Annotated in this window: 57 protein-coding genes, 2 tRNA genes and 1 pseudogene (1 of these 60 running past the window's edge); 41 read left to right on the forward strand and 19 right to left on the reverse strand. The window is 60.6% G+C overall.

Going from position 1 to position 55,603, the window contains the following annotated elements; all coding sequences use genetic code 11:
* Positions 1-146: 146 nt before the first annotated feature.
* From ACYZUM_RS21135 to ACYZUM_RS21190, 12 genes are all read left to right on the forward strand, one after another.
* A complete protein-coding gene (locus tag ACYZUM_RS21135) occupies positions 147-1,133 on the forward strand; it encodes an NAD(P)/FAD-dependent oxidoreductase (protein ID WP_047296478.1) in 987 nt (328 codons plus the stop codon).
* On the forward strand, positions 1,130-1,345 hold the full coding sequence (locus tag ACYZUM_RS21140; RefSeq protein ID WP_473061181.1) for a TIGR02450 family Trp-rich protein: 216 nt from the start codon (positions 1,130-1,132) through the stop codon (positions 1,343-1,345). Before ACYZUM_RS21135 ends, ACYZUM_RS21140 begins: the two co-directional genes overlap by 4 nt.
* A 126-nt stretch (positions 1,346-1,471) precedes the next feature.
* Positions 1,472-2,434, forward strand: a complete 963-nt coding sequence (locus ACYZUM_RS21145) for a YbgA family protein (RefSeq protein WP_041072444.1) — start codon at positions 1,472-1,474, stop codon at positions 2,432-2,434.
* Positions 2,434-3,375, forward strand: coding sequence for a MerR family transcriptional regulator (locus ACYZUM_RS21150; protein WP_041072446.1), 942 nt, complete (start codon positions 2,434-2,436; stop codon positions 3,373-3,375). Before ACYZUM_RS21145 ends, ACYZUM_RS21150 begins: the two co-directional genes overlap by 1 nt.
* 11 nt (positions 3,376-3,386) lie before the next feature.
* Entirely contained in the window at positions 3,387-4,832 is a 1,446-nt protein-coding gene (gene phrB / locus ACYZUM_RS21155; RefSeq protein ID WP_473061182.1) for a deoxyribodipyrimidine photo-lyase, read from the forward strand.
* Positions 4,825-5,247: a nuclear transport factor 2 family protein gene (locus ACYZUM_RS21160; RefSeq protein WP_108183773.1), complete on the forward strand. Its 423-nt coding sequence runs from the start codon at positions 4,825-4,827 to the stop codon at positions 5,245-5,247. The genes phrB and ACYZUM_RS21160 overlap by 8 nt, the downstream gene beginning before the upstream one ends.
* The gene (locus tag ACYZUM_RS21165; RefSeq protein ID WP_108183774.1) at positions 5,244-6,026 is read left to right on the forward strand and encodes an SDR family NAD(P)-dependent oxidoreductase; all 783 of its coding nucleotides are present in this window, start codon (positions 5,244-5,246) and stop codon (positions 6,024-6,026) included. The genes ACYZUM_RS21160 and ACYZUM_RS21165 overlap by 4 nt, the downstream gene beginning before the upstream one ends.
* The gene (locus ACYZUM_RS21170) at positions 6,023-7,270 is read left to right on the forward strand and encodes an NAD(P)/FAD-dependent oxidoreductase (RefSeq protein WP_108183775.1); all 1,248 of its coding nucleotides are present in this window, start codon (positions 6,023-6,025) and stop codon (positions 7,268-7,270) included. The genes ACYZUM_RS21165 and ACYZUM_RS21170 overlap by 4 nt, the downstream gene beginning before the upstream one ends.
* Positions 7,267-8,082 carry a DUF1365 domain-containing protein gene (locus ACYZUM_RS21175; RefSeq protein WP_108183776.1) on the forward strand — a complete coding sequence of 272 codons (816 nt, stop codon included), beginning with the start codon at positions 7,267-7,269 and terminating at the stop codon, positions 8,080-8,082. The genes ACYZUM_RS21170 and ACYZUM_RS21175 overlap by 4 nt, the downstream gene beginning before the upstream one ends.
* Entirely contained in the window at positions 8,069-9,334 is a 1,266-nt protein-coding gene (locus tag ACYZUM_RS21180; RefSeq protein ID WP_047296494.1) for an SAM-dependent methyltransferase, read from the forward strand. Before ACYZUM_RS21175 ends, ACYZUM_RS21180 begins: the two co-directional genes overlap by 14 nt.
* Entirely contained in the window at positions 9,327-9,818 is a 492-nt protein-coding gene (locus ACYZUM_RS21185; protein ID WP_086791601.1) for a DUF2878 domain-containing protein, read from the forward strand. Before ACYZUM_RS21180 ends, ACYZUM_RS21185 begins: the two co-directional genes overlap by 8 nt.
* 53 nt (positions 9,819-9,871) lie before the next feature.
* Positions 9,872-10,177 (forward strand): YkgJ family cysteine cluster protein, encoded by a 306-nt coding sequence (locus ACYZUM_RS21190; RefSeq protein ID WP_041072462.1) that lies wholly within the window; start codon positions 9,872-9,874, stop codon positions 10,175-10,177.
* Between the two features lie 93 nt (positions 10,178-10,270).
* Here ACYZUM_RS21190 and ACYZUM_RS21195 read toward each other — a convergent pair whose 3' ends face one another.
* The 6 genes from ACYZUM_RS21195 to hemA form a co-directional block, all read right to left on the reverse strand.
* Positions 10,271-10,789, reverse strand: a complete 519-nt coding sequence (locus ACYZUM_RS21195; RefSeq protein ID WP_047296500.1) for an acyloxyacyl hydrolase — start codon at positions 10,787-10,789, stop codon at positions 10,271-10,273.
* A gap of 112 nt (positions 10,790-10,901) precedes the next feature.
* A complete protein-coding gene (gene murI / locus ACYZUM_RS21200; protein WP_108183777.1) occupies positions 10,902-11,693 on the reverse strand; it encodes a glutamate racemase in 792 nt (263 codons plus the stop codon).
* Positions 11,686-12,441 (reverse strand): molybdopterin-synthase adenylyltransferase MoeB, encoded by a 756-nt coding sequence (locus ACYZUM_RS21205; RefSeq protein WP_086791597.1) that lies wholly within the window; start codon positions 12,439-12,441, stop codon positions 11,686-11,688. The genes murI and ACYZUM_RS21205 overlap by 8 nt, the downstream gene beginning before the upstream one ends.
* A complete protein-coding gene (gene prmC, locus ACYZUM_RS21210; protein ID WP_041072468.1) occupies positions 12,435-13,265 on the reverse strand; it encodes a peptide chain release factor N(5)-glutamine methyltransferase in 831 nt (276 codons plus the stop codon). Before prmC ends, ACYZUM_RS21205 begins: the two co-directional genes overlap by 7 nt.
* On the reverse strand, positions 13,266-14,348 hold the full coding sequence (gene prfA, locus ACYZUM_RS21215) for a peptide chain release factor 1 (protein WP_027612234.1): 1,083 nt from the start codon (positions 14,346-14,348) through the stop codon (positions 13,266-13,268).
* Positions 14,345-15,631 carry a glutamyl-tRNA reductase gene (gene hemA / locus ACYZUM_RS21220; protein WP_142579988.1) on the reverse strand — a complete coding sequence of 429 codons (1,287 nt, stop codon included), beginning with the start codon at positions 15,629-15,631 and terminating at the stop codon, positions 14,345-14,347. Before hemA ends, prfA begins: the two co-directional genes overlap by 4 nt.
* Before the next feature lie 182 nt (positions 15,632-15,813).
* Between hemA and ACYZUM_RS21225 the strand changes: the two genes are divergently transcribed.
* The 8 genes from ACYZUM_RS21225 to ychF all read left to right on the forward strand — a co-directional run bounded on the left by ACYZUM_RS21225 (position 15,814) and on the right by ychF (position 22,734).
* Complete coding sequence (locus ACYZUM_RS21225) at positions 15,814-17,538, forward strand: tetratricopeptide repeat protein (RefSeq protein WP_108183778.1); 1,725 nt, start codon at positions 15,814-15,816, stop codon at positions 17,536-17,538.
* A 3-nt stretch (positions 17,539-17,541) separates the two neighbouring features.
* On the forward strand, positions 17,542-18,159 hold the full coding sequence (lolB, locus tag ACYZUM_RS21230) for a lipoprotein insertase outer membrane protein LolB (RefSeq protein ID WP_041072477.1): 618 nt from the start codon (positions 17,542-17,544) through the stop codon (positions 18,157-18,159).
* Positions 18,160-18,162: 3 nt separating this feature from the next.
* Positions 18,163-19,014, forward strand: a complete 852-nt coding sequence (ispE, locus tag ACYZUM_RS21235) for a 4-(cytidine 5'-diphospho)-2-C-methyl-D-erythritol kinase (protein ID WP_003228157.1) — start codon at positions 18,163-18,165, stop codon at positions 19,012-19,014.
* A 37-nt stretch (positions 19,015-19,051) separates the two neighbouring features.
* A tRNA-Gln gene (locus ACYZUM_RS21240) sits at positions 19,052-19,126 on the forward strand.
* A 45-nt stretch (positions 19,127-19,171) separates the two neighbouring features.
* A complete protein-coding gene (locus ACYZUM_RS21245) occupies positions 19,172-20,113 on the forward strand; it encodes a ribose-phosphate pyrophosphokinase (protein WP_003171603.1) in 942 nt (313 codons plus the stop codon).
* A gap of 141 nt (positions 20,114-20,254) precedes the next feature.
* A complete protein-coding gene (locus ACYZUM_RS21250) occupies positions 20,255-20,857 on the forward strand; it encodes a 50S ribosomal protein L25/general stress protein Ctc (protein WP_007967646.1) in 603 nt (200 codons plus the stop codon).
* 169 nt (positions 20,858-21,026) lie between these two features.
* Positions 21,027-21,611: an aminoacyl-tRNA hydrolase gene (gene pth / locus ACYZUM_RS21255; RefSeq protein WP_108183779.1), complete on the forward strand. Its 585-nt coding sequence runs from the start codon at positions 21,027-21,029 to the stop codon at positions 21,609-21,611.
* Positions 21,612-21,633: 22 nt separating this feature from the next.
* Positions 21,634-22,734 carry a redox-regulated ATPase YchF gene (gene ychF, locus ACYZUM_RS21260; RefSeq protein ID WP_041072487.1) on the forward strand — a complete coding sequence of 367 codons (1,101 nt, stop codon included), beginning with the start codon at positions 21,634-21,636 and terminating at the stop codon, positions 22,732-22,734.
* Positions 22,735-22,829: 95 nt separating this feature from the next.
* On the opposite strand, the gene ACYZUM_RS21265 is transcribed toward ychF, so the two are convergent.
* Entirely contained in the window at positions 22,830-24,047 is a 1,218-nt protein-coding gene (locus ACYZUM_RS21265) for an MFS transporter (protein ID WP_041072489.1), read from the reverse strand.
* Between the two features lie 440 nt (positions 24,048-24,487).
* On the opposite strand from ACYZUM_RS21265, the gene ACYZUM_RS21270 reads away from it, so the two are divergent.
* The gene (locus tag ACYZUM_RS21270) at positions 24,488-26,545 is read left to right on the forward strand and encodes a methyl-accepting chemotaxis protein (RefSeq protein WP_108183780.1); all 2,058 of its coding nucleotides are present in this window, start codon (positions 24,488-24,490) and stop codon (positions 26,543-26,545) included.
* Here the strand turns inward: ACYZUM_RS21270 and ACYZUM_RS21275 are convergent.
* Positions 26,538-27,440, reverse strand: a complete 903-nt coding sequence (locus ACYZUM_RS21275) for a LysR substrate-binding domain-containing protein (RefSeq protein ID WP_047296518.1) — start codon at positions 27,438-27,440, stop codon at positions 26,538-26,540. The two genes, ACYZUM_RS21270 and ACYZUM_RS21275, sit on opposite strands and share 8 nt — an antisense overlap.
* 227 nt (positions 27,441-27,667) lie before the next feature.
* Here ACYZUM_RS21275 and ACYZUM_RS21280 point away from each other — a divergent pair, with 227 nt between their 5' ends.
* From ACYZUM_RS21280 to ACYZUM_RS21320, 9 genes are all read left to right on the forward strand, one after another.
* The gene (locus tag ACYZUM_RS21280) at positions 27,668-28,786 is read left to right on the forward strand and encodes an ABC transporter ATP-binding protein (RefSeq protein ID WP_108183781.1); all 1,119 of its coding nucleotides are present in this window, start codon (positions 27,668-27,670) and stop codon (positions 28,784-28,786) included.
* Positions 28,787-28,801: 15 nt separating this feature from the next.
* Positions 28,802-29,722 (forward strand): ABC transporter permease, encoded by a 921-nt coding sequence (locus ACYZUM_RS21285; RefSeq protein WP_108183782.1) that lies wholly within the window; start codon positions 28,802-28,804, stop codon positions 29,720-29,722.
* Positions 29,722-30,528 (forward strand): ABC transporter permease, encoded by an 807-nt coding sequence (locus ACYZUM_RS21290; RefSeq protein ID WP_108183783.1) that lies wholly within the window; start codon positions 29,722-29,724, stop codon positions 30,526-30,528. Before ACYZUM_RS21285 ends, ACYZUM_RS21290 begins: the two co-directional genes overlap by 1 nt.
* A gap of 27 nt (positions 30,529-30,555) precedes the next feature.
* Entirely contained in the window at positions 30,556-31,602 is a 1,047-nt protein-coding gene (locus tag ACYZUM_RS21295) for an ABC transporter substrate-binding protein (RefSeq protein ID WP_142579989.1), read from the forward strand.
* A gap of 61 nt (positions 31,603-31,663) precedes the next feature.
* Positions 31,664-33,118 (forward strand): amidase, encoded by a 1,455-nt coding sequence (locus tag ACYZUM_RS21300; protein ID WP_108184431.1) that lies wholly within the window; start codon positions 31,664-31,666, stop codon positions 33,116-33,118.
* Between the two features lie 86 nt (positions 33,119-33,204).
* Positions 33,205-33,281: transfer RNA gene (locus tag ACYZUM_RS21305), tRNA-Met, on the forward strand.
* A gap of 322 nt (positions 33,282-33,603) precedes the next feature.
* On the forward strand, positions 33,604-34,851 hold the full coding sequence (locus tag ACYZUM_RS21310) for an S-type pyocin domain-containing protein (RefSeq protein WP_108183786.1): 1,248 nt from the start codon (positions 33,604-33,606) through the stop codon (positions 34,849-34,851).
* Positions 34,852-34,858: 7 nt separating this feature from the next.
* Positions 34,859-35,131 (forward strand): bacteriocin immunity protein, encoded by a 273-nt coding sequence (locus ACYZUM_RS21315; RefSeq protein WP_108183787.1) that lies wholly within the window; start codon positions 34,859-34,861, stop codon positions 35,129-35,131.
* 30 nt (positions 35,132-35,161) lie between these two features.
* Positions 35,162-35,416 (forward strand): bacteriocin immunity protein, encoded by a 255-nt coding sequence (locus ACYZUM_RS21320; protein ID WP_108183788.1) that lies wholly within the window; start codon positions 35,162-35,164, stop codon positions 35,414-35,416.
* 150 nt (positions 35,417-35,566) lie between these two features.
* On the opposite strand, the gene ACYZUM_RS21325 is transcribed toward ACYZUM_RS21320, so the two are convergent.
* Positions 35,567-36,679: a DUF2817 domain-containing protein gene (locus ACYZUM_RS21325; RefSeq protein WP_108183789.1), complete on the reverse strand. Its 1,113-nt coding sequence runs from the start codon at positions 36,677-36,679 to the stop codon at positions 35,567-35,569.
* A 262-nt stretch (positions 36,680-36,941) separates the two neighbouring features.
* On the opposite strand from ACYZUM_RS21325, the gene ggt reads away from it, so the two are divergent.
* From ggt to ACYZUM_RS21340, 3 genes are all read left to right on the forward strand, one after another.
* Positions 36,942-38,774, forward strand: a complete 1,833-nt coding sequence (gene ggt / locus ACYZUM_RS21330; protein WP_108184432.1) for a gamma-glutamyltransferase — start codon at positions 36,942-36,944, stop codon at positions 38,772-38,774.
* A gap of 249 nt (positions 38,775-39,023) precedes the next feature.
* Positions 39,024-39,326, forward strand: a complete 303-nt coding sequence (locus tag ACYZUM_RS21335; RefSeq protein WP_095136800.1) for a type II toxin-antitoxin system HigB family toxin — start codon at positions 39,024-39,026, stop codon at positions 39,324-39,326.
* Between the two features lie 3 nt (positions 39,327-39,329).
* Positions 39,330-39,701, forward strand: a complete 372-nt coding sequence (locus ACYZUM_RS21340; protein WP_108183790.1) for a helix-turn-helix domain-containing protein — start codon at positions 39,330-39,332, stop codon at positions 39,699-39,701.
* Positions 39,702-39,734: 33 nt separating this feature from the next.
* On the opposite strand, the gene ACYZUM_RS21345 is transcribed toward ACYZUM_RS21340, so the two are convergent.
* The 5 genes and pseudogenes from ACYZUM_RS21345 to ACYZUM_RS21365 form a co-directional block, all read right to left on the reverse strand.
* Positions 39,735-40,367 (reverse strand): LysE family translocator, encoded by a 633-nt coding sequence (locus tag ACYZUM_RS21345; RefSeq protein WP_473061183.1) that lies wholly within the window; start codon positions 40,365-40,367, stop codon positions 39,735-39,737.
* 75 nt (positions 40,368-40,442) lie between these two features.
* A complete protein-coding gene (locus ACYZUM_RS21350; protein ID WP_108183792.1) occupies positions 40,443-41,042 on the reverse strand; it encodes a flavin reductase family protein in 600 nt (199 codons plus the stop codon).
* 171 nt (positions 41,043-41,213) lie between these two features.
* Positions 41,214-41,822 carry a methyl-accepting chemotaxis protein gene (locus ACYZUM_RS21355; protein ID WP_373557817.1) on the reverse strand — a complete coding sequence of 203 codons (609 nt, stop codon included), beginning with the start codon at positions 41,820-41,822 and terminating at the stop codon, positions 41,214-41,216.
* Positions 41,802-42,530: pseudogene (locus ACYZUM_RS21360) on the reverse strand (PAS domain-containing protein); the annotation flags it as partial. The gene ACYZUM_RS21355 and the pseudogene ACYZUM_RS21360, both read right to left, overlap by 21 nt.
* A 111-nt stretch (positions 42,531-42,641) precedes the next feature.
* A complete protein-coding gene (locus ACYZUM_RS21365; protein WP_108183794.1) occupies positions 42,642-43,955 on the reverse strand; it encodes an MFS transporter in 1,314 nt (437 codons plus the stop codon).
* Between the two features lie 340 nt (positions 43,956-44,295).
* Here ACYZUM_RS21365 and ACYZUM_RS21370 point away from each other — a divergent pair, with 340 nt between their 5' ends.
* The gene (locus ACYZUM_RS21370) at positions 44,296-45,714 is read left to right on the forward strand and encodes a short-chain fatty acid transporter (protein ID WP_108183795.1); all 1,419 of its coding nucleotides are present in this window, start codon (positions 44,296-44,298) and stop codon (positions 45,712-45,714) included.
* A 42-nt stretch (positions 45,715-45,756) separates the two neighbouring features.
* Here the strand turns inward: ACYZUM_RS21370 and ACYZUM_RS21375 are convergent, their stop codons facing one another.
* Both ACYZUM_RS21375 and ACYZUM_RS21380 read right to left on the reverse strand, forming a co-directional pair.
* Positions 45,757-46,095: a HepT-like ribonuclease domain-containing protein gene (locus ACYZUM_RS21375; RefSeq protein ID WP_047296538.1), complete on the reverse strand. Its 339-nt coding sequence runs from the start codon at positions 46,093-46,095 to the stop codon at positions 45,757-45,759.
* Positions 46,092-46,382, reverse strand: a complete 291-nt coding sequence (locus ACYZUM_RS21380) for a nucleotidyltransferase family protein (RefSeq protein ID WP_041074825.1) — start codon at positions 46,380-46,382, stop codon at positions 46,092-46,094. The genes ACYZUM_RS21375 and ACYZUM_RS21380 overlap by 4 nt, the downstream gene beginning before the upstream one ends.
* A gap of 148 nt (positions 46,383-46,530) precedes the next feature.
* Between ACYZUM_RS21380 and acpA the strand changes: the two genes are divergently transcribed.
* The 3 genes from acpA (at position 46,531) to ACYZUM_RS21395 (ending at position 50,216) form a co-directional block, all read left to right on the forward strand.
* Complete coding sequence (gene acpA, locus ACYZUM_RS21385) at positions 46,531-48,225, forward strand: acid phosphatase (protein WP_108183796.1); 1,695 nt, start codon at positions 46,531-46,533, stop codon at positions 48,223-48,225.
* A gap of 117 nt (positions 48,226-48,342) precedes the next feature.
* Positions 48,343-49,524 (forward strand): hypothetical protein, encoded by a 1,182-nt coding sequence (locus tag ACYZUM_RS21390; RefSeq protein ID WP_108183797.1) that lies wholly within the window; start codon positions 48,343-48,345, stop codon positions 49,522-49,524.
* Between the two features lie 176 nt (positions 49,525-49,700).
* Positions 49,701-50,216 carry an SET domain-containing protein-lysine N-methyltransferase gene (locus ACYZUM_RS21395; RefSeq protein WP_142579795.1) on the forward strand — a complete coding sequence of 172 codons (516 nt, stop codon included), beginning with the start codon at positions 49,701-49,703 and terminating at the stop codon, positions 50,214-50,216.
* Position 50,217: 1 nt separating this feature from the next.
* Here the strand turns inward: ACYZUM_RS21395 and can are convergent, their stop codons facing one another.
* Complete coding sequence (gene can, locus ACYZUM_RS21400) at positions 50,218-50,862, reverse strand: carbonate dehydratase (RefSeq protein ID WP_108183799.1); 645 nt, start codon at positions 50,860-50,862, stop codon at positions 50,218-50,220.
* Between the two features lie 139 nt (positions 50,863-51,001).
* Here can and ACYZUM_RS21405 point away from each other — a divergent pair, with 139 nt between their 5' ends.
* On the forward strand, positions 51,002-51,406 hold the full coding sequence (locus ACYZUM_RS21405; RefSeq protein WP_108183800.1) for a serine kinase/phosphatase: 405 nt from the start codon (positions 51,002-51,004) through the stop codon (positions 51,404-51,406).
* A gap of 111 nt (positions 51,407-51,517) precedes the next feature.
* Here ACYZUM_RS21405 and rimI read toward each other — a convergent pair whose 3' ends face one another.
* Positions 51,518-51,970: a ribosomal protein S18-alanine N-acetyltransferase gene (gene rimI / locus ACYZUM_RS21410; protein WP_041074813.1), complete on the reverse strand. Its 453-nt coding sequence runs from the start codon at positions 51,968-51,970 to the stop codon at positions 51,518-51,520.
* The gene (locus ACYZUM_RS21415) at positions 51,963-52,709 is read right to left on the reverse strand and encodes an energy transducer TonB (protein WP_108183801.1); all 747 of its coding nucleotides are present in this window, start codon (positions 52,707-52,709) and stop codon (positions 51,963-51,965) included. The genes rimI and ACYZUM_RS21415 overlap by 8 nt, the downstream gene beginning before the upstream one ends.
* A gap of 233 nt (positions 52,710-52,942) precedes the next feature.
* Here ACYZUM_RS21415 and mksB point away from each other — a divergent pair, with 233 nt between their 5' ends.
* The 3 genes in view from mksB to mksF are tightly spaced (each overlapping or abutting the next) and all read left to right on the forward strand, a layout consistent with a single transcriptional unit that may run on beyond the window.
* Entirely contained in the window at positions 52,943-54,226 is a 1,284-nt protein-coding gene (gene mksB / locus ACYZUM_RS21420; RefSeq protein ID WP_047296550.1) for an Mks condensin complex protein MksB, read from the forward strand.
* Positions 54,216-54,917 carry an Mks condensin complex protein MksE gene (gene mksE / locus ACYZUM_RS21425; RefSeq protein WP_108183802.1) on the forward strand — a complete coding sequence of 234 codons (702 nt, stop codon included), beginning with the start codon at positions 54,216-54,218 and terminating at the stop codon, positions 54,915-54,917. The genes mksB and mksE overlap by 11 nt, the downstream gene beginning before the upstream one ends.
* Positions 54,914-55,603, forward strand: the start of a protein-coding gene (gene mksF, locus ACYZUM_RS21430; protein ID WP_108183803.1) for an Mks condensin complex protein MksF. 2,151 nt of this gene lie beyond the right edge of the window; only the first 690 of its 2,841 coding nucleotides appear in the window; it begins with the start codon at positions 54,914-54,916; its stop codon lies off the right edge, out of view. Before mksE ends, mksF begins: the two co-directional genes overlap by 4 nt.

Raw genomic sequence — 55,603 nt, forward strand, 5'->3', positions numbered from 1 at the left:
GCAGGGATCTTTTCTATCGGGCAGGCTCTATTGTTTAACCATAGGCCAAGCTGTCAGAACGAGAACGCTAGAAGTTATACCAAAAAACAAAATTGTACAGGTTTCATTGACGGCGTAGTCTGTACAGAAAGGTAAACGAGGCCCCTATGACTGTACCTATCGCAATCATCGGCACCGGCATCGCCGGACTCTCCGCCGCGCAAGCGCTGACAGAGGCCGGACACACCGTCCAGCTCTTCGACAAAAGCCGCGGCAGCGGCGGGCGCATGTCGAGCAAACGCAGCGACGCCGGTTCTCTGGACATGGGCGCGCAATATTTCACCGCCCGCGACCGGCGTTTCGTCACCGAGGTGCAGCGCTGGCAGAGCCAGGGCTGGGTCGCCGAATGGCAACCGCAGCTCTACACCTGTCAGGGCGGGCAATTGAATCTGTCGCCGGACGAGCAGACCCGTTGGGTCGGCACGCCGCGCATGAGCGCCATCACCCGCGGCTTGCTCAATGGCCTGGAAGTGCACTTTGCCTGCCGCATCACCGAGGTGTTTCGCGGCGAAGAACATTGGCATCTGCAGGACGCCGAAGGCTTCACCCATGGCCCCTTCAGCCACGTGGTGATCGCCACCCCGGCGCCGCAAGCCACCGCATTGCTGGCCGCCGCACCGAAACTCGCCGGCGCGGCCGCCGGGGTGAAAATGGACCCGACCTGGGCCGTCGCCCTCGCCTTCGATACGCCACTGGACACACCGATCGAAGGTTGCTTTGTGCAGGACAGCCCGCTCGACTGGCTGGCACGCAACCGCAGCAAACCGGGACGTGACACGACGTGCGACACCTGGGTGCTGCACGCCAGCAGCGCCTGGAGCCGGCAACACATCGACCTGCCCAAGGAAGCGGTGATCGAGCAACTGCACGGTGCCTTCGCCGAACTGCTGCACAGCGCCATGCCCGCGCCGACCTTCAGCCTCGCCCACCGCTGGCTCTACGCGCGCCCTGCGACCGGCCACGAATGGGGCACGCTGGCCGACGCCGATCTGGGCTTGTATGCCTGCGGCGACTGGTGCCTGTCGGGGCGCGTCGAGGGGGCCTGGCTCAGCGGCCAGGAAGCTGCACGCCGTTTGCACGAACACCTGCAATGAACCGCATCAATCCGCAAAAGCTGCTGCTCTCGAAGTGGACAGCAGCCCACCCGCAAAACCGTGAAAAGCATTTTCTGGTCACCGAGCTGTTCCGTGATGAGGAAGGTACGGTGCTGGAGATCGAGTTGCAGGCGGTGCTGACCAAGCGCGCCGAACGCCTCGGTTGGCAGACGCTTAAAGACAACACTCACTGGTTACCCGGCTGGAAATGATTTCCCGGTGGGAGCGTTAAACCTGAAAAACTTATACAAATGAGTTGACTTGTACACGCATGAATCTATGCTGAGGAAAAGTTGTACAGAAATAAATACCTGTACAGGAATAGATTCGAGGTGTGCATGTCCGATCTTTCTGCTTTGCGGCCCAAAATCGCCATCAGCGCCTGCCTGATGGGCGCCGAAGTGCGCTACAACGGCGGGCACAAGGAATCGCGGCTGTGCAGCCGCACCCTCGCCGAGCATTTCGAATTCGTCCCGGTTTGTCCTGAAGTCGCGATAGGACTGGGCATTCCTCGCGAGCCGATCCGCCTGGTCGGGGATCCGGACGCTCCTGAAGCGGTCGGCACCGTCAACCCGCAGATCAATGTCACCGAACCGCTGGCGGCCTACGGGCAGAAAATGGCCGGCGAGCTCAATGACATCTGCGGCTATATCTTCATGCAGCAGTCGCCTTCGTGCGGTCTGGAGCGGGTCAAGGTCTATCACGCCAACGGCGCGCCGGTGAACGGCGGTGGCCGTGGCATCTACGCTCAGGCGTTCTGTGCGCAGCACCCGGATCTGCCGGTAGAAGAAGCCGGACGCCTGAACGATCCGGTGCTGCGGGAAAACTTCATCACCCGCGTACTCGCCTACAGCGCCTGGCAACAAGTGCTCAAACAAGGCTTGAGCCGCCGCGCACTGACCGAATTCCACTCGCGCTACAAATACCTGTTGATGGCGCACAACCCTGAGCAATACAAAGCCTTGGGCAAATTGCTGGGCAACATGGCCCAGACCGATCCGGTCGAACTCGGCCCGCGCTATTTCAGCGAGCTGATGAGCGCGTTGAAGAAATGCGCGACCCGCCGCACCCACAGCAACGTCCTGCAGCACATCAGCGGCTATCTGAAACAGGCGATCAGCCCTGAAGACAAACAGGAAATGCAACATGTCATCGGCCAGTACCGTCACGGCATCGTGCCGCTGGTGGTGCCGCTGACCTTGCTCAAACATCATTTTCGCCAACACCCGGATCCGTACATCGCGCAACAGGTGTACCTGCAGCCGCATCCGGAAAACCTCAGCCTGCGAAACGCCATTTGATGAACGACACACTCGACAGCAGCGCCCGGGAAGACCTCGGTGCGGACTTCAAGAAAGCCCTCGACGAGGGCTGGCTACCCATCCGCGAAGTGGCGCGGCAGACCGGCGTCAACGCCATTACCCTGCGCGCCTGGGAGCGCCGTTACGGGTTGATCGTGCCGCAGCGCACGCCCAAGGGCCATCGCCTGTATTCCAGCGAACATGTGCAACGCATTCTGACCATTCTGACCTGGCTCAACCGAGGCGTGGCGGTCAGTCAGGTCAAACCGTTGCTCGACGCGCCGCAAGCTTTTACCGAGACGGTGGAGAACGACTGGCAACGACAGCGTCAGTCCTTGCTCGGCGCCGTCATCCAGCTCAATGAGCGCAATCTCGACGACAGCATCAACCAGGCCATGGCCCTGTACCCGCCACGCACGCTGTGCGAGCAATTACTCCTGCCGCTGCTGGCCGAACTCGAACAGCGCTGGCAAGGACAGTTCGGTGCGCAGATGGAACGTGTGTTCTTTTATTCGTGGTTGCGCAGCAAATTCGGCGCACGCATCTACCATAACAATCGGCAATTGCACGCTGCACCGCTGCTGCTGATCAATCACTCGGATCTGGCGCTGGAACCACACCTGTGGCTCTGCGCGTGGCTGATCAGCAGTGCCGACTGCCCGGTACAAGTGTTCGACTGGCCTCTTCCGGCCGGAGAACTGGCGCTGGCGGTCGATCATCTGCAAGCGCGAGGAGTGCTGCTGTATTCCAGCAAGGCAATGAACCTGGCGCAGTTGCCGAAACTGCTGAACGGCATCAGCGCGGCAAAAATGCTCGTCGGACCAACGGTATGCATCCACCAGACCGAGTTGTCCGTAAGAACCCTTGAGATCGCTGATTTGATCCTGGCCGAAGATTCGCTCTCGGCCCATCAGGTACTCGTTCAGCGTGGGCTGATTTAATGGAAACCGCGATGCAATTGATCTGGCTGCGCAGCGACTTGCGCCAACATGACAACACCGCCCTCGCGGCTGCCGCTGCGCGCGGCCCGACGGTTGCCGTGTATCTGTTGAGCCCGCAGCAATGGCTGGAACATGACGACGCGGCGTGCAAGATCGACTTCTGGTTGCGCAACCTGCGTGAATTGAGTGCCAGCCTTGGTGCGCTGAATATCCCGTTGCTACTGCGCACTGCCGACCATTGGGATCAGGCCCCGGCGGTGTTGCTTGAGCTTTGCCGGCAACTGAACGTGGAAACCGTGCACGTCAATGAAGAATACGGCGTCCACGAAAGCCAGCGCGACGCCGCCGTCGCTGCGGCCCTGAAAACCAGAGGCATCACTTTTCACAGCTACCTCGACCAACTGCTGTTCAGACCCGGCACGGTACTGACCAAAACCGAAACATACTTTCAGGTGTTCAGCCAATTCCGCAAGGTCTGCTATGAGCGCCTGCATCGCTCGGTACCAGCGTTGGTAAAAGCCCCCGGCAAGCAAGCGAAGCTGAATATCGACAGCGATCCGGTGCCGGCCTCAATCAAAGGTTTTGCAGCACCGAGCGAGTCATTGCGCGCCTTGTGGCCGGCTGGTGAGCAGGAAGCCCGGCGGCGTCTCGACACCTTCGCCGACGCGCAAATCGACTACTACCAGAGCGAACGCGACTTCCCGGCCAAACCCGGCACCAGTCAACTCTCAGCCTATTTGGCTGCCGGGGTGATTTCGCCGCGCCAATGCCTGCATGCGGCCCTGCAAAACAATCAGGGCGAGTTCGACAGCGGCAAGGTCGGCGCGGTGACGTGGATCAACGAGCTGCTGTGGCGTGAGTTCTACAAGCACATTCTGGTGGGTTATCCACGGGTGTCGCGTCACCGCGCGTTTCGCCTGGAAACCGAGGCCCTGGCCTGGCGTGATGCGCCGGACGATCTGGCCGCGTGGCAAGAAGCGCGCACCGGTTTGCCGATCATCGATGCGGCCATGCGCCAACTGCTGGAAACCGGCTGGATGCATAACCGCTTGCGGATGATTGTGGCGATGTTCCTGACCAAGAATCTGCTGATCGACTGGCGTGAAGGCGAGCGCTTTTTCATGCGCCACCTGATCGACGGCGATCTGGCGGCGAACAACGGTGGCTGGCAATGGAGCTCCTCGACCGGCACCGATTCGGCGCCGTACTTCCGCATCTTCAATCCGTTGAGCCAATCGGAAAAATTCGACAGCGAAGGCCTGTTCATCAAGCACTGGCTGCCTGAACTGGCTGGCCTGAACAAGAAGGAAGTACACAACCCGGCCAGCGCCGGCGGACTGTTCGGCGTGGCGGATTATCCGGCGCCGATCGTCAATCTGGGGGCCTCGCGCGAACGCGCGCTGGCGGCCTTCAAGAACCTGCCGGCGCGTTCGTCCATGGAAGATGCCCATGAGTGAATTCCTGCGCCGCTTCGCCCGTCAGTTCGCCGAGTTGAACAAGGACAACTTGCAACGCCTGAGCGACCTGTACAGCGAGGACATTCACTTCACCGATCCGCTGCATGAAGTGCAGGGGCTCAAGCAACTGCGCAACTACTTCAGCGAGCTCTACGCCAACGTCAGCGAATTGCGCTTCGACTTTCACGGTTTCGACCAGATCGCTGACGGTGAAGGTTACCTGCGCTGGGTCATGAGTTACCGCCACCCGCGCCTGGCCAGTGGTCAGTTGATTCGCGTCTCTGGGTGTTCACACCTGCTGTGGCGCGACAAGGTTTATCGCCACCGGGATTATTTCGATGCCGGGGCCATGCTGTATGAACATTTACCCGTATTGGGCCGGGTGATCGCCTGGCTGAAAAGGAGAATGGGATGAGTCGTACACCTCCACGGCGGTATTGGCTGACCGGTGCCAGCAGCGGCATCGGCGCAGCGCTGGCCGAAGAGATTCTGAAAAGTGGCGCGCATCTGGCGGTCAGCTCGCGTCAGGTGGCACCGCTCAAAGTGCTGTCGCAACGCTATCCGGGGCAAGTGCTGGTGGTGGCGGGCGATCTGACCAACAGTCAGACCGTGCGCGAAATCGGTCAGCAGATCGAACAGGCCTGGGGTTCACTGGACAGCGTGATTCTCAATGCCGGTACCTGCGAATACGTGGACGCCCGACAGTTCGATGCCTCGATCATCGAACACGTAGTGCGCACCAACCTGCTCGCCAGCAGTTACTGCATCGAAGCCGCCCTGCCGTTGCTGCGCAAAGGCACCGCGCCGCATCTGGTCGGGATGGCCAGCTCGGTCACCTACCTGCCGCTGCCCCGGGCCGAAGCCTATGGCGCATCGAAGGCCGGGCTGCGTTACCTGTTTGAATCGCTGCGTATCGACCTGGCGGTCGAGGGCATCGACGTCACGATCATCAGCCCGGGCTTTGTCGAAACGCCACTCACCGCAAAGAACGACTTCCCGATGCCGTTGAGCTGGCCTGTGGATAAAGCCGCGCGGCATATCTTCAGCCATCTCGATAACCGGCCTCTGGAAATCGCTTTTCCGGCACTGTTCATGGCGGCACTGTGGCCCCTGTCGAAACTGCCGGCGCGCCTGCAACTGGCGATCGGCAAGCGCATGGTGCGCAGCAACCCACCGCTGCGAGACCCGATATGAAGATTGCCATTGTCGGCAGCGGAATCGCCGGCCTGACCTGCGCCTACCTGCTCAATCGCCGACACGACGTCACGGTGTTCGAGGCCAGCGACTGGGTGGGCGGCCACACGCACACCGTGCAGGTAACCGTCGACGGCCGCGAATACCACGTAGACACCGGTTTCATCGTGTTCAACGACTGGACCTACCCGAATTTCATTCGTTTGCTCGGCCAGCTCGGGGTGTCGTTCAAACCGACCGAAATGAGCTTTTCGGTGACCGACCCGGATTCCGGTCTGGAATACAACGGCAACAACCTCAACAGCCTCTTCGCCCAGCGCAGCAACCTGCTGTCACCGGGGTTCTGGGGGATGTTGCGCGACATCCTGCGTTTCAATAAAGAAGCCCAGCGCGACCTCGCCGAACAGCGGATCGCCGCCGACACCACCCTCGACGATTACCTCAAGGCTGGCGGTTATGGTGAACGTTTCATCCTGCACTACATCGTGCCGATGGGCTCGGCGATCTGGTCGATGCCGATGGCCGAGATGCTCAATTTTCCGCTGCAATTCTTCGTGCGCTTCTTCAAGAACCATGGCCTGTTGTCAGTCAGTGATCGCCCGCAATGGCAAGTGATCGAGGGCGGTTCAAGTGCCTATATCGCGCCGCTGACGGCTGCATTCAAGGACAAGATCCGCCTCAGTTGCCCAGTGACCCGTATCGACCGCGACGAGCACGGCGTGGTTATCCACAGCCCGGCCGGCATCGAGCGTTTCGACAAGGTCGTGCTCGCCTGCCACAGCGATCAGGCCCTGCAACTGCTGGCCTCTCCCAGCCTTGATGAACGCTCGATCCTCGGCGCCCTGCCCTATGCCGATAACGAAGTCGTGCTGCATACCGATACCCGCTTGCTGCCCTCGCGCAAACTCGCGTGGGCCAGCTGGAACTATCGCTTGAGCGGCGCCGGCCATACACACGCGGCCGTCACTTACGACATGAACATCCTGCAGGGTATTCACAGCGAAACCACGTTCTGCGTCAGCCTCAATCAGAGCGCCGGCATCAGCCCGTTCAAAGTGCTGGCCAAATACACTTACGCCCACCCGCAATTCAGCCTCGCGGCGGTCGCGGCGCAGAACCGCTGGGCCGAAATCGACGGTCAGCAGCACACCCACTACTGCGGCGCTTACTGGGCCAACGGTTTTCATGAGGACGGCGTGGTCAGCGCATTACGCGTGGCCGCCGCGTTCGGGGAAAGCTTATGAACAGCGCCCTGTACAGCGGCTGGATCGGTCATCGACGCTTTGCACCCAGACGCCACGAATTCCGCTACCGGATCGGTCTGCTGTACCTCGATCTGGCCGAACAGGACGCCGTGTTCGAACTGTCGCCGTTTGCCAGCCGCAGCCGTTTTGCGCCGTTTTCATTTCGCGAAACCGATTACCTGAAAACCTTTACCGGCAGCGGCATGCGCCTGATCGACGCGGTGCGCCAGCAGGTCGCAACCGCCCTTGGCTACCAGCCGCAAGGTTCGGTCTGCCTGCTGACCCAGCCGCGCAGTTGGGGTCTGGCGTTCAATCCGGTGAGTTTCTTTTATTGTCACGAAGCCGACGGGCAACTGGCGGCGATTCTTTGCGAAGTGACCAACACGCCGTGGCGCGAACGTTATCACTACGTTTTGCCCGCCCGCACGCCGACCCACTTGCAAGACTTTCATCAGCATTTCGCCGTGGCCAAGGCCTTTCATGTTTCGCCGTTCCTGCCGCGCGATCTGGAGTACCGCATGAGTTTCAGCCCGGCCGCGCAAAACCTCGGCGTGCACATGGCCGACTGGCAGGGCGACCTCAAGCTGTTCGACGCCACGCTGAACTTGCAGCGCGAGCCCCTTGATCGCCGCAGCCTGCACCGCTACTTGCGGCGTTTTCCGTGGATGACCGCGAAAACCTGTCTGGCCATTTATTGGCAAGCCCTGCGCCTGTTGCTCAAACGCGCGCCGATTTTTGCTCATCAGGCTGCCGACGGCAGCTTCCAAATCGCCACTGTGCCTCCCAAGGAGCACCGCCATGAAATCCTCTAGCCTGACTGTCAGTCGCTTCAGCACCAACGGCTTGACCGGCTCGCTGCTGCGGCGCGGCGTATTGCGGCAACTGAGCCGACTCAAACACGGGCAGTTGTTGGTGGTCGAGGACGGCGAACGCCTGATGTTCGGTACGCCGGGCAGCCACCTGCTCGGTGAAATCCATGTGCAAGACGCGGCGGTGTGGGGCATGGTCGCCGGCAACGGCTCGATCGGTGCCGGCGAAGCGTTTATCCACGGTTACTGGAGTTCGCCGGACCTGACCGCGGTGGTGCGCGTGTTCGTCAGCAACCTCGACGTACTCGACGCCATGGAACGCGGCCTGGCTCGCCTCAGCCGGCCACTGGTGCAAGGCCTGCACTGGCTCAACCGCAACACGCGCAAGGGCTCGCAGAAAAACATCGCCGCGCACTATGACCTGGGCAACGATCTGTTCGAACAGTTTCTCGACCCGACCATGATGTATTCAGCCGCACAGTTCCTCACGCCCGAGGACAGCCTGGAACAGGCTCAACTGAACAAGCTGGAACGGATCTGCCAGAAGCTCGCGCTCCAACCCGAAGACCACCTGCTGGAGATCGGCACCGGCTGGGGCAGCATGGCGCTCTATGCTGCGCAGCATTACGGTTGCCGCGTCACCACCACGACCCTGTCGAAAGAGCAGTACGCGTTTACCGCCAAGCGCATTGAAGCCCTGGGGTTGCAGGATCGGGTGACGCTGCTGCTCAAGGATTACCGCGACCTCACCGGCGAGTACGACAAACTGGTGTCGATCGAAATGATCGAAGCGGTCGGCCATCGCTTCCTGCCGACCTACTTCAAACAATGCGCGCACTTGCTCAAGAGCAACGGCCTGATGCTGTTGCAGGCAATCACTATCCGCGAGCAGCGCTACGAACAGGCCAAGCGCGGCGTCGACTTCATCCAGCGCTACATCTTCCCCGGCGGCGCCCTGCCCTGCGTGCAAAAGATGCTTGAAGTGGTCAGCCGCGAGACCGACATGAACCTGTTGCACATGGAAGACTTCGGCCTGCACTACGCCCGTACCCTGCGCCTGTGGCACGAAAACTTCCGCCGCGCCCATGGCCGTTTGAGCGAATTGGGTTACGACGATTACTTCCTGCGGCTGTGGGAGTTTTACTTGTGCTACTGCGAAGGCGGGTTTCTGGAGCGCACCATCGGCACGGCGCAATTGCTGCTGGCGAAACCGGCGGCCATGCCGGCGCCGTTGCTCGGGCGCTTCGATGCTTGAGCGAGTGGCCAATGCTGTGCTGTTTCAGGTCGGCTGGCTGGCCTGTGTCATCGGCGGCAACAGTCTGTGGCTGCTGCTGGCGCTGGCGGTGCTGGTGATTCACCTGGGCTGGATCAGCAGTTGGGCGGCGGAAGGTCGCCTGATCCTCAGCGTGGTGATTGTCGGCACGGCGGTAGACAGCCTGTTGCGGGCTGCCGGGGTGTTCGAATTCCAGGATCTGTCGCCGCTGATTCCGCTGTGGCTGATGCTGCTCTGGGCCTTGCTCGCCACCACGTTGCGTCATTGCCTGCAATGGAGCGCCCGTCCCTGGTGGCTGGCCAGCGCACTCGGTGCAGTGGGCGGCGCCGTATCCTATTACGGCGGCGGACATCTGGCCGGCGTGCGATTCCCCTACGGTGAAGTGCCGACCCTGATCGGCATCGGCCTGCTGTGGGCCCTGCTGTTTCCGTTGTTGCATGCCATGGCGCGGCGCTTGAGCCACTGAGCGTCTGTCAGACCTTTCACACGATACCCGGCGGCTGCCTTACACTGCCCGGCATGAAAACCATTCCCCACCAGCAAATCACCGAGCCAGCGGTCACCTGTTCGACCTGCGCAGCGTGCTGCTGCCAGCTTGAAGTGATGCTGATCACCGACACCGGCGTGCCTGAGCGCTTTATCGATACCGATGAGTGGGGCGGTGAAGTCATGCTGCGTCTGGACGACGGTTGGTGCGCGGCGCTGGATCGCGACAGCATGATGTGCACGATTTACGAAAGACGTCCGCTGATCTGTCGCGAGTTCGAGATGGGTGCACCGGAGTGCATTGAAGAACGCAAAGGCATTGCCACGGCCTACCGTTGATTAGATGCAAAAAGATCGCAGCCTGCGGCAGCTCCTACAGGGGATTGGGTTTTCCTGTAGGAGCTGCCGCAGGCTGCGATCTTTTGATCTTGCTTACAGCGGCATCGTGTAATGCAGCGCGTAACTTTCTACACCGTCGTTGCTGCTGGCCAGGCCGGCGTTGGAATAGTGCGTCGCACGGATCCCGACTTCATGCCCGCCATTGAAGCGCAGGCCAAAACCGATGCGGTCTTCGAACTGCAAAGAGCCGCCGATGTTGTTGCTTTCATATTTGGTGTTGGAGAACGCTGCGACACCAATGCCCGCCTCAACATACGGCTTGACCGACTGACCGGCAAACTCGTAAACGAACACCGGCGAGAACGACAGGCTGTTGTTGCTGGAAGTCTTGTCACCCTCCCAATACGTGTAGGCACCGCTCCAGTAACCGGTCAGGCGACCGACGTCACTTTGCAGCCAGCTCTTGTCCCAATCGAAATTCATGCCCAGGCGATACGTCATTGTCGAATCGCTGGTCGCACCCACTGCAAACTCAACGCCTGCCGCTTGTGCGGTAATACTTTGCCCCATCAGTGCAGCCGCAATCGCGGCCAAGCAGAATAGTCGCTTCACTTTGAAACTTCCTTTTCCGGAACGATCGTTTGGTTTTTTAGTAAACCCAGCGGTATAGAAATCAGCGCTTGAGCAGAAGTTCAGCTGACTTTTTAGATATTTCACATTTTTTTTACAAGGTGAATTTTTCGACGTCGCCGGCTGCTTGGCCCAACAGGGGCAGGATTTTGCGAAAGGACGCCGGATCGGCGCTGGTCCAGAATCTGACTGGTTGGTTCGGTCCGTTGGCGAGCAACCCGCGCTCGGCCAGCAGCCGCTGCAACTGGCGGGCGACGGCGGCACCGGTGTCGATCAGGCTGATGCTTTCGGGGAGCATCGACTTGAGCATCGGTTTGAGAAACGGATAGTGGGTGCAGCCGAGAATGATCGTGTCGCAACCGTTGGCCAGCAACGGCTCGACATAGTGCTGGAGCAATGCGCGCAGCTCGGCGCTGTGCAGATCGCCGCTTTCAATCAGCTCGACCAGACCGGGACACGGCTGGGTGATGACGCGCACGTCGGTGGCGAAACGATCGAGCAACGCGGCGAACTTGGCGCTCTGCAACGTGCCGGTGGTGGCAAGTACGCCAACCACACCGCTACGGGTCGCGGCAGCAGCAGGTTTGACCGCAGGCTCCATGCCGACAATCGGCCACTCGGGGAAATCCCGGCGCAGATCGGCAACAGCGGCCACCGTCGCGGTGTTGCAGGCGATCACCAGGGCCTTGGCGCCCTGCTCGCGGAAAAAACCGGCCATCACCTTGCAGCGCTGGCGGATGAACTCAGGGGATTTCTCGCCGTAGGGAATATGCCCGCAATCGGCGAAATACAGCAGTGATTCATGGGGCAGCAACCGCTGGATTTCAGCCAGTACCGACAAGCCGCCGACACCGGAATCGAACACCGCGATCGGCGCCTCACGCATCGTGCGATCCGCAGACGCTGCAGCCCGGATCGCGCTTGACCCGCAGCTCACGAAAGCGCGAACCCAAGGCATCGATCAGCAGCAAGCGGCCTACCAGTGGTTCGCCGAAACCGACCAGCACTTTCAAGGCTTCGAGCGCCTGAAGACTGCCGACCAGGCCCACCAGTGGCCCGACCACACCGGCCTCGCTGCACGTCAGTTCGGCTTCGCTGCCATGCCCGTACAGGCAGTGGTAGCACGGACTTTCCGGGCGACGCGGGTCGAACACCGCCAACTGCCCTTCCAGACGAATCGCCGCGCCGCTGACCAGCGGCTTGCGCGCGGCCACGCACGCGGCGTTGACCGCTTCGCGGGTGGAGAAATTGTCGGAACAGTCGAGCACCAGATCCACCGCCGACACGGCAGCGGCAAGGGAGTCCTCGTCCAGCGCCTGACGGTGCGGCACCAGTTGAATCTCGGGGTTGATCGCGCCGAGGCGCTTGAGCGCCGAGTCGACCTTGCTCATGCCGACGCTGTCGGTGTCATGAATGATCTGGCGCTGCAGGTTGGTCAGGTCGACCGTGTCGAAATCCGCCAGATGCAACTCACCGACACCGGCCGCTGCCAGATACAGCGCGACCGGCGCACCGAGACCGCCGAGGCCGACGATCAGCACGCGGCTGTCTTTGAGCTTCAGTTGCCCATCGATGTCGATGTGTTGCAGCAGAATCTGCCGGCTGTAGCGCAGCAATTCCTGATCATTCAGCACGGCAGGCGCCCCAGGCTGATCCGTTGATGGCCGCCCAGATCGGTGCGGCTGTGGACTTGTTCAAAACCGCGAGTGAGCAGCAGATCACGCACGGCCTCGGCTTGATCATAGCCGTGTTCGAGCATCAGCCAGCCGCCGGCTTCCAGATGATCCGGGGCCTGGGCGACGATCAGGCGCAGATCGTCGAGCCCGTCGACACCGGCCACCAGCGCACTGGCCGGTTCGAAGCGCACGTCACCCTCGACCAGATGCGGGTCGGCAGCGGCGATGTAGGGCGGGTTGCTGATGATCAGATCGAAGCGCTGGCCTTGGAGGGCGCTGAACCAATGGCTGCTCAGCACCGTGGCGTTGTTCAGGCTCAGGCGCTGGCGGTTGCGTTCGGCCAGGGCCACGGCTTCCAGCACGCGATCCACCGCCGTGACTTGCCACGCCGGGCGTTCGCTGGCCAGGGCCAAGGCAATCGCGCCGCTGCCGGTGCCCAGATCAAGCACTTTCGCCGGCGTTGCCGCCAGCAGCTCCAGCGCGGCTTCGACCAGCAATTCGGTGTCCGGGCGCGGAATCAGCGTGTGCGGCGCGACTTCCAGATCGAGTTTCCAGAAACCCTGCTGACCGAGGATGTAGGCCACCGGCTCGCCACTTCGACGCCGTTGCAGGTACTCGGTAAAAATCAGCACCGCTTCGCTGGGTACGATGCGCTCAGGCCAGGTGTGCAGGAAGCTTCGCGATTTGCCCAGTGCCGCTGCCAGGAGCAATTCGGCATCCAGGCGCGCCGTTGGCGAATCCGGCAGTTCGGCGGCACGCAGCAGACTGGCAATGATGGTCATTTATTCACCTATCGCTGCAAGCTGGTCGGCCTGGTATTCGGCCAGCAAAGGCTCGATCACCGCTTCAACGCCACCGGCGAGGATTTCATCCAGGGAGTACAGGGTCAGGTTGACGCGATGGTCGGTGACCCGGCCCTGAGCAAAGTTGTAAGTACGAATACGCTCGGAACGGTCGCCGGAACCGACCAGCAGCTTACGCTCGCTGGCAATCGCATTGGCCGCTGCGGCGGTCTGCTGGTCGTTGAGCTTGGCCGACAGCCAGGCCATCGCCCGCGCGCGGTTCTTGTGCTGGGAACGTTCTTCCTGGCACTCGACGACGGTGCCGGTCGGTATGTGCGTGATGCGGATCGCCGAGTCGGTGGTGTTGACGTGCTGACCACCGGCCCCGGAGGAGCGGTAAGTGTCGACACGCAGATCCGCCGGGTTGATCTCGATGGCTTCCCGCTCGTCCGGCTCGGGCAACACCGCCACGGTGCAGGCCGAGGTGTGGATACGGCCCTGGGATTCGGTGGCGGGTACACGCTGTACGCGGTGCGCGCCGGACTCGAATTTCAGCTTGCCGTAAACGTTGTCGCCTTCAATGCGGGCGATGACTTCTTTATAGCCACCATGCTCGCCTTCGTTTTCCGAAAGGATCTCCACGCGCCAGCCACGCCGTTCGGCGTAACGCGAGTACATGCGAAACAGATCGCCGGAGAAGATCGCCGCTTCGTCGCCACCGGTACCGGCGCGGATTTCGAGAAAGACGTTACGCCCGTCATTGGGATCCTTGGGCAGCAACATGCGCTGCAGATCATCTTCCAGTCTGATCAGCAATTCCTTGGCTTCGCGGACTTCTTCCACGGCCATTTCACGCATGTCCGGGTCGCTGTCCTTGAGCAGCGCCTGGGCGCCTTCAAGATCACTTTGTACGCCGAGCAGCTTTTTATAGCCTTGTACCACCGGCTCGAGTTCGGCGTATTCCTTGGAATAAGCGCGGAATTTGGCCTGGTCGGCAATGACTTCGCCGTCGCCGAGCAGCGCGGTCAGTTCCTCGAAACGGTCCTGGAGGGTGTCCAGCTTGTTGAGCAGTGACGCTTTCATTGCGGTTTTTTATCCGAAAAACTATCCGGTGAGCCCTCGAGGGCGAAGAGTTCCTGGGCCATGGCCAGCGCATCGAAGCGGCCTTCGGCAGAAAGCTTTTTCAACTGCACGCTGGGCGCATGCAGCAGTTTATTGGTCAGGCCACGGGCCAGTTGCCCGAGCACGTCTTCGGCGTTGCCGCCGTTGGCCAGCAGGCGCAGGGCTTTTTGCAGCTCCTCGTCGCGCAGACGTTCACTCTGTTGCCGATAGGCCTTGAGCACATCGACGGCCGCCAGCTCGCGCAGGCGCACCATGAAATCGTCGGCGCCGACCGAGACCATCTCTTCCGCCGCCTGGGCTGCGCCCTGCCGACTCTTGAGGTTCTCGGCAACCACTTCGTGCAGATCGTCGACGCTGTACAGGTAAACGTCGTCGAGTTCGCCGACTTCCGGCTCGATGTCGCGGGGTACGGCGATGTCGACCATGAAGATCGGCTTGTGCTTGCGCTGCTTCAGCGCGCTTTCGACGGCGCCTTTACCGAGGATCGGCAACTGGCTGGCGGTCGAACTGATCACGATATCGCTGCGCACCAGTTCTGCCGGAATGTCCGATAGCAGCACCGCATGCGCGCCGAACTGCTCGGCCAGCAGGCTGGCACGTTCCAGCGTACGGTTGGCGACCACGATGCGCTTGACCCCCAGCTCGTGCAAATGGCGGGCGACCAGCGTGATGGTCTCGCCGGCGCCGATCAACAGAGCCTGGCTGCGCTGCAAGTCACTGAAAATCTGTTTGGCCAGGCTGACGGCGGCAAACGCCACGGACACCGGGTTTTCACCGATGGCGGTGTCGGTACGCACTTGCTTGGCGGCGTTGAACGTCGCTTGAAACAGTCGCCCCAGCAGCGGGCCGATGGTGCCCGCCTCACGTGCCACGGCGTAGGCCGATTTCATCTGGCCGAGGATCTGCGGTTCGCCCAGCACCAGCGAGTCGAGCCCGGAGGCGACGCGCATCATGTGACGAACTGCCGCATCATCTTCATGCACATAAGCACTCGCGCGCAGCTCATCGAGGCTTAAATGGTGATAATCGGCCAGCCAGCGCAGAACCAGATCAGCGGAAATCTGATCCTGTTCTATATAAAGCTCACTGCGATTGCAGGTGGAGAGGATCGCAGCTTCGCGGCTGTCGGTGAGTCGGCAGAGCTGCTGCAAGGCCTCCACCAGCTGCTCAGGGGTAAAGGCCACGCGCTCGCGGACGTCTACTGAAGCAGTCTTGTGGTTAATACCGAGTGCAAGGAAGGCCATTCAAGGTCGCTGATGGTGACGTGAAGCCGGCAATTGTCCTACTTCGTCAGATTCAGAACAACTACCGCTGACTATTGTCCCAATTGTCGGCCACTATAAAGGCCACATTCGAGACTCGGTTATGTTTGACCGAAGGCTTGTGTCATGATGATCCGACCGCAGGTTAGTCGTCCTTCTCCTATATGAATAGATCTTCCGCGTTGCTCCTTGCTTTTGTCTTCCTCAGCGGCTGCCAGGCCATGGCACCCGTTTCGCCGGACGGTACCCCGCCGGTCGAAGACACCACGCCCGCGCCTGAAAAACCCAAGGTTTACAGCTCGTTCAGCGAGGAAACCGTCTTCAGCCTGCTGAGCGCCGAACTCGCCGGCCAGCGCAATCGTTTCGACATTGCCCTGGACAACTACGTGACCCAGGCGATCAATACCCAGGATCCGGGGGTTTCCGAGCGCGCGTTCCGCATCGCCGAATACCTCGGTGCCGACCAGCCTGCGCTGGATACCGCGCTGATCTGGGCAAAAAACGCCCCGGACGACCTCGAAGCGCAACGCGCCGCCGCCGTACAACTGGCCCGCGCCGGGCGTTACGACGACTCCATGGTCTACATGGAGAAAGTCCTGCAGGGCAAGGGCGACACTCATTTCGACTTCCTCGCACTGTCGGCGGCCGATACCGATCAGGAAACCCGCAACGGTCTGATGAAAAGTTTCGACCGTCTGCTGCAGCGCCACCCGAAGAACAGTCAGCTGATTTTCGGCAAGGCCCTGTTGCTGCAACAGGACGGCGACAATAAAGCCGCCCTGACACTGCTCGAAGACAACCCGCCGGAAGAAGGCGAGATTGCGCCGATCCTGCTGCGCGCGCGTCTGCTGCAAACCCTGAATCGTGGCGACGAAGCCCTGCCACTGCTGCGCAAAAGCATCAAGAAATACCCGGACGACAAGCGCCTGCGCCTGACGTATGCGCGCACCCTGGTCGAACAGGACCGGATGGACGACGCCAAAGTCGAGTTCTCCACCCTGGTTCAGCAATACCCCGAAGACGATGAACTGCGTTACTCGCTGGCATTGGTCTGCCTGGAAGCCAAGGCCTGGGACGAGGCCAAGGGCTACCTGGAAGACCTGATTGCCCGGGAAAGCCACGTCGATTCGGCGCACCTGAACCTCGGCCGCATTGCTGAAGAGCGCAACGATCCACAGGGCGCACTGATCGAATACGCCCAGGTCGGCCCGGGCAATGACTATCTGCCGGCGCAACTGCGTCAGGCCGACATCCTCATGAACAACGGCAAGACCGCCGAAGCCCAGAGCAAACTGGCGGCCGAGCGCGATGCCCAGCCGGATTACGCGATCCAGCTGTATCTGATCGAATCCGAAACCCTGTCGGCCAACAAACAGGACGACAAGGCCTGGAAAACGCTGGATAAAGCCTTGCAGCAATACCCGGACGATCTGAATCTGCTCTACACCCGCGCCATGCTCGCGGAAAAACGCGATGACTTGGCGCAGATGGAAAAAGACCTGCGCCTGATCATCAAGCGCGACCCGGACAACGCCATGGCGCTCAATGCGCTGGGCTACACCCTGTCCGATCGCACTACCCGCTATGAAGAAGCCAAAGCCCTGATCGAACAGGCGCACCAGATCAATCCGGAAGACCCGGCGGTACTCGACAGCCTTGGCTGGGTGAATTTCCGCATGGGCAATCTGGACGACGCCGAGAAGTATCTGCGTCAGGCGCTCGAGCGCTTCCCGGACCACGAAGTCGCCGCGCACCTGGGCGAAGTCCTGTGGGTCAAGGGCAATCAGCGCGAAGCCAAACAAGTCTGGGGCAAATTCCTCAAGGATCAGCCCGACAGCACCATCCTGCGCAGCACCATCAAGCGCCTGACCGGATCCGAGACTCTTTAACTCATGTTTTTGCGCCACGTTATTGTTTTCAGTTTCATCGCCCTGCTCGCCGGTTGCGCGGGCTTCGGTGCCCGCGAGTCGGTCGAGGGCCACGGCAGTCCGGCTCAGTGGGCCGCAAACAAACAACAGCTGACCGGCCTCGACGGCTGGCAGATCGACGGCAAGATCGGCATCCGCGCACCGAAAGATTCCGGTAGCGGCACGCTGTTCTGGCTGCAACGCCAGGACTATTACGACATTCGTCTGTCCGGCCCGCTGGGTCGTGGCGCGGCGCGTCTGACCGGGCGTCCGGGCAAGGTCTCGCTGGAAGTCGCCAATCAGGGCCGCTATGACGCCGAGTCACCGGAAGCGCTGCTCGAAGAGCAACTGGGCTGGAAGTTGCCCGTGTCGAATCTGGCCTGGTGGGTTCGTGGCCTGCCGGCACCCAGCAGCAAAAGCCGTCTGACCCTGGATAACGACAGTCGCCTGGCCAATCTGGAACAGGACGGCTGGAAGGTCGAGTACCTCAGCTACGCCGAGCAGAATGGTTACTGGCTGCCCGAGCGGATCAAACTGCATGGCACCGATCTGGACGTGACGCTGGTGATCAAAACCTGGCAACCGCGTAAATTGGGGCAATAATCCATGACTGCTCCACGTCTGACGCTGCCGTCGCCGGCCAAGCTCAATCTGATGCTGCACATTCTCGGGCGCCGTGCAGACGGTTATCACGAACTGCAGACGCTGTTTCAGTTTGTCGATTACGGCGACGAAATCACCTTCGCCGTGCGCGATGACGGCGTGATTCAGCTGCACACCGAATTCGCTGGCGTGCCCCACGACAGCAACCTGATCGTGCGCGCGGCGAAAATGCTTCAGCAACAGTCCGGCTGCACATTGGGCATCGACATCTGGATCGACAAGGTGCTGCCCATGGGCGGCGGCATCGGCGGCGGCAGCTCGAACGCGGCCACTACCCTGCTCGGTCTCAATCACCTGTGGCAACTGGGCTGGGATGAAGATCGCCTCGCAGCACTGGGCCTTTCGCTCGGCGCTGACGTGCCGGTTTTCGTTCGTGGTCACGCGGCATTTGCCGAAGGCGTGGGCGAAAAACTGACCCCGGTCGACCCCGAAGAACCGTGGTATCTGGTGCTCGTGCCGCAAGTCTCTGTAAGTACGGCAGAAATTTTTTCCGATCCTTTGTTGACACGTAACACGCCGCCCATTAAAGTGCGCCCCGTTCCCGAGGGAAACAGTCGAAATGACTGCTTGCCGGTGGTTGCAAGGCGTTATCCAGAGGTACGTAACGCATTGGATTTGTTAGGTAAATTTACCGAAGCAAAACTCACCGGAACTGGAAGTTGTGTGTTTGGGGGCTTCCCAAGCAAAGCTGAAGCTGATAAAGTCTCGGCCCTTCTTACAGAGACCCTTACAGGGTTTGTAGCAAAAGGAAGCAACGTTTCGATGTTGCATCGCAAGCTGCAAAGTCTGCTCTAAAAGGAATCAAGTGCCAGGCACTTGAAGCAACAGATACAGGGGCGTCGCCAAGCGGTAAGGCAGCAGGTTTTGATCCTGCCATGCGTTGGTTCGAATCCAGCCGCCCCTGCCATTTTCTATACTCATCCAGGTTACCCTCAGCCTCTAGGTACTGCGCGTGTCCAAGATGATGGTCTTTACGGGGAACGCTAACCCCGATCTGGCTCGGCGTGTTGTACGTCAGCTGCATATCCCTCTCGGTGACATCTCTGTCGGCAAGTTTTCCGACGGCGAAATTACTGCCGAGATCAATGAAAACGTTCGCGGTAAAGACGTTTTCATTATTCAGCCGACTTGCGCCCCGACCAACGATAACCTGATGGAACTGGTAGTGATGGCTGATGCCTTCCGCCGCTCCTCGGCTACTCGTATCACTGCTGTTATTCCTTATTTTGGTTATGCCCGTCAGGATCGCCGTCCGCGTTCCGCACGTGTGGCTATCAGCGCGAAAGTCGTTGCTGACATGCTTACCGTAGTCGGCATCGACCGTGTGCTCACGGTTGATCTGCATGCTGACCAGATTCAGGGCTTCTTCGATATTCCGGTAGATAACATCTACGGTTCCCCGGTTCTGGTGGATGATATTGAAGATCAGCGCTTCGAAAACCTGATGATCGTGTCCCCGGACATTGGTGGCGTCGTGCGTGCACGTGCCGTTGCCAAATCCTTGGGCGTGGATCTCGGGATCATCGACAAACGCCGTGAGAAAGCCAATCACTCTGAAGTGATGCATATCATCGGTGATGTCGAAGGGCGTACCTGCATTCTGGTCGATGACATGGTCGATACCGCCGGCACTCTGTGCCACGCGGCCAAGGCCTTGAAAGAGCATGGCGCAGCCAAGGTCTTTGCCTACTGCACACACCCTGTGCTGTCGGGTCGGGCCATCGAGAATATCGAAAATTCCGTGCTGGACGAGCTGGTGGTGACTAACACCATCCCGCTGTCCGCTGCAGCACAAGCCTGTGCACGTATCCGTCAACTGGATATCGCACCGGTTGTTGCCGAAGCGGTTCGCCGCATCAGCAATGAAGAATCGATCAGCGCGATGTTCCGTTAAGGGCCCTGCCCTTCTCGAAATGTCTCGTTGACGAAAAGCGCCCCGCCCCGGCATACCTGTCGGGGCGGGGCTTTTTTGCCCATACCGTGTTTGGCGCTGGTCGCAAACGCCGCTCGGTCATGGCTATTTTGGAGATACAAAATGAACGATTTTACTCTGAATGCTGAAGTGCGTTCCGACCTGGGGAAAGGTGCGAGCCGCCGCCTGCGTCGTCTCGCCGCTCTGGTTCCAGCTGTTGTTTACGGTGGCGACAAAGCCCCTGAATCCATCAGCATGCTGGCCAAAGAAGTTGCCAAACTGCTCGAAAACGAAGCGGCTTACAGCCACATCATCGAGCTGAACGTTGGTGGCAAGAAACAAAACGTCGTGATCAAGGCACTGCAACGTCACCCGGCCAAAGGCCACGTGATGCACGCTGACTTCGTACGCGTTGTCGCTGGCCAGAAACTGACCGCTATCGTTCCTGTGCACTTCATCAACGAAGCTGCTCCAGTGAAGAAAGGCGGCGAAATCTCGCACGTTGTTGCCGAGATCGAAGTTTCCTGCCTGCCAAAAGACCTGCCTGAGTTCATCGAAGTCGACCTGGCTAACGCTGAAATCGGCACCATCGTTCACCTGTCGGACCTCAAAGCTCCTAAAGGTGTCGAGTTCGTTGCTCTGGCACACGGCGATGACAAGGCAGTAGCCAACGTCCACGCTCCACGTGTTGCTCCAGAAGCTACCGAAGAAGGCGCAGCAGAGTAATTTCACTCTGTTCGTCGGAGTGAGTGAAACATCGCGGACTGGAACGTAGCGAGAAAGCGGGCGGGAACGCGGAGTTTACATTCATGGTAAATGAGCAATTTTCGTCCACTTTCGCCGCCTTCACTGATCGCGGCGATGTCAACCACCACTCCAAGGAAGGGCCCCTATCGTGACTGCCATCAAACTGATCGTTGGCCTGGGAAATCCAGGCGCTGAATACGAACAGACCCGGCATAACGCAGGGGCCCTTTTTGTTGAGCGCATCGCTGCCGCACAAGGTGTGAACCTTGTGGCCGATCGCAAATATTTCGGCCTGACCGGGCGCTACTCGTATCAGGGTCAGGATGTTCGTCTGCTGATTCCCACCACCTACATGAACCGCAGCGGCCAGGCCGTGGCGGCACTCGCCGGTTTCTTCCGCATCAAGCCTGAAGAAATCCTGGTGGCGCACGACGAACTCGACCTGCCTCCTGGCGTCGCCAAGCTCAAGCAGGGCGGCGGCCATGGCGGTCACAACGGGTTGCGCGACATCATCGCGCAACTGGGCAATCAGAATACGTTCTACCGCCTGCGGCTTGGCATCGGCCACCCGGGCGTCGCCAGTATGGTTTCAAATTTCGTCCTGGGTCGTGCGCCACGCGCCGAACAGGAAAAACTCGATGCCAGCATCGACTTTGCCCTCGGCGTGCTGCCGGATATCCTCGCCGGTGAATGGAACCGCGCGATGAAAAACCTGCACAGCCAGAAGGCCTGACTCTAATCCGAGGGGAAACACCATGGGATTCAATTGCGGCATCGTCGGCCTGCCTAACGTCGGCAAGTCCACCCTGTTCAACGCCCTGACCAAATCCGGTATCGCGGCCGAGAACTTCCCCTTCTGCACCATCGAGCCGAACAGCGGCATCGTGCCGATGCCGGATCCGCGTCTGGACGCTCTGGCGGCCATCGTCAATCCGAAACGCATCCTGCCGACCACCATGGAATTCGTCGACATCGCAGGCCTGGTGGCCGGCGCCTCGAAAGGTGAAGGTCTGGGCAACAAGTTCCTGGCCAACATCCGTGAAACCGACGCCATCGCTCACGTGGTGCGCTGCTTCGAAGACGACAACGTGATTCACGTGTCCAACAGCGTCAACCCGAAGCGCGACATCGAAATCATCGACCTGGAACTGATCTTCGCCGACCTCGACAGCTGCGAGAAGCAACTGCAGAAAGTCGCGCGCAATGCCAAGGGTGGTGACAAGGACGCAGTGGCTCAGAAAGCCCTGCTGGAGCAATTGATCCCTCACTTCACCGAAGGCAAGCCTGCGCGCAGCCTGATGAAGAACATGAGCGCCGACGAGAAGGCGATCATCAAGGGCTTCCACCTGCTGACCACCAAACCGGTCATGTACATCGCCAACGTCGCTGAAGACGGTTTCGAGAACAACCCGCACCTGGACGTGGTCAAGGCCATCGCCGAAGAAGAAGGCGCCATGGTGGTTCCGGTGTGCAACAAGATCGAAGCGGAAATCGCCGAGCTCGAAGACGGCGAAGAGAAAGACATGTTCCTCGAGGCCCTGGGCCTGGAAGAGCCTGGCCTGAACCGCGTGATCCGTGCCGGCTACGAAATGCTGCACCTGCAGACTTACTTCACCGCCGGCGTCGAAGAAGTCCGCGCCTGGACCGTCCGCGTCGGTGCCACCGCACCCCAAGCTGCCGGCGTGATCCACACCGACTTCGAGAAAGGCTTCATCCGCGCCGAAGTCATCGCCTACAACGACTTCATCCAGTACAAGGGCGAAGCCGGTGCCAAGGAAGCCGGTAAATGGCGCCTGGAAGGCAAGGACTACATCGTCAAGGACGGCGACGTGATGCACTTCCGCTTCAACGTGTAAGCGTTACGTCCAAGAAAAAGCCGCGTTTGATACGCGGCTTTTTTGTGCCTGAAATTTACTGCTGAACATATTTCCCCTGTGGGAGCGATGTGGGGTCAGGCCTTTTTAGTGCGTGGCAAGAAGATCGCCAGCACGCCAAACAACGGCAAAAACGAGCACAGGAAATACACGTACTCAATCCCGTGCACATCCGCCAGATGCCCGAGCAACGCCGCACCGATCCCGCCAAAACCGAACATCAAGCCGAAGAACACCCCGGCAATCATCCCGACATTACCCGGCACCAGTTCCTGCGCGTAAACCACAATCGCCGAGAACGCCGAGGCGAGGATGAAGCCGATCACCACACTGAGGACAGAGGTCCAGAACAGATCGACGTGCGGCATCAGCAAGGTGAACGGTGCCACGCCGAGGATCGAAAACCAGATCACCGCTTTACGCCCGATCTTGTCGCCAATCGGCCCGCCAAAGAACGTCCCCGCCGCCACCGCACCGAGAAACAGGAACAGGTGCAACTGCGAACTGGCCACCGACAGGTCAAACTTCTCGATCAGGTAGAAGGTGAAATAGCTGGTGAGGCTGGCCATGTAGAAATACTTGGAAAACACCAGCAAGCCGAGCACCACCAGCGCACTGATCACCCTGCCCTTCGACAGCCCGTGAGTCGCCGCCTGCCCGGCCTTGAGCTTGAACAGGTTCAAGTGATGGGCGTACCAGCGACTGATGCGGTACAGCACGAACAGCGCAAACACCGCGAACAGACCGAACCACGCCACGTTGCCCTGACCGAACGGAATGATGATCGCCGCCGCCAGCAACGGGCCGAATGCAGAGCCTGCGTTACCGCCGACCTGAAAGGTCGATTGCGCCAGACCAAAGCGTCCACCCGAGGCCAGCCGGGCAATTCGCGAGGCTTCGGGATGAAAGGTCGAGGAACCGATACCGATCAATGCCGCCGCCAGCAGAATCAATGGAAAACTGCCGACCACCGACATCATCACGATGCCGATCAGCGTGCAGATCGAGCCCGCCGGCAACAGCCACGGTTTTGGATGGCGGTCAGTGTGATAACCGACCCACGGCTGCAGCAGCGATGCGGTCAACTGGAAGGTCAGCGTGATCAGCCCGACCTGAGTGAAGCTCAAGCCATAGTTGGCTTTGAGCATCGGATAGATCGACGGCAGCACTGACTGAATCAGGTCGTTGATCAAATGCGCCAGCGCCACCGCGCCGATGATACGCATCACCAACGGGCTGCTTTGGGAAGGAGAGGACGCCGAGGCAGCGGCGGTCTGAGCGTTGCTGATAGCCATGGAAGTTTCCGTACAGCAGATGGGTGCACGCGGGCAGGTGCGTCAATGTGCCATTTTTCGGTGCACCAACGCCATCCCCTTAGCCAGCTAACTAATCAACCGAATAACAAACCAATCTCTGTAGGAGCTGCCGAAGGCTGCGATCTTTTGATCTTTGTTTTTAAGATCAAGATCAAGATCAAGATCAAAAGATCGCAGCCTTCGGCAGCTCCTACATGGGATAGGTGATAGCTCAACGCCATGGTCTGAATCTTGCCTTGCTTCTCCCCTCGAACGCGGCGGCCTTACAAAGGTCGCCGAGAATGGGAAGTTTCGCTACAGAGCCGGCCTACCGAGCGGGCGAGAGTGAACTTTCGAGGCCTTTTAGCAGGGCACAACATCGAGGTCGCACGACCGCGATGCACGCCGTTGGTGCGTGGTGTCCAGAGGAGTCATGGGGCATGCAGGCTTTCCTTTCACCGGGGATCAAATTGCTGGGGCGGTTTGGCTTCGCGCGTAAATTTCAGCTGTTGTTTCTGCTGTTCATTCTGCCGTTGGCCGGCAGCCTGTTGATGATTGGTCAGGACTATCGCGACAAGCTCAATCTGATTGCCGGTGAGCGTGCCGGCGTGCGCCAGTTGCTCAGCCTCGATGCCCTGGACAACCTGCTCGCCGCCCAGCGTGACCGCGCCGCCCGTTGGCGCGCCACCGAAACCAATCGCCAGCCGACCCCGGCCACCCTCGCCGCCATGGCTGCATTTGACGCCGTGCAACCGGCCCTCCAGCAAGCCACCAGCGATCTGGGCAACGCGCTGAACAAGGAAGGCGCCGAAGGCGAAACCCTCGCCCGCTATCAAGCCCTGCAAACCGCGCTCGGTGGTCTGGACTCGAAAAGCCTGAGCAGCGTCGGCTGGTGGCCGGACGGTTACGACCGCTTCACCAACGCCCTCAGCGCCCTGCAAGCGTTGCGCGAGCAAATCGTCATGGACAACCGCCTGACGCTGGCGCCATGGCTGGAAACCTATCTGCTGACGCAGATCTCCACACAGCACGCACCGGATCTGATCGAGCGCGTGGGCCGCCTCGCCGCCGTCGGCCAGGCTTCGGTGGTCTCGGGACAATTCACTTTGCAGAGTCGCTTGCAGTTGCGCGATCTGCGTGGCCGCATCGGCGACGCCCGCGAACAGCTTGTCAAAACCGCAGGCCTGCTCGAAGCGCGTCTGCCGAGCGATTTGCACACCTGGGCCGGTCAGTATCACGACAGCCTCAAGCGCCTTGATGCCGGGTTGAAGGTGCTGGATGACGGCGTGTTTGGCGGCAGCATTACACTCAAACCGGAAGACTTCGAACGCAACCTTGATGCTCTGCTGGGCGATCTCGCCTCGTTGCGCCAGCAATCACTGCTGTCGCTGGATCAGCGCCTGGACGCTTACCACGCTTCGGCGATTCGCCAGTTCATCGTGGTCGCCGCGGTGTTCGGTTGCCTGTTGCTGGCGGCGTTGTACCTGTTCGTCTGCCTGCAAGCCTCGATCCGCCGCAGCGCCAGCGGCATTACCCTGCTTGCCGAAGCCCTGCGTGACGGCAACCTGAGCCTGCAAGTGCCCGTGGTGGGCCGCGATGAGCTGGCGGCGATCAGCACCGCGCTCAACGTCGCGGTGGTGCAACTGCGCGCCAGCATGCTCGGGGTCGATCACGAAACCTCGCAACTGAGCCACGCGGTGCGCAGCCTCAACGATCATTCCAGCGGCGCGCTGAGCGAAGTCGAAGCGCAGCAGTTACAGATCAGCCAGATCGCCGCCGCTGCGACGCAACTGGCCGCCACTTCGCAAGGTGTGGCGCAGAGTTGCGAACAGGCCTCCAGCAGCGCCCAACAGACCCGGCGCATCGCTGCCGACAGCAGCCGCGACAGCCAGCGCACCACGGCGAGCATTCAGCAACTCAACCAACGGCTGAACGACACCGCAGCGGCACTCGGTCGTGTCAGCGAGCAAGGGCAGCAGATTCAACTGGTGGTCGACACCATCCGTGGCGTCGCCGAGCAGACCAACTTGCTCGCGCTCAACGCCGCCATTGAGGCCGCACGCGCTGGCGAACAGGGACGCGGCTTTGCCGTGGTCGCCGATGAAGTGCGCAGCCTGTCGCAGCGCACCCAGTCATCCACCGCGCAGATCGCCGGCACCGTCGACAGCCTGCGCGCCACGGTCAACGAGGCGGTGAGCCTGATGGAAGCCGCCTGCGGTCAGGCGCAATCGGATGCCGACGCCGTGACCGGTCTTGGTGAACGTCTCGGCGAAATCGCCAGCGCGGTGCAGAGTGTCACTGACACCCTGGCGCAGATCGCCACCGCCGTGGAAGAACAGGCGAGCACCGCCGATGAGGTCAGCGGCAATATCCAGCAGGTCGATCAGGCCGCGGTGCGTCTGCTTGAAGGCGCCCGCGCAGTGAATCTCGCGGCGGATACCCTGAGTCAGGGCAGCAAGGCTCTGAGCGACAACACCGCACGCTTCCGCCTCAGCTGATCACGGCTTCGGGGAAGTCCGCTTCCAGCTCGGTCTTCAGCCACTGGATAAACCACGCCACATCCGCCGAGAACTCGGCGGACGGCGTGAGGACCCGGTAGCTTTCCAGCTTCACCTGCGCGTCCACCGCGCGCACCAGTTTGCCGGACTTGAGCTCCTCGCGAACCAGCACTTCATTGGCCAAAGCAATGCCCTGCCCGCTCTCGGCCACCGACAGCGCGTGATCGTTGTTGACGTAAAGCATGTCGGAATTGAGGTGAATATCCAGCTCGTTGGCGGCGAACCACAGGTTCCACCACTCGCCGTCATCGACGTGGATCAGTTCATGGCGAACCAGATCTGCCGGGCCGATCACAGGCTCGATGCTGGCGAGGTATTGCGGGGTGCAGATCGGAAACACTCGCGGGCAGATCAATGCTGCACGGGAGTCGGCGTACTGCCCGTCGAGGCCATAGACAATGCCCAGATCGGCACTTTTGCCGTCGACTTCGGTGAAGGTCGAGTTTGGCTCGATCGCCAGTTTCAATCCCGGTCGCAGATGCCGCAGGGTTTCGATCCTTGGCATCAACCAGCGCTTGGCAAACCCCGGCACCACCATGATCCGCAACCAGCGCTCGGCATCTTTCGGCCGCGCCTCCTTGCCGGCTTCAATGATCAACTGCAACGCCGCGCTGATCTTGCGGTGGTACTTCTCACCCGCCGGCGTCAAATTGACCCCGCGCGAGGTGCGTTCGAACAGCTGAATGCCCAGCCAGTCCTCCAGCAACTTCACGTGCCGGCCAATCGCTGGCTGGGTCACGTGCAAGGCTTTCGAAGCCTCGACATAGCTGCCCAGACGCGCGGCGGCATCAAATGCACGCACCGCGTTGAGCGGCGGCAAACGGTGGTCGGGCATGATTCCTGGCACCTTTGGCTGTTAAATTAACTAACAGCTGCCATGTTTAAATTGAAGTGTCGCCTCACGCAAGCACTGGCTGATAATCGAGCCACAGCAGAACAATAAAACAGCTGGTTTCACCCCGTACGCAATCTCGATCCTGCCCAGAAAAATAATATCCATGGCCCGACGACGTCGCTGATTCACAGCGCACTCGCAGGCGATGGGGGAATCGGAGGTAACGCATGAATGCCCTGCATTCGCTGCAAACGCTGGCGGTGTCGATCCGCTCGGTACGCAAGGTTTACGGTGACCCGAACACCGGTCCGGTGGCGTTGAAAAACATCGACCTGGACATCCGCGACAACGAATTCTTCACCCTGCTCGGCCCTTCCGGTTGCGGCAAGACCACCCTGCTGCGGATGATCGCCGGCTTCGAGTTTCCTACCGAAGGCGAGATCCTGCTGTACGGCGAAAACATCGCCGACCGACCGCCGTTCCAGCGCCCGGTCAACACGGTGTTCCAGCATTACGCGCTGTTCCCGCACATGACCATCGCCGAGAACCTGGCCTTCGGCCTCGAATCGCAGCCGATGGGCAAGGTGCTGAACAAAGCGCAAATCGCCGAGCGCGTGCTGGAGATGCTCGCGCTGGTGCAGATGGAGCGCTTCGCCAATCGCAAGCCAGCGCAGTTGTCCGGTGGCCAGCAACAACGCGTCGCCCTCGCCCGCGCCCTGGCACCGCATCCGAAAGTATTGCTGCTCGACGAACCCCTTTCCGCGCTCGATCTGAAGCTGCGCCAGGCCATGCGCGAAGAGCTGAAATCGATTCAGGCCAAGACCGGCATCACCTTCATCTTCGTCACCCACGACCAGGAAGAAGCGCTGACCATGTCCGACCGCATCGCCGTGTTGTCCGAGGGCGAAGTGCAGCAGGTCGGCCGCCCGGAAGATATTTACGAACGCCCGCGCAACCGCTTCGTCGCCGACTTCATCGGCGAGACCAACTTCATCCAGGGCACGGTGAAGAAGATCGAGGACGGCATGGCCTGGTTCGCCGGGCCGGCCGGGCATCCGCTGCCGGCGCAAGCGTGCAGCGATGTGACGGTCGGCGCCAGCGTGACGTTATCTGTGCGCCCCGAGCGCCTGCATCTGGTGCCCGCCGCGACCGAGGCCGCGCTGCCGTGCCGGATCGATGCGCAGATCTACCTCGGCACCGACCTGCAATACCAGGTCAGCCTCGGCGACGGCTCGCGCCTCACCGTGCGCACGCCCAACTGCGTCGACCAGAGCCTGCGCTTTGCCGTCGGTTCTCAGGCCGGTCTGCTGTTCGACCGGGGAAGCGCCAGCGTCCTGCACGACTGAGCCTGAGGAGTTGCCATGCACACCTTACCGATTACCAACACGCTGGAACGCCGCAAGGCTTTCCAGAGTTTTCTCGGAGTCAGCCCGGCGCTGGTCGCCATCGGCCTGTTTCTGCTGGTGCCGATCCTGATCGTCATCGGCTATTCGCTGATGGAAGCCAACCCCTACGGAGGGGTCAATAAAGTCTTCAGCACCGATGCCTACACCTCGTTGTTGTTCGAACGGCAGATGGACGACAGCCTGGCCTTTGCCGACTCCTACCTGATCATCGCCTTGCGCTCGGTCGGCATTGCCGGGCTGACCACACTCATCACGCTGTTGATCGGCTTCCCGGTCGCGGTGTGGCTGGCGATGCAACCGGCGCATCGGCGTGGCCTGCTGATCTTCCTGATCACCGTGCCGTTCTGGGCCAACCTGCTGATCCGCACCTACGCGTGGATTCTGCTGCTGCGCAACACCGGGGTGATCAACAACAGCTTGATGGGCATGGGCGTCATCCATGAGCCGTTGCAGCTGTTGTACACCGACGGCGCAGTGCTGCTGGGGCTGGTTTATACCTATGCGCCGTTCGTGGTGCTGCCGATCTACGCCACGCTGGAAAAGATGGACATTCGCTTGCTCGAAGCGGCTCAGGATCTGTACGCCGGCCGCGTGCGCACCTTGCGCAAAGTGGTGTTGCCGATCGCCAAACCGGGAATTCTCGCCGGCGCCATCCTCACGTTCGTGCCGTGCCTGGGCGCGATGATCGCCCCGGAACTGCTCGGTGGCGGCACGCGGATGATGCTCGGCAACCTGATTTTCCGGCAGTTCAGCGATGCACGTAACTGGCCGTTCGGCGCCGCGCTGTCGCTGGTGCTGATGGCCGCCGTGATGCTGGTCTTGATCGTGTATGCCCTGCGCGCCGAGCGCCAGCGCATCGCCAAAGGAGGTGCGTGATGCTCGCGCTATTCAAACGCAAAGGGCTGGGCGTGCAGGACTTCCCCGGTTTCGGCGGCTTCAGCTTCCTGTTCTATCTGTACCTGTACGCGCCGATCGTGGTGCTGGTGGTGTTCTCGTTCAACGCCAACCAATCCGCGACGGTGTGGAGCGGCTTCAGCCTCGACTGGTATCGCGCCGCGTTCGCCAATCAAGCCTTGCGTCAGGCCGCTGGCAACAGCCTGTTGATCGCGGTCTGCGCGAGCATGATCGCCACGGCGATTGCCACCCTCGCCGCCCTCGGCACCTCACGCGGCGCCAAGTTCAAGGGCCTGCAATTGTCGATGGGCGCAATCATGTTGCCGCTGGTGCTGCCGGAAATTGTCGTCGGTGTGGCCACGCTGGCGCTGTTCTCGACCATTGGCCTGTCGCTGGGCTACGGCAACTTGATCATCGCCCATACGGTGTTCTGCATTCCGTTCGCCTACCTGCCGATTCGCGCGCGCCTCAACGACATGGACCTGTCGCTGGAACAAGCCTCGGCCGACCTGTATGCCGGCCCGTGGCGGACCTTCCGCAAGGTGACCTTGCCGCTGCTGATGCCGGGAATTTTTTCCGGGCTGATGCTGGCCTTCATCGTCTCGCTGGATAACTTCGTGATCTCGATGATGGTCGCCCAGGCCGGTACGACAACGCTGCCGATCTTCATCTTCGGCCTGTTGCGCATGGGCGTGACACCCGACGTCAACGCCGTGTCGACCCTGATCCTCGGCGTCTCGGTGCTGTTTGTGAGTCTCTCTTACCTGCTGGGCAAAAAGAACGCCTGAACCTTCCAAGAACTGTGGGGAAATAGCATGAGCAAGTGGATAAAAAGCGTCGGCACTGCGTTGTTCCTGACTGTGCCGCTGGCGATGACCGGCAGCGTTCAGGCCGCGGAAAAACTCAATGTGGTGAGCTGGAGCGGGTACTTCTCGCCGGAGATTCTCGCCAAGTTCCAGAAGCAGACCGGCATCGAAGTCACCGTCGATTCCTACGACTCCAACGAGACCCTGCTGGCCAAACTGAAACAGGGTGGCGCCGGGTATGACGTGGCGATTCCTTCGCACCAGTTCATCCCGATCCTGATCAAGGAAAACCTGTTGGAGCGCTTCGACCCGGTCATGGAGCCGTACTACGCCAGCGTTGTGGATAACCTGAAAAAACCGAGTTGGGACCCGGAGGGCGCGTACTCGGTGCCATTCATCTGGGGCACCACCAGCGTGGTCCTCGACACCGCGCGCTACAAAGGCCCGACTGACAGCTACAAGGTTTTATACGAGCCGCCAGCCGAGTTGCAGGGGCGGATCAACATGTTCGACTCGACCAGTGAGATGGTCGACATGGCCAGCCTCTATCTGAATGTTCCGCTGTGCAGTGAAGACCCGAAACAGATGCAACAAGTGCTGACGCTGCTCAAGGCGCAGAAGCCGTTCGTAAAGACTTACAGCTCCAAGGCCGGCTCGATCCGCGAAAACCTCGCCTCGGGTGAAATCGACATGTCGATGTTCTGGGGCGGCTCATCGATGCGCGCCCGCGAGATGAAACCGAGCCTGAAATACCTGTACCCGAAAGAAGGCGTACTGGCCTGGGTCGACAACATGGTCATCCCCACCGGCAGCAAGAACCCGGCGAATGCCAAGGCGTTCATCGCCTTCCTCAGCCAGCCGGAGAACGCGGCGATGACCCAGAACTTCCTCAAGCACCAGAGCCCGATCAAAGGCGTCGAACCGTTCCTCGATGCGGCGCTCAAGGACGCGCCGGAATTGCACATTCCCGAGGGTACTCACGTGGTGTTCAGCAAGACCTGCGGCGAAGGCGCCATCCGCCTCGCTGACCGTCTCTGGACCAACCTGATGCGTTGATTCCTGCCGCCCCGGCATGACGCCGGGGCGTTTCTTCAGCCGTCTGAAAGGCGCCGTTGTCATGAACTCCAATAACATCAGCGAACTGGTCCTTTTACAGGCCCACGCACTCGCCGACCGCATCCGCCTGCGCCAGGTGTCCTGCCGCGAAGTGATGCAGACTTATCTTGCCCATATCGAACGCTTCAACCCGCAGGTCAACGCGTTGATCAGCCTGCAGGCACCGGATGTTCTGCTGGCCCAGGCCGATGCGCGCGATGCCGAACTGGCGCGTGGCGAATACCGTGGCTGGATGCACGGCCTGCCCCACGCGATCAAGGATCTGTCGCTGACCCAAGGCATCCGCACCACGCTCGGCTCACCGTTGTTCAAGGACTTTATTCCCGAGCGCGACGGCATTATGGTCGAGCGGATCAAGGCTGCCGGCGCGATCATCATCGGCAAGACCAACACCCCGGAATTCGGCCTCGGTTCGCAGAGCTATAACACACTGTTCGGTGCTACCGGCTGCGCTTATGACCCGAGCAAAACCGCCGGTGGCAGCAGCGGCGGCGCAGCAGCGGCGCTGGCGATGCATCTGGTGCCAGTGGCCGATGGCAGCGACATGATGGGTTCGCTGCGCAACCCGGCGGCGTTCAACAATATCTTTGGTTTCCGCCCGTCTCAGGGCCGCGTGCCGTTTGATGACAGTGCCGATCTGTTTTTCGATCAACTTGGCTATGAAGGACCGATGGCCCGCAGCGTGCGCGACGCGGCGTTGCTGCTGTCGGCGCAGGCTGGGGGCGATGCCCGGGCACCGTTGTCCATCGCTGAATCCGGAGAGGTCTTTGCCGCGCCGCTGGAGCGTGATTTCAAGGGCACGCGATTGGGTTGGCTGGGAGACTTCAATGGTTATCTGCCGATGGAAAACGGCGTTCTGTCGCTGTGCGAGAAGACCTTTGCCGACTTTGAAAGCCTTGGCTGCCACGTTGAATCCGTTCAGCCGGGGTTCGCGCCTGAGCGGTTGTGGAGCAGTTGGCGGACGTTGCGGCACTGGATGGTCGCGGGGTCGCTGGGCTCAACTTATGCTGATCCACAGAAGCGCGAGCTGCTGAAACCGGAAGCCTGCTGGGAAGTGGAAAACGGCCTGAAGCTTTCGGCGAGCGAAGTGTTCGCCGCGTCGGTGGTGCGCAGCGATTGGTATCGGGCGATTTCCCGGTTGTTCGAACGCTACGATTACCTGCTGCTGCCCAGTGCACAGGTCTTCCCGTTCGATAAAACCCAGCCTTGGCCGACGTCTATCGAGGGCGTGAGCATGGACACGTATCACCGCTGGATGGAGGTAGTCATCCCCGGCACGCTGTCGGGTTGCCCGGTGGCGAGCGTTCAGGCCGGATTCAATGCGCAGGGGTTGCCGATGGGGCTGCAGATCATCGGCCGGCACCAGGCCGACTTCGCGGTTCTGCAACTGGCGCACGCCTATGAACAGGCCAGCCGCTGGTTCGAACGCTGCCCTTCGCCCCTGCTGAGCCAGTAATTTTGATAAACGGTTGAAAGCGTAGAAAAAATTTTTAAATTTACGCTTGACGCTTTTCCATTTCAGGGGAATAATGCGCGCCACTTGGCTACATAGCTCAGTTGGTTAGAGCATAGCATTCATAATGCTGGGGTCCGGGGTTCAAGTCCCTGTGTAGCCACCAAGTACTAAAAACGGCTTACCGAAAGGTAGGCCGTTTTTTTATGCCTCGAAAAAACCACCCTCCCGTGGCGAGGGGATTCATCCCCGATGGCTGCAAAGCCGCCCCTCTCCATCCAGCTGCCCCATAATTCCTGATTGGCCCTGACCAAGGTTAATGGCACGTCAACAAACCGGGAAAGCACTGCAGGAAAAAGGTGCGCGCGGTGTACGAATTGGATTTTTCGTAAAACCTCGCGCCTGAACCCCACCCCATCGGTTTGCCCGAATTCCCCGTTGACCGACAAGCTCCCCTGGCTCGTTTCAAAGCCATACAGGGAGTTGGCATGGCTCGATTCAAATTTCTCTTCGATGAAGATTGGCTTCGGAAACGTCCGAGAAGGACCGGCTCATGGGCCGCTTGGAATCCGCCTCCCCCGCCGGAGCCGGTGTACATCGAAAAGGATGAATGGCCAACGCCCAAGCCCCGCGAAGACCAGGTGTTCGCCAAGTCCTGCACGCCGGATAACTGGTGTCGAACGGACGCCGGCACTGCGCCAGAGCCCGCCGCCAATTTCGGCAAGATCATGGTCGCGGGTGCCATGCTCTTTCCCTCAGCCAGCACCGCGGTAGCGACCGCGCTCGGCGCCGACCTGGCTTTGGGGCGCATGGCCGGCGGCGGGATTCTGCAACAACGCCTCAACTGGGCCATCCGTGGCGCAGGCGGCGCGGCCAGCGTATTCATCCTCGGGATGCTGCCGACCCGCATGGGCGACGGCACATTGCACACCGACGAACAACTACGCCGCATGAGCCGCGCCAGCACTCGCGTGCGCTTCCAGTTTCGGCGCGATGCCCAAGGCGTCATGCAGGTTTACGGCATCCACGCCGGCGCTTCGGGCGATGACTCGGTCCGTACCGTCAACGTCGAGTGGAACAGCGACAAGACGGCGATGGAGGCCAGGCTCAACGGCATCACGATTTTATGGACGCCGCAACGCGGGCCACACGGTTCAATGCCGCCGCTGGTTTATCCGGAACACCGCGAGCAACTGAACACGATCCTTGTCCACCCGATTCCTGAGAACACTGATACCCAGATAGAAGGCCCGCCCGGCGAAGACATTACCGCCGAAGATTGTATTCTGGTGTTCCCGGCGGACACTGGGCTGAAGTCGCTTTATGTGGTGTTTTCGAGGCCGGCCAGGCTGATGCCGGGGACGGTGACGGGGGTGGGGGAGGATGTTTCGGGGATATGGCTCATCGGAGCAAGCTCTGGGGTAGGAGTTCCAATTCCGACGGACGTGGCAGACTCGCTGCGTGGACACGACTTCAAAAGCTTCGACTCGTTCAGAGCAGCCCTTTGGAAAGCCGTTTCGGAGTCAGCCGTGGTGGATCAGTTCATCAAACAGAACGCTGGCCGTATGCGTAAAGGCAAAGCACCACGTGTGCGCAAAGCCGATAGCGTCGGTGGTAGAAGATCTTACGAACTTCATCACCTCGAAAAAATATCAGAGGGCGGCGGCGTTTACGACGTAGATAATCTGCGAGTGAATACGCCGCGAAACCACATCGATATCCACCGGAACGAATAGGTTAGCCATGACAGACAACTTACTGAAAAACAGCATTTCGGAGTACAGCGAGGCCGAGTTCATCACGCTGCTGGAAGAACTCGCTAAAGAAGATGAAGAAGCCGAAAGCGATGATCGCGCTGACTTGCTGCTGTTGCACTTCGAGAAAATCAGCGAACACCCAGCTGGATCGGATCTGATCTATTACCCGGAGCCTGATGCAGATAGCTCCCCCCAGGGCGTAACGAAAATTGTAAAAGAATGGCGAGCAGCGCAGGGTTTGCCGGGCTTCAAGCGTTAGGTTCCTACCCATAGAAAAACCAACAAGTTTATGAAAAAAAATCTCTCAGAGTACACAGAGGCAGAGTTTCTGCGCTTCATGCAAGAAATTCGAACTGCCAACAAAAGTACTTCTGACGATGTACTGGACCCGCTGCTAGATCACTTTTGCAGCATCACAGAGCATCCAGATGGAACTGATTTGATCTACTACCCAGATGAAGGAGTGGATAACTCCAACGAAGGGATCACCGAAACTGTAAAAAAATGGCGTGCCGCGAATGGACTGCCGGGCTTCAAGCAATAAGCGTTTTTTATCCCTCGAGACACACCGAACCCGTGACGAGGGGATTTATCCCCGATAGGGTGCGCAGCGCCCTTTTCCCCATAAAAACCGAACGGGCCTGCTGCGCAGTCCATCGGGGATGAATCCCCTCACCACAATGCGAAGCCTGACCTATTCAGGCTGCTCTGCCGACAGGAACGCCAGCCCCTTCGCCCAGATCTGCCGCGTACGCAACCCGACCATCGCCCGCCAGTCCGGATCGGCCGGATAGAACTGCTCCAGCAGATTCAACTTGATCGCCCGCCCCGTCGCATCCAGCGGATCGCCATGCAGATGCAACCAGTGATCATCGCGCAAATAACGATGCACCTCCGGCCCCAGATACGTCCCGCACTCAATCACGAACGGCATCAGTTGCACACCCGGCAATGCGTTGAGCAACGCCTGCGAGGTGTAGCCGGTCGCCGTCGCCGCGACACCGGTTTCGCTCAACGTTTGCGCGCCGGTGTGCAAGGTGTACAGCCACGGGCCGTAGATCGACTGTGCTTGCGCCAACGCCGGGTAAGGCGCCTGGGTGATGGTCAGCAACATCGGATGACCGTATTCGCCGGCGCCGGTGTGCAGGTCGAAACACATCACGGTTTGCGCGCCTGCCAGATGCGCGTCGATGATCTGATGCAACGTGCGATTCGACCAACTCGGCGCGCGGCCGCCATAGAACAGTCCGTCGGGATGACTGTGCTGACCGCCCTCGACAATCGACATCACCGCCGGCCAGCCGTGTTCGGTAATTTGCCCGTCGAGCAAGGCGTCGGCGCGCTTACGCTCGGGGCCGTGCAAATCGGTGCAGGCGTAGATCTCGTGCAGCGTGGCGTAGGCGCGGTTATCCGGCAACGGGGCGGTGAAATCCAGATGATTGCGGTTGAGGTCGATGTTGTCTTCGTTGACCCGGCGCAGCCACGCGGTGCCCCATGGGTTGATCAGGTGGATCATCACAACCGCGACATCCTTGGGCAGCGAGCCCGGCACGAAGGCCTTCAGCCAGTCGATTTGGCAATCCGAGCCGTAATAGCCCTCGACTCCGTGAGTGCCGCTGAGCGCCACCAGCCGGCGCTTTGCCTGCGGATTACCGAGCACAGCGACGTCGGTGCTCAAGGGTTCGCCGAAGGGGCCGCAACGTGGGTGTGCGTAGGAGGTGAGCATGGCTCCCACGGCGTTGGCAGCGGTCAGAAACTGTTCGCGCTGATCACGGTAACTGGATTCGGTGGGAAACTCGCTGTGCATGTCGGCCTCTTGTTGGTGTTGTATTTGTGGGAGCGAGCCTGCTCGCGAAGCGGTCTTTCATTCAATATTCAGGCTGGCTGATACACCGTATTCGCGAGCAGGCTCGCTCCCACAGGGGCGTATTTCAGTTCGATGAGTTTGACGTTGACCCTAGCGAACATCCGCCCCGAAAAGAAAGACAAAAATGCCCGGCGGTTTGCGTCGCGACCGGCCGGTCGATAAAGTCCGTCAGACCTTTCATCCCACGGACGGAGAGCCCCACGTGTTTCCAGCCCTGCCCCTGAGCCGCTTTCGCCTGCCTGCCCTGACGCTGATCATCAGCGCCCTGACCCTCACCGCGTGCAACGCCCCACCCTCCTCGACTTTGCCGCTGGCACCGGAAGCCGCTTCCGGTTACCGCACCGATCTACAGACTCGCCACGCCAGTCAACACATGGCCGCAGCCGCCAACCCGCTGGCCGCCGAGGCCGGTCGCGAGATGCTGCGCAAGGGTGGTTCGGCCATCGACGCGGCGATTGCCATGCAAGCAGTGCTGACCTTGGTCGAGCCGCAATCCTCCGGGATCGGTGGCGGCGCGATGATCGTGTTGTGGGACGGCAAACAGGTGCGTACCTACGACGGTCGCGAAACCGCGCCGGCCGGCGCCACCGAGAAGCTGTTCCTGCAGGCCGACGGCAAACCGATGCCGTTCCCGCAGGCACAGATCGGCGGGCGCTCGGTGGGCACGCCGGGCGTATTGCGTGCACTGGAGATGGCGCACAAGCAACACGGTCGGCTGCCGTGGGCCACGCTGTTCGAACCGGCGATCAAACTCGCCGAGCAGGGCTTCGCGATTTCGCCGCGCCTGCATTCACTCTTGGAGTCCGACCCGGTGATCGGTAAATCGCCGGATATGGCGGCCTACTTCCTCAACCGCGACGGCAGCGTCAAAGCCGTCGGCACGCGCCTGCAGAATCCGGCGCTGGCCGCCGTACTCAAGCGCATCGCCCACGAAGGTCCGGACGCGCTGTACAAAGGACCGATCGCCGAAGAGATCGTCGCCAAGGTGCAGGGCCACGCCAACCCCGGCAGCTTGTCGCTGAATGATTTGCAAGGCTACAAGGCCAAAGAGCGCGCTCCGCTGTGCACCGACTACAAACGCTGGCAGGTCTGCGGGATGCCGCCTCCGTCGTCGGGCGGGATCGCCGTGGCGCAGATTCTCGGCACCCTGCAAGCGCTGGAAAGCCGCGATCCACGCCTGTCGCTGACGCCGCTCAAACCCGTGAAAACCAACAAACCGGCCGGTATCGAACCCGATCCACAAGCCGTGCACCTGATCGCCGAAGCCGAACGCCTGGCCTACGCCGATCGCGCGCAATACGTCGCCGACACCGACTTCGTCCCGGTGCCGGTCAAAGGCCTGGTGGATCCGGGCTATCTGGCCAGCCGCGCCAGCCTGATCGGCGAACGCAGCATGGGCAGCGCCAAACCCGGCACACCGCCGGGCGTACAGGTGGCCTACGCGCCGGATCGCTCACCGCTGCGTATCTCCACCTCGCAAGTGGTGGCGGTGGATGACCTCGGTGGCGCGGTATCGATGACCACCACCATCGAAGCGGCATTCGGCTCGCACCTGATGGTGCAGGGCTTTTTGCTGAACAACCAGATGACCGACTTCTCGTTCATCCCCGAAGAGAACGGGCAGAAAGTCGCCAACCGCGTCGAACCCGGCAAACGCCCACGCTCGTCGATGGCGCCAACATTGATCTTTGATCGCAACAGCGGCGAGTTCCTGGCCAGCGTCGGCTCGCCGGGCGGCTCGCAGATCATCGAATACGTGGCCAAGACCACTATCGGCCTGCTCGACTGGAACCTCGACCCGCAAAGCGCCATCAGCCTGCCCAACTTCGGCAGCCGCAACGGCCCGACCGAACTGGAACAAGGCCAGTTCAGCCCTGCGTTGATTCAGGCGTTAAAAGACAAGGGCCACACAGTCAATGAAATCGACATGACCAGCGGCACCCAGGCCATCGTGCGGGTCAAGGATGCGCAGGGTAAAGCGTCGTTGGCGGGTGGCGCGGATCCACGGCGTGAGGGGGAAGCGTTGGGGGATTGAGGTTACGCAGGAAAAACAAAAGGCTTACCGCGAGGTAAGCCTTTTTTGTTGCCGATAAGTTCTATTCATCTACTCACCGTCGCCTTTTCCTACCCCGAAAATTAGCTGCCACGGCTAGAGTAAGTGACCGTTCAGCAAACGATACTTTCGGGATCTGCTGGCATTTATGACCACACAAATGTTCGAACCGTATGCCCATGAAACGCCAACAGTCTTGCATCAGTCCCATAGCGGGACTAGGATCGCGTCATGAGAATTATTGCTGTCAGTCAGCTGAAAAACTTTTGGGAACGGTATCCCGAGTCAGAGCAATCGCTGTTGGCGTGGATTGATGAAGCAAGAAAAGCAAGCTGGTCAACTCCGTCGGACATCAAGGCGCATTTCGCTTCTGCGAGCATTCTGAAAAGCCGCAGAGTGGTGTTCAACATCAAGGGCAATGACTTTCGCCTGATCGTAGCCGTGGCCTATCGCTTCGGTGCCCTATACATAAAATTTGTCGGCACCCACAAGCAGTACGATGCAATCGACGCTGATACCGTCGAAATGGAGTAACCCATGAACATACGTCCGATTCATAGCGAAGAAGACTACCGTGCGGCGCTCAAAAACGTGTCTGCACTCTTTGACAACGAGCCAGAACCCGGAACTCCTGAGGGTGATTATTTCGACATCATGATCACTCTCATCGAAGCCTATGAAGCAAAACAATTCCCGCTTGATTTGCCGAACCCGATCGATGCCATCAAATTCCGAATGGAACAGTCAGGTCTCTCAGCGGCAGACCTCGCACCGGCAATCGGTCGTAAAAACCGCGTTTATGAGGTGTTGAACGGCAAACGAGCACTGACTTTGCCGATGATCTGGAAACTTCACGAATTGTTTGGAATTCCTGCAGAAAGCCTGATCAAGCCAATGAAGCAAATCTGATACAGGTTGTAATACCCAGCCCGTTTTTGCGGCTCAGCGATTAGCCACCAGATGCGCCCCAAACAGCAGATAACAACCACCGGCCAAGCGATCCAGCCATTGCAGTGAACGCTCGTAAACACTCGCGATCCGGCGGCTGGCGAAGAACAGCGCGACGCTGCAATACCAACTGAACGACAGCGTGGCCATGGTCAGCACGGCCAGCGTCAGCAGTAGCGGCGGGACGTGGGCCGGCATTGCGGTGGCGAAGATGGTGGCGACGAACAGTGCCGACTTGGGGTTGGTCATGTTGCCCAGAAAGCCCCGCCCGTAGGCGCCCAGCAGGGTCTGTTGCGACTCATCCAGCGTACCGGCGGCAATCGGTGCTTTGCGTTTGAACTGCTTGAGGCCGAGCCAGATCAGATAGCAGCCACCGGCGATCTTGAAGCTCAAGTACAGGGTTGGCGCCGCGCTGAACAAGGTCTGAATACCCAAGCCGCCGGCAAGGCCCCACAGCACGGTTCCGCTGGCGACGCCGAGCGCCGCTACCACACCATGACGGCGCGAGCGGCTGACCGCCAATTGGGCGATGTTGAAAAAGTTCGGGCCGGGGGTGACCACCGCGACCGTCCACAACAGCACCAGCGACAGCAACGGGGCGAGATAGCTGGAAAGCGAAAGGTCCATGGGGCGAGCGCCTGATTGGTTCGACAATGCCCCACACCTTGCTACATCCGGCGCGCGTTTTCCATCAGATGCCGGTTACAGCGGCAGGGTTTTACCGTCCACCGCATCGCCAATCGTCAGGAAATGCCCGCCGGCCACGTGGTGCAGCGTGCGCAAGCCATCATGCCCGTCGAAATGCCAGCGGCCATCGCTGAACACCCGTTCATCCGCCTGAGCGGCGATGACTTCGGCGAGGAACAGGTCATATTGCTCATGGTTGCGCGGTTCGGGCAGCAAGCGGCACTCGAGCCAGGCCACGCAGCCTTCAAGCAACGGCGCCTCGACAGTTTCACCGGTGAAGGTTTGCAAGCCGTAAGCCTGAAACTTGTCCTGCCCCTGACCCTGCTGGATCTCCAGCCCCGAGGTATTGCCGACGGTTTGCACGATGTCAGCCTGATTGACGCACGGCACGTTGAGCACAAAAGTGCCGGAGGCTTCGAGCAACTGCCGGGTCCAGGTGGATTTGTCGAGGACGACGGCCACCTTCGGCGGTTCGAAATCCAGTGGCATTGCCCAGGCGGCGGCCATGATGTTGCGCTGGCCGTCATAAGCGGCGCTGACCAGCACGGTCGGCCCGTGATTGAGCAGACGGTAGGCTTTGTTCAGGGGCACCGGGCGGCGGTGGGAGGCGCTCATGGGGATCTGCTCCGGGAAAAAGGAACAGATTGTAGCGTCAGCTGCTGGTGAAAACCTGTAGAAGCTGCGGCACGCTGCGATCTTTTGATCTTGATGTTGATCCTTGAAATCAACATCAAAAGATCGCAGCCTCGTTGCACTCGGCAGCTCCTACAGGTATTGGCGGGGGAATCAGTTAGAGAGTTGATTGGCAAACTGCCCGACCGCATCCACCACTTTCTGCGCGCCGTCCTGAATCTCGACGATCACCGTGCCCGCCTCCGCCGCCAGCGCCAGGCCTTGTTCTGCCTGCAGCTTGCCATCGGTCATCAGGGCCACGGCGTTACGCGCCATCTCCTGGTTCTGCCGCACCACGCCAACGATCTCTTCGGTCGCCTGACTGGTGCGCGAAGCCAGTTGTCGCACTTCGTCGGCCACCACCGCAAAGCCCCGGCCCTGCTCGCCAGCGCGCGCCGCTTCGATGGCCGCGTTGAGCGCCAGCAGGTTGGTCTGTTCGGCAATGCCGCTGATGGTTTTGACGATAGTCCCAATCACCTGCGACTGCTCGTTCAGGGCCTCGATGCCCTCACCGGCCGCCTGCATGTGGCGCGACAGATCACGCATCACATTCACCGCCTCGGTGACCACCGTGGTGCCACGTTGCGCGGTGCTGTCGGTTTGCTGCGAAGTGCTGTAGGCAATGCTCGCCGCGTCGGCAACCGCTTGTTCACGGTTGACCTGATCGGTGATCACCGTGGCGAACTTCACTACTTTGTACAGTTTGTTGTTGGCATCGACCACCGGGTTGTAGGACGCCTCCAGCCAAACCGTACGACCATGGCTGTCGACGCGCTTGAAGCGGTCGGCGACAAATTCGCCATTGTTCAGGCGACGCCAGAAATTCTGGTACTCGGTGCTGTTGTACTCCTCAGGCGTGCAGAACATCCGGTGATGTTTGCCTTTGATCTGCGCCAGGCTGTAACCCATGCCATGCAGAAAGCGCTCGTTGGCATTGAGCACGTTGCCGTTGAGGTCGAATTCGATCACCGCTGTCGAGCGCACCAGAGCGCCGATCAGGTTTTCGTGTTCGCGCGAGGCTTCGATGGTGCGGGTCAGGTCGCTGGAGAAGATCGAAAAATGCTTGATCCGCCCGTCCGAAGCGCGCACCGGCTGCACGATGGAGCGCAGCCAGGCTTCTTCGCCATTACCGCGCAGCAGGCGCACTGCACCAGCGAAATGTTCGCCACGGGTCAGGGCGGCCTTGAAACGATGATGAAAGTCATCGGCCTTCACATGCGCCGGAACAATGTCTTCAATGGCGCGCCCCACCAGATCCTGGCTCTTGTAGAGCATCTCGCCGAGGAAGTTGTGGTTGACCGACTGAATCCGGCCATCGGGTTCCAGGGTCAGCACCAGCATCTCGCTTTCCAGGCTTTCCTTCACCTGCAGCAGGCTGGAGAGTTCTTCACGAAGAGTGGCCAGCTCTTGCTTGAGGCGTTTGTTGAACATGGGCAGATACCGATGGAAAGAAAGCGGGATGCAGACTAGCCATCGGCCTTGAATTTCTTTTCTGAAGAGCGCTTGAGACCCGTCGGTCAAAAATAGTTCACGGGCGTGCGATCAGACAGTTCCGGCCACCTGGCATTGCCCTGTACGCGGCATCCGCGAGCCGAAATACAGCGCACTCAACAGCCCCACCACGCCCATCACCGCACAGAACATCACGCAGATCCACGGGCTCCACGGCATCAGACCGATCAGCAACAGCGGTGTCATGCTCGCCCACGCGGCGTAGGCAATGTTGTAGGTGAAGGAGATGCCTGACACGCGAATTCGCGCCGGGAACAACCCGACCATCACCGACGGCACCGCCCCCACCACACCGCAGGCCAGGCCGGCGATGGCATATGCCAGCCCGATCCAGTAACCGCCCATGATCAAGCAGCTGTAAAGCACGCCGATTCCCAAGGGCAGCAGCAGGCTATAGAGCATGACGGTGCGCCAGGCCCCCAGACGGTCGACCAGCAGCCCGGCGATCACACAGCCGATGTTGAGGAAGACAATGCCCAGCGCGCTCAGGGCGAAGGTATGGCTGGCGGTCATGCCGAAGGTTTTCTGCATCATGGTCGGCGTAATGACCACGAACACCACCACGGCCGAGGTCAGCACGCAGGTCAGCAGCATGGCCGGCAACATCGCCAGCCGATGCTCGCGCAGCACCGTACGCAGCGGCAGTTCAACCCGCGCTTCACGCTGCGCCTCCATGGCCATGAACACCGGGGTTTCGCTCAACCAGCGGCGCAGGTACACACCGATCACGCCGAACACGCCACCGAGCAAGAACGGATAACGCCAGGCGTAATCGAGGATTTCCGCCGGGCTGAACACGTGTGCAAGGAAAGTCGCGGTCAACGCACCAATCAAATAACCGAAGGTCAGCCCGGCCTGCAAAAAGCCCAGCGCGTAACCGCGATGTCCGGCAGGCGCGTGCTCGGCGACGAACACCCAGGCACTCGGCACCTCCCCTCCAACCGCTGCGCCTTGCAGGATGCGCAGCGCCAGCAACAGCAGCGGCGCGAAATAACCGATCTGGGCATAAGTCGGCATGATCCCGATCAGCAGGCACGGCAGCGCCATCATCAGGATGCTCAGGCTGAAGACCTTTTTCCGGCCCAGGCGATCGGCGAAATGCGCCATCAGGATCCCGCCCAGCGGACGCGCCAGATACCCGGTGACGAAGATCCCGAAGCTTTGCAGCAGCCGCAGCCATTCGGGCATTTCCGGCGGGAAGAACAACTGGCTGAGGGTCAGGGCGAAGAACACGAAAATGATGAAATCGTAGATCTCCAGCGCCCCGCCGAGGGCCGCAAGACCGAGGGTCTTGTAGTCGGAACGGCTGAACGGCGCCGGTCGGGCTGTGGATTGGGCAGTCATGGCAAAGCACTCTGGCAGGCAAAAAACCAAGGCGCTCATGGTCTACGCAAATCCGCCTGGGGACAACCCGTTAGACCATGGTCACGGTTTGGCAGAAACCTGCTCACAAAATGGCGGCGGTTGATTTACTGTTGAGGCTTGTCTGGCGGGACACATCTGAATCAGGTCTACCTCTGTGGCGAGGGAGCTTGCTCCCGCTGGGTCGCGAAGCGGCCCCCTCTGAACTTTAAAAGCAGGGGACTGCTACGCAGTCCAGCGGGAGCAAGCTCCCTCGCCACAGGGTTGTCGGGTTTGAATGTCCCAAGGACCACAATAACCATAAAAATCCGAGGTACTTCCTGTGGCCGTTGATATCGAAGATAGCCGCTCCGCGCGCTTTGCCTTGCGCTGTTCAAACTTTGCCGAACGCTGGTTCCCCGACTCCTGGGTGTTCGCCGCGTTGGCCGTGATCATTGTCGCGTTGGCCACGCTGGCCATGGGCGCCAAACCCACCGATGCCGCGATGGCGTTCGGTGACGGGTTCTGGAGCCTGATCCCGTTCACCATGCAAATGGCCTTCGTGGTGATTGGCGGGTATGTGGTCGCCAGTTCGCCGCCGGCGGTCAAACTGATCGACAAACTGGCGCGCATCCCGAAAAACGGCCGCTCCGCCGTGGCCTGGGTCGCGCTGATATCGATGGTCGCCTCGCTGTTGAACTGGGGTCTGTCGCTGGTGTTCGGCGGTTTGCTGGTGCGCGCCCTCGCCCGCCGCACCGATCTGAAAATGGATTACCGCGCGGCCGGTGCGGCGGCGTATCTGGGCCTCGGCGCGGTCTGGGCGCTGGGCCTGTCATCATCGGCAGCGCAATTGCAGGCCAACCCGGCCAGCCTGCCGCCGGCGATCCTGTCGATCACCGGGGTGATTCCGTTCACGCAGACCATCTTCCTCTGGCAGTCCGGTGCGATGCTGCTGGCGCTGATCGTGATTTCGATCATCGTCGCTTACGCTACCGCGCCCGGCCCGAACTCTGCGCGCGACGCCAAGGATTGCGGCATCGACCCGGCGTTCAATCTGCCACCGCTGCAACCGCGCACCCGGCCCGGCGAATGGCTGGAGCACAGTCCGCTGCTGATCATTCTGCTGGTATTGCTGGCGGCCGGCTGGCTGTTCCACGAGTTCTCGACCAAACCGGCGATCACCGCGATTTCCGGGCTCAACACCTATAACTTCCTGTTCATCATGCTCGGCGCGCTGCTGCACTGGCGCCCGCGCAGCTTCCTCGATGCGGTGGCCCGCGCGGTGCCGACCACCACTGGCGTGCTGATCCAGTTCCCGCTGTACGGCTCGATTGCTGCGCTGCTGACCACGGTCAAAGGTGCCGATGCGCAGACGCTGGCGCATCACATCTCGACCTTCTTCGTCAGCATCGCGTCCCACGACACCTACGCGCTGTTGATGGGCGTGTACTCGGCGATTCTCGGTTTCTTCATCCCGTCCGGCGGCGGCAAGTGGATCATCGAAGCGCCGTACGTGATGCAAGTGGCCAACGATCTGCAATACCACCTCGGCTGGGCCGTGCAGATCTACAACGCCGCCGAAGCGCTGCCGAACCTGATCAACCCGTTCTACATGCTGCCACTGCTGGGCGTGCTCGGCTTGAAGGCGCGGGACCTGATCGGCTTCTCGTTCGTGCAATTGCTGGTGCACACGCCGCTGGTGCTGTTCCTGCTATGGGTGCTGGGGACGACATTGGCGTATACGCCGCCGGTAATGCCATAGATTGACGAGATAGCACCTGCCTCAGGGCAGGTGCTATCAATGTTACTCGGAGGGCAAGACTCTCAATAGCTCAGGCAAGGCAACCTGAACTGTTTCCCAAACGACATCCAGATTGATGTCGAAATAACCATGAGCGATCCGGTTACGCATCCCGCGCATGCTGCGCCAGGGAGTTTGAGTGTTCTGAGCCGCGAACTCCGGAAACCGGTCCATTATTTTGGTTGCCGCCTCGCCAATAATGACCAGGCTCATGATGACCGCTTGTTGCGTCCGTTTGTCGTCGACGAACTCTTCCTTGCTCAGACCTTCGACGAAGACCAGCGCATCGCTTGCAGCTTGACGCATATGCTCAAGGTAATCGCCGAGCCGGTTCGCGATCATACGGGACGGGCCTGTTCAAGTACCTGCTGACGAAACTTCAGCGGAAGATCTCCTGGGGTCAACAGGTCGACGGTAACGCCCAGCAAATCTTCGAGCTCAACCTGAAGCCCGCCGAGATCAAACAAGGTGGTACCGGGCAATGGATCGACCAACAGATCAAGGTCACTGCCCTCCATATCGGTACCCAGCAGCGTCGAGCCAAACACGCGCGGATTGGCCACACGGAATCTGCCGACAACCTCACGAACGGCAGCTCGTTGCAGATCAAGAGCAATGGAAGGCTTCATGGTTCACTCAGGCCAGTTTCGCTATTGCAGCAGTCTAGCAGTGCGAAGGGGTCGTAGACACCGCACGATTTTGTAACCCAACCGTCACATTCCCTTGCTAGCGTCCGCCCGAAACAAACTGAAACAATTAAGCAAAACGGGCTGACAGATGAAAGACGAAACAGACAGCACTGACGCACCTGAATCCGACACCCCCACCGACACCAGTCGCCGCCGCTTCCTCGGTGGAGTTGCCGTCCTCGGTGTGGGCGCGACGCTGGCCGGCTGCGGTAACGCCAGCAATGCGCCGGGCAAACCGGCCGAGCGCCCGCTGACGTCAGCCGAGCTGGACAAGGCCCTGCGCGAGCAGGTGAAAACCGTGGTGGTGATCTACGCCGAGAACCGCAGCTTCAACAATCTGTTCGGTGATTTCCCCGGTGTCGAGAAGCCGCTGTCTGCGCTCAAACCTGCCGATTACCAGCAACGTGATCGCGACGGCAGCCTGTTGCAGACGCTGCCTCCCGTTTGGGGCGGCGTGTTGCAGATCGGCCCGCAAACCCTCGATGGCGTGACCTACCCCAGCGCCACGCAGTTTCAGGAATACCTGCCCAACGCACCGTTCGCCCTCAAAGGCCCGAACGGCGAAGACCTGCCGTTCGGTCTGGTGACCCGCGATTTGTGGCACGTGTTCTATCAGAACCAGATGCAGATCAACGGCGGCAAGAACGATGGCTTTGTTGCCTGGGCCGATTCCGGCGGGCTGACCATGGGCCATTACGCTCAGAGCCGTTATTCCCTGCGTCTGTGGGACGTGGCTCAGGAGTTCGTGCTGTGCGATAACTTCTTCCAGGGCGCGTTCGGTGGCTCGTTCCTCAACCACCAATACCTGATCAGCGCCACCGCGCCGTTCTATCCGGACGCGGCCAATTCGGTCGCCAAGTCGCAGATCGCCGCGCTGCAAAGCGCCGACCCGACCGATCCGCGCCTCAAGCCGCTGGAGGCATCGCCAGCCAGCGCCATGAGCGGCCCGCCGCAGTTCGGCCCGAGTGCGCTGACGCCGGACGGCTACGGTGTCAACACCCTTGCCCCGCCGTACTGGCCAACATGGATTCGCGACCCGGAGCGTCCGGCGTACTCCAAACCGGATCTGCCCAACGTGCTGGTGCCGCAGACCCACGAGCACATCGGCGACAAGCTGTCGAAGAAGAATGTCGATTGGGCCTGGTACGCCGGCGCGTGGCAAGCGACGCTGGATCAATACAAGGATTCCGGCGGGATTCCGAAGATCCCCAACTTTCAATATCACCACCAGCCGTTCAACTATTTCCAACAACAAGGCCCGGAAAACCCGCAGGAGCGCAGCAAACGCCTGCGCGATGCCGGGCTGGGGGATGAATCGAGCACCAACAAATTCTTCGCCGACGCCGAGGCCGGCAAGTTGCCGGCGGTCACGTTCTACAAACCACAAGGCAACTTGAATATGCACGCTGGATATGCCGACGTGGCTTCCGGCGACCGGCACATCGTCCGCGCCCTGAAGGTGCTGCGCGAAAGTCCGCAGTGGAAAAACATGGTGGTGGTCGTGACTGTCGATGAAAACGGCGGCTGGTGGGACCACGTGGCACCGCCCAAGGGCGATCGCTGGGGGCCGGGATCGCGCGTGCCGGCGCTGGTGGTGTCGCCGTTCGCCCGCAAAGGCACGGTGGATCACACGGTCTACGACACGGCGTCGATCCTGCGCCTGATCACCCGGGTGTTCCAACTGGAAACCCTCGACGGCCTCAAGCAGCGCGATGAGGCAATGATCGCCCGTGGCCAGAAACCCATGGGCGACCTGAGCAACGCCCTGCATTTTCAGGCGTGAGCCGAGTGCGGCGAGCTGACGAAAAAATCCGCGAATGACAGCTTCACTGTGCAACACGGCTGATCCAATATGAAGCGCCCCAAACTCCGGGGAACCCACGCTGAAAAGGATCTGAGCATGTTCAAACTCGCAGGATTTACCCCCGCCGCGCTGACACTCGCCGCGCTCACATTGAGCGCGGCGGCCCACGCCGATGTCGATCTGAAGCTGGGCAGCACCGAGCGCGTCACTCGCCTTTTTGCCTACCCCAACAACTGCAGCGTGATCTGCTATCGCAACTGGTCGCTGGAGCAGACGGTCGCCCACTATTTGAGCCAGAGCGTGCAGCGCGATGGTTACGCCAATGCCAAGGTGCTGGTAAAGAACGATAACGGGCAGATTTACGTTGAGATCAGTGGCGTACCAAAAGGCTACGACAAGCCGCTGTCGGCGCTGCTCGACGCCGGTGATCTGGCCTATACCGGCGCCAGCAAGCTCAATGCCGATGGCAAATGGGCGTACAGCTGGTACCTGTTCCTGCCGTTGGGCATGGCCCTGGAAAACCGCAAGAGCGTCGAGCTGCTGCACTTCCCGCCGGATTACTCGCTGACCCAGGCCCAGGATTACCTGCGCTCGAATACCACGGATCGCTGGGCCACGCTGTTGAGCGCCAACGGCATTCCGGCCGACCAGACGCCGGCCTATCAGACCATCATCGACATCGCCCCCATCGCGGCGCCGTCCAATGCCGGCAGTGACCTGGAAGGTGTCTACGACTACTTCAAGGATTATCAGACCACGCTGGTCAAGCAGTTCAGCCAGACCAGCGCCGGCACCACCCTGCCGATGGTCGCGTTCGGCGCACCGGTGCGTAACTGGATCAAGCAGCAGTATGGCCCGACCGTCGCCGTACTGGGTCTGGCGACTATCAGCCCGAGTGCGGGGGTGAACGTGCCGGTGCTGGGTTCGAACCATCCGAGCTACATCTGGTACGCCGCCGATCCGGCCAGCTACGACGGCGATGAAGCGAAAGCCGATGCCGCCGGCTTGAAGGTCATGGGCCAGGACTTGAGCGCGGCCTGCTGGCAGGCCGGGATGGGCAGCAAGCCCGGCACCGATGCGAAAACCCTGCTCAGCAGCTGTACGCAAACCTGGCAAGTGACGCAAAAGGGCAAGACCTGCGAGTTGTTCTACACCTCGATCCGCAACCTGACCCCGGCCCAGGCTGCCGCCAAGTGCTCGACCACGCCGATCAAGGCACAACTGCAACAGCTTCAGGGCGAAATGCCGGACACCACCGTTCCCGCGCCACACCTCTGATGGGCTGAAAGCCTTCCCGTGTCAGTCGATGCTGACACGGGAAGCAGCCGATCACGCCTGTCAGATCTGACAGTAGACGCTTTGGCGTTTACGCGAGAGGATCGGATCCAAACATGTTGCAGCGCTGACAGGACGTCAGATCAAGGAAGTCGCAGCATTTGCCGACAGGGATCGTTATGAACAATCAGGCCCATCAGCATCACATCCCCCGCGACGCACCCGGCATTTACCCGTTTGCCGGATTGCCAGTGCGCCTGGGTTTCCCATCCAGCGAGGACTTCGAAATCGTTCAGCACGACGATGGCCGCGCATCGGTGGTGGCGCGTCGGGCGTTCCTGCGGATCACCCGGATGTGTCGGGTGTCCGGGCAACTGCTGCCCTATCGCTGCCGCCAGACTCGCCAGCTACTGGCCGGCATCCATCTCTACGATCCGCGTTTTTGCGGATTGCTCGAACATGCCTGCGACCCGAATGCGTTCCTCGACATGAGCGAACTGTGGCTATGGGCGCTGCGCGATATTCAGCCGGGAGAGCGCCTGACCATCGACTTCGCGGCCACCGAAGACCGTTTGCAGCAACAGTTCGCCTGTACTTGCGGCTCGCCGCGCTGCCGTGGGTGGATCACCGGTTACGATGAACCACCCACGATCGAGGGCCAGCACTTTTTGCAGCGCTGGCGACATCCAGACTGAGTTACAACGCTCCGGCCGGGCGCAGACGGTACTGCGGCGGCAGTTGCTCGAAGCCGCTGATGGTGGTGTTCAGGCTTTTCCAGCGACCGTCCTTGATGCCGTAGATGCAACCGTGAATCGACAGGCTCTGGCCGCGATGCCAGGCGTTCTGGATGATGCTGGTGTGGGCGACGTTGGCCACTTGCTGGATAACGTTCAGCTCGCAGAGGCGGTCGACCTGTTCTTCCTCGGTCGGAAGCTTGGCCAGTTCTTCACGTTTTTCGTAATACAGGTCACGGATCGAGCGCAGCCAGCCATCAATCAGGCCGAACTGGCGATCCTGCATCGAGGCACGCACGCCGCCACAGCCATAGTGGCCGGTCACGAGAATGTGTTTGACCTTGAGCACGTCGACCGCGTACTGGATCACCGACAAACAGTTGAGATCAGTGTGCAGCACCACGTTGGCGACGTTGCGGTGTACGAACAGATCGCCCGGCAGCATGCCGACGATCTCGTTGGCCGGCACCCGCGCGTCGGAGCAGCCGATCCACAGATATTCCGGGGTCTGCTGGCGCGCCAGTTTGGCGAAGAACTCCGGATCTTCCTTGGTGATCGCGTCAGCCCAGCGCTCGTTGTTATCAATCAGGTCTTGTAAGTCGTGCATGGTTAAGGCCTCAAGAAAGATGCGCTGGTATGACAGACGACCACCCGTCGGGGTCACGCAAGGGTCGCAAGTGTTTTCGTTGGAATTCCTGTGTGTGCGGTGAGTCCACTTAGTAAGGCCCACAGTATGAGGATTTGCCATGACTGATTCACGACGTCCGTACGATGCGGTGCAACCGGAACCGATCGATGATAACGAGGACCGCATGGGCTCGGTGCATGAACTGGATTTTGATGAAGACGAACCCAGCGCCAGGATTGGTGACGAGATTCCGGCGCGAGAACGCGAGCAACTGATGCCCAACGAGCGCGTGCGTGAGGCCGGGTTGACCGGTGCATCGACGGCGGACCACGAGCCGACCGACGATGATCTGAGCCCGGAAACACTGATTCATGAAGATGGTGCGCGCGATGCCGAAGAGGCTGGCGCAGGCAATCAGGCGGATTGGGACCTGAGCATTGTCGACGAGGACGATATCGGCGGCGGCAATGGTCTGGATGAGGCGGAGCTGGCGCGGCGTGATCCGCTGGATGGCAACCGCTAGTCACCGCCATCATGCAATCCCCTGTAGGAGCTGCCGCAGGCTGCGATCTTTTGATCTTGCTTTTAAAAACAAAATCAAAAGATCGCAGCCTTCGGCAGCTCCTACAGGAGATTAGTCAACCAACGTGCAGGCCATCACCACGGCGTCTTCACGCCCGCCCACCGCCGGATAATAATCCCGGCGCCGGCCAATTTCGTTGAAGCCATAGCGCTCATACAGCTTGAACGCTGCGGTATTGCTGTCACGCACTTCCAGAAAGCATTCCCGAGCGTCAGCCTTGTAGGCAATCGACATCAGATGCTCCAGCAACGTCAGCCCCAGCCCTCGCCCCTGATTCTCCGGTTTGACCGTGATGTTAAGCAGGTGCGCCTCATCCAGAATGATCTGCACCACGCCGTGGCCGACTTGCTGCTGGCCTTCGAACATTAGCCAGATCTGGTATTTGCCCAGCCCGTCGAGAAAAATCCCGCGCGTCCAGGGATGGCTGTACGCCGCGTATTCGATCTTCAATACCGCGTCCAGGTCCGCCTCGGTCATCGGGCGGAACGATACAGCTTCACTCATTCGATGGTTTCCAGCGCGCCATCAGCCGACGCATGGCTTGCCACACAGCGGCTTTGCGCTGTGGCTCTTCCATTAACAATTCCAGACCGGGAATGGCCCAGGCCAGGCCCAGGCCTTCGATCTGCAGCTCACTGTTGAACGCTTCAGCGTCCGCTTCACCGGCAAAGCGCACCGCCGGCAGGCCAATCAACCACAGGCAGGCGCAAGGTGCCGCTTCCATCTGTACCGAAAGAAAACCCTGAACGAAGTCGCGTGCCGCTTCCGGGCCCTGATCCATGGTGCCGCGGTTCAGCCACGGCCAACGCACCGGCTCGCCGACGATTTGTGGCGCATCCGGCAGACCGGCGGCGCGCAACATGTCTTTAAGCAGCAGGTAGGCCGGATCGCGGCTCTGGAACGCCTCGCCTGTGGGTAACTCGACCAGCAGCAGGCAAGCCCCGGCGCGCAGCAATTGCAGGGCAAAACGCGGTGGCGGCACGGGCGCGGGCTTGGCGACAACCGGCGCCTCTTCGACCTCTTCTACCGGTTTGGCGCCATTGCGGGTACTGGCGAGCGACGGGCGTGGCACTTCGATCTTCGGCCGTTCGACCGGACGGGCGGCAGGCTGCGCCGGAGCTTCGGCCTGCACAACCGGCATCGCCGCGACCTCTGGCTCAGGCTCGGGCATGTCCAGCAGCTCGGGCCGCGACGGGGCGGCGAAAGGCAATTCGGTGCGCGGCAGCCAGTTGACCACCTGCATGGCGTTCAAATAGGCGCGGCGGCGGGACTCGATTAGCAAAGGGTCGGCCACTTGTGGATAACTGAAGTGGGCTGATTCTACAGCCCTTCGTTCAAGATCGCTTGCTGTTGATCGATAGCCTTTACCTGGGCTCGCTCCCTTAGAAAATGCGACAGCCCGTCCCGAGAGTGAATCGCATCCCTCCTGATGCAGTACAATCGCGGCTTTTAATCGCCAACCAGCCGGCCATTCCGATGATCGAACCCAAGCGCGTCTTGCGCGCCCTCGCTGAACACTGGGCACTTCTTGAGCCACTGTGCGAGCACTTCGACCAAGGCACCCTGAGCCTCAACGAACTGCGCACGCAACTGGCCGCCCAACAACTGGACAGTACGCCGCAGGACATCACCAGCCTGCTCGACGTGTGGATTCGCCTCGACATTCTGGTACCCGTGGCGAAAAGCCCGAACCGTTTCGAGCTCAACGCGCAAATTCACGACTTCCTTGCCTATCTGCGCCGTGAACACCGGCTGGGCCTGTGCCTGGAGATCGAAGCCTATCTGCGCCACCTCGAACGGCTGGCCGGCTACATTCAGGACGCGTTCGATGTGCGCGACGGCAACGACCTCGCCCGTCAGTTGCGTTTGCTCGACATGCGCGTACGCGACGTGCTGAAGAAACTCGACAACGACGAACAGGCGCTGGTGGCCGTCGCCGAACGGGCCAAGACCAGCGACCGGCAGATTCCGCTGCGTCAGCGTTACGCCGAAGTGCTGGCAACCTGGGACGAATACGTCGAACCGATGATCGATCTGGTAAACGCCGACGGTGCCTTCGAGCAAGGCGTGCGCAAGGTCGAAACCGTGCTGCTGAAGATGCTCAGCGAACAGCAGCGCCTCGGCCATCTGGTCGATGACGACATGCTGCTGCGCACCCACGCGCGCATCCTCGAAATGCAGACCAGTGCCCAGCTGACCCTGCGCCACGCCCGCGAACTGCTGCTGCCGCTGCGGGAAGAGGCGCGTCGGCACAACGCCGTGACCCGTGGTGCCGCGCTGGCGCTGGCGGCGATCCGCCGCAAAGGCATCGACGCCGTGCCGCAAGCGGCGATGCCGCTGTTCACCCGGCCGCAAAGCACCTTCCTCGGCAGCGCCAGTCAGGTCGAGGCTTACGTCTACGCTCTGGCGCGTTTCGAGCCGAAACCGGCGCGTTTCCCCAAGGCGCACAAGACCCAGAAATCCGGCGATGCGCCACGTGCACCGCGCACCGTGCGCGAGATGGTCGAGCGTTGCGAAGAGTCCCTGCCAATGCCGGATCTGATGACTTGGCTGCTGGAGCAGGAACCGGATGGTGCCACCGACGAATTGCTCTACTGGTTCTCGCGCCTGTCGCGGGAAAAACGCTTCACCCGCGAGCGTCTGGAACGCCGCGAATACCACACTCACGAGCATCAGGTCAGCCTGCGCTCCTTCGCCCTGCTCTCGGCCCGCGACCCTGCCGCCGCCGAGGATTCTGCGAGCATCCCCAATGCATCTTGATCTATCCGAACTGTCCCAACTGGCGCCGATCTTCCGTGAGCTGTTCAAGGGCTACCACGTCAGCCGCCGCGACCCGGAACTGTACGCGCAACTGTCGAACTTCCAGGATCAATACCGCACGCTGTTCAAGGCGCTGGGGTTCGAGCTGGTCTGCGACACCCGTGGCTTCTACTACTTCGTGCCGGACATGGCCGCTGCGGCGGTGAACAAGACCGCTCAGCGCCTGGCGCTGTTCACCTTCATCCTCGTCGAGCACCTGGCCGATCAGGGCCGCGATCCGATCGCCGTGCTCGACGGTGGCAGCCTCGGCCGTGAAGAACTGCCGTCGCTGCTGGACAAATACCGCGACCTGTTCATCCAGGCCGAAGTGCAGACCGTCGAAGAACTCGAAGAAAAGATCATGCGCCGCATGACCCAGCTCGGTTTCGCCAGCGAAGAAAACGGCGTGTACCGTTTCCTGCCGCCGATGCACCGCTTCCTCGACGTGTGCCTGTCGGTGCAGCAGGACCGCGATCTGGCGGCCAGCGTACACAGCGTGCTGCCGCTGCCGGCACCGGTGCTGATCGACGAAGAGGCCGAAGCGAAATTCCTCGAGACCGACGATCCGCTCGATCTCAGCGAGTTTGAGGAAGAAAGCGAAGAAGACGCACTGGCCCGCGCCATTGCCGAAGAACAGGAGTCCGACGCATGAGCCAGGAACGCTACGGCATCCGCCGCTTTGCCCTTTTGAACACCGCCGGTTACAGCCTCGGCCTGTTCCCGCTGGAAGAACCGCTGTCGGTCTACGGCGCGAACAACCTCGGCAAATCCGCCTCGATCAACGCCTTGCAGTTCCCGATCCTGGCGCGCATGTCGGACATGAGTTTCGGCAAGTACAGCCTGGAACAATCGCGGCGCTTCTACTTCGCCTCCGACACCAGTTACATCCTCGTCGAAGTCAATCTACCGCACGGCCCGCACGTGATCGGCGTGGTCGGCCGTGGCCCGGGCGGTGGTTTCGGTCACCAGTTCTTCGCCTACGCCGGCAAGCTCGATCTGGCGCATTACCAGAAAAACGACACCTGCCTGCGTCAGAAGGAACTGTTCAGCAACCTTGAGAAAGAAGGCCTGAAAGCCTACGAACTCAAGCCGGACGAACTGCGTCGTCTGCTGGTGGGCGGGCACACCTCTATCCCGCTGGACCTGACGCTGATCCCGCTGCGCTCCACCAGCGAGCAGAGCCTGAAGACCTTCCGCGCGCTGTTCATCAACCTGCTGCACATGCGTGAAATCACTGCGGCCAAGTTGAAGCAGTTGTTCCTCGATGCCTTCGAGCACAGCCTGCGTTCCGGCAGCGTCGACTACATTGCTGCGTGCGAAGAAGCCTTCCGCGATGTG

This window comes from Pseudomonas sp. m6p (assembly GCF_055760375.1).

Excerpts from the sequence above, each read along its gene's own strand:
- prmC (WP_041072468.1), bottom strand. The coding sequence starts at position 13,265 with ATGACCATCATTGCCAGTCTGCTGCGTGCCGCCGAACTGCCGGATTCG.
- ACYZUM_RS21390 (WP_108183797.1), top strand. The coding sequence starts at position 48,343 with ATGTTCAAACTCGCAGGATTTACCCCCGCCGCGCTGACACTCGCCGCG.
- phrB (WP_473061182.1), top strand. The coding sequence starts at position 3,387 with ATGCAATTGATCTGGCTGCGCAGCGACTTGCGCCAACATGACAACACC.
- can (WP_108183799.1), bottom strand. The coding sequence starts at position 50,862 with ATGCACGACTTACAAGACCTGATTGATAACAACGAGCGCTGGGCTGAC.
- ACYZUM_RS21145 (WP_041072444.1), top strand. The coding sequence starts at position 1,472 with ATGTCCGATCTTTCTGCTTTGCGGCCCAAAATCGCCATCAGCGCCTGC.
- ACYZUM_RS21190 (WP_041072462.1), top strand. The coding sequence starts at position 9,872 with ATGAAAACCATTCCCCACCAGCAAATCACCGAGCCAGCGGTCACCTGT.
- ACYZUM_RS21300 (WP_108184431.1), top strand. The coding sequence starts at position 31,664 with ATGAACTCCAATAACATCAGCGAACTGGTCCTTTTACAGGCCCACGCA.
- ACYZUM_RS21265 (WP_041072489.1), bottom strand. The coding sequence starts at position 24,047 with ATGGCTATCAGCAACGCTCAGACCGCCGCTGCCTCGGCGTCCTCTCCT.
- ACYZUM_RS21380 (WP_041074825.1), bottom strand. The coding sequence starts at position 46,382 with ATGAAGCCTTCCATTGCTCTTGATCTGCAACGAGCTGCCGTTCGTGAG.
- rimI (WP_041074813.1), bottom strand. The coding sequence starts at position 51,970 with ATGAGTGAAGCTGTATCGTTCCGCCCGATGACCGAGGCGGACCTGGAC.
- ACYZUM_RS21310 (WP_108183786.1), top strand. The coding sequence starts at position 33,604 with ATGGCTCGATTCAAATTTCTCTTCGATGAAGATTGGCTTCGGAAACGT.
- ACYZUM_RS21150 (WP_041072446.1), top strand. The coding sequence starts at position 2,434 with ATGAACGACACACTCGACAGCAGCGCCCGGGAAGACCTCGGTGCGGAC.
- ACYZUM_RS21285 (WP_108183782.1), top strand. The coding sequence starts at position 28,802 with ATGCACACCTTACCGATTACCAACACGCTGGAACGCCGCAAGGCTTTC.
- murI (WP_108183777.1), bottom strand. The coding sequence starts at position 11,693 with ATGCGTGAGGCGCCGATCGCGGTGTTCGATTCCGGTGTCGGCGGCTTG.
- ACYZUM_RS21295 (WP_142579989.1), top strand. The coding sequence starts at position 30,556 with ATGAGCAAGTGGATAAAAAGCGTCGGCACTGCGTTGTTCCTGACTGTG.
- ACYZUM_RS21290 (WP_108183783.1), top strand. The coding sequence starts at position 29,722 with ATGCTCGCGCTATTCAAACGCAAAGGGCTGGGCGTGCAGGACTTCCCC.
- ACYZUM_RS21175 (WP_108183776.1), top strand. The coding sequence starts at position 7,267 with ATGAACAGCGCCCTGTACAGCGGCTGGATCGGTCATCGACGCTTTGCA.
- ACYZUM_RS21225 (WP_108183778.1), top strand. The coding sequence starts at position 15,814 with ATGAATAGATCTTCCGCGTTGCTCCTTGCTTTTGTCTTCCTCAGCGGC.
- ACYZUM_RS21365 (WP_108183794.1), bottom strand. The coding sequence starts at position 43,955 with ATGACTGCCCAATCCACAGCCCGACCGGCGCCGTTCAGCCGTTCCGAC.
- prfA (WP_027612234.1), bottom strand. The coding sequence starts at position 14,348 with ATGAAAGCGTCACTGCTCAACAAGCTGGACACCCTCCAGGACCGTTTC.
- ACYZUM_RS21320 (WP_108183788.1), top strand. The coding sequence starts at position 35,162 with ATGAAAAAAAATCTCTCAGAGTACACAGAGGCAGAGTTTCTGCGCTTC.
- ACYZUM_RS21160 (WP_108183773.1), top strand. The coding sequence starts at position 4,825 with ATGAGTGAATTCCTGCGCCGCTTCGCCCGTCAGTTCGCCGAGTTGAAC.
- ACYZUM_RS21185 (WP_086791601.1), top strand. The coding sequence starts at position 9,327 with ATGCTTGAGCGAGTGGCCAATGCTGTGCTGTTTCAGGTCGGCTGGCTG.
- ychF (WP_041072487.1), top strand. The coding sequence starts at position 21,634 with ATGGGATTCAATTGCGGCATCGTCGGCCTGCCTAACGTCGGCAAGTCC.
- ACYZUM_RS21315 (WP_108183787.1), top strand. The coding sequence starts at position 34,859 with ATGACAGACAACTTACTGAAAAACAGCATTTCGGAGTACAGCGAGGCC.
- ACYZUM_RS21405 (WP_108183800.1), top strand. The coding sequence starts at position 51,002 with ATGACTGATTCACGACGTCCGTACGATGCGGTGCAACCGGAACCGATC.
- ACYZUM_RS21140 (WP_473061181.1), top strand. The coding sequence starts at position 1,130 with ATGAACCGCATCAATCCGCAAAAGCTGCTGCTCTCGAAGTGGACAGCA.
- ACYZUM_RS21270 (WP_108183780.1), top strand. The coding sequence starts at position 24,488 with ATGCAGGCTTTCCTTTCACCGGGGATCAAATTGCTGGGGCGGTTTGGC.
- ispE (WP_003228157.1), top strand. The coding sequence starts at position 18,163 with ATGACTGCTCCACGTCTGACGCTGCCGTCGCCGGCCAAGCTCAATCTG.
- ACYZUM_RS21395 (WP_142579795.1), top strand. The coding sequence starts at position 49,701 with ATGAACAATCAGGCCCATCAGCATCACATCCCCCGCGACGCACCCGGC.
- mksE (WP_108183802.1), top strand. The coding sequence starts at position 54,216 with ATGCATCTTGATCTATCCGAACTGTCCCAACTGGCGCCGATCTTCCGT.
- lolB (WP_041072477.1), top strand. The coding sequence starts at position 17,542 with ATGTTTTTGCGCCACGTTATTGTTTTCAGTTTCATCGCCCTGCTCGCC.
- ACYZUM_RS21180 (WP_047296494.1), top strand. The coding sequence starts at position 8,069 with ATGAAATCCTCTAGCCTGACTGTCAGTCGCTTCAGCACCAACGGCTTG.
- hemA (WP_142579988.1), bottom strand. The coding sequence starts at position 15,631 with ATGGCCTTCCTTGCACTCGGTATTAACCACAAGACTGCTTCAGTAGAC.
- ACYZUM_RS21375 (WP_047296538.1), bottom strand. The coding sequence starts at position 46,095 with ATGATCGCGAACCGGCTCGGCGATTACCTTGAGCATATGCGTCAAGCT.
- ACYZUM_RS21350 (WP_108183792.1), bottom strand. The coding sequence starts at position 41,042 with ATGAGCGCCTCCCACCGCCGCCCGGTGCCCCTGAACAAAGCCTACCGT.
- ACYZUM_RS21325 (WP_108183789.1), bottom strand. The coding sequence starts at position 36,679 with ATGCACAGCGAGTTTCCCACCGAATCCAGTTACCGTGATCAGCGCGAA.
- ACYZUM_RS21275 (WP_047296518.1), bottom strand. The coding sequence starts at position 27,440 with ATGCCCGACCACCGTTTGCCGCCGCTCAACGCGGTGCGTGCATTTGAT.
- ACYZUM_RS21250 (WP_007967646.1), top strand. The coding sequence starts at position 20,255 with ATGAACGATTTTACTCTGAATGCTGAAGTGCGTTCCGACCTGGGGAAA.
- ACYZUM_RS21280 (WP_108183781.1), top strand. The coding sequence starts at position 27,668 with ATGAATGCCCTGCATTCGCTGCAAACGCTGGCGGTGTCGATCCGCTCG.
- ACYZUM_RS21335 (WP_095136800.1), top strand. The coding sequence starts at position 39,024 with ATGAGAATTATTGCTGTCAGTCAGCTGAAAAACTTTTGGGAACGGTAT.
- ACYZUM_RS21165 (WP_108183774.1), top strand. The coding sequence starts at position 5,244 with ATGAGTCGTACACCTCCACGGCGGTATTGGCTGACCGGTGCCAGCAGC.
- ACYZUM_RS21415 (WP_108183801.1), bottom strand. The coding sequence starts at position 52,709 with ATGCAGGTGGTCAACTGGCTGCCGCGCACCGAATTGCCTTTCGCCGCC.
- ACYZUM_RS21170 (WP_108183775.1), top strand. The coding sequence starts at position 6,023 with ATGAAGATTGCCATTGTCGGCAGCGGAATCGCCGGCCTGACCTGCGCC.
- acpA (WP_108183796.1), top strand. The coding sequence starts at position 46,531 with ATGAAAGACGAAACAGACAGCACTGACGCACCTGAATCCGACACCCCC.
- ACYZUM_RS21135 (WP_047296478.1), top strand. The coding sequence starts at position 147 with ATGACTGTACCTATCGCAATCATCGGCACCGGCATCGCCGGACTCTCC.
- ACYZUM_RS21340 (WP_108183790.1), top strand. The coding sequence starts at position 39,330 with ATGAACATACGTCCGATTCATAGCGAAGAAGACTACCGTGCGGCGCTC.
- ACYZUM_RS21345 (WP_473061183.1), bottom strand. The coding sequence starts at position 40,367 with ATGGACCTTTCGCTTTCCAGCTATCTCGCCCCGTTGCTGTCGCTGGTG.
- mksB (WP_047296550.1), top strand. The coding sequence starts at position 52,943 with ATGATCGAACCCAAGCGCGTCTTGCGCGCCCTCGCTGAACACTGGGCA.